48 protein-coding genes and 1 pseudogene (1 of these 49 running past the window's edge) are annotated in these 57,347 nt (G+C 70.6%); 17 read left to right on the forward strand and 32 right to left on the reverse strand.

Annotated features, from left to right (window positions below):
* Window positions 1-103: 103 nt before the first annotated feature.
* The 20 genes from fxlM (HTV45_RS20060) to HTV45_RS20155 all read right to left on the reverse strand — a co-directional run bounded on the left by fxlM (HTV45_RS20060) (window position 104) and on the right by HTV45_RS20155 (window position 19,991).
* Window positions 104-1,129 (reverse strand): methyltransferase, FxLD system, encoded by a 1,026-nt coding sequence (gene fxlM / locus HTV45_RS20060; protein WP_308309716.1) that lies wholly within the window; start codon window positions 1,127-1,129, stop codon window positions 104-106.
* 107 nt (window positions 1,130-1,236) lie between these two features.
* Complete coding sequence (locus HTV45_RS20065; RefSeq protein WP_215207196.1) at window positions 1,237-2,361, reverse strand: hypothetical protein; 1,125 nt, start codon at window positions 2,359-2,361, stop codon at window positions 1,237-1,239.
* A gap of 1 nt (window position 2,362) precedes the next feature.
* Entirely contained in the window at window positions 2,363-4,453 is a 2,091-nt protein-coding gene (gene fxlM, locus HTV45_RS20070) for a methyltransferase, FxLD system (protein ID WP_215207197.1), read from the reverse strand.
* An 18-nt stretch (window positions 4,454-4,471) separates the two neighbouring features.
* Complete coding sequence (locus HTV45_RS20075; protein WP_215207198.1) at window positions 4,472-5,731, reverse strand: lanthionine synthetase C family protein; 1,260 nt, start codon at window positions 5,729-5,731, stop codon at window positions 4,472-4,474.
* Window positions 5,718-8,816 carry a lantibiotic dehydratase gene (locus HTV45_RS20080; protein WP_215207199.1) on the reverse strand — a complete coding sequence of 1,033 codons (3,099 nt, stop codon included), beginning with the start codon at window positions 8,814-8,816 and terminating at the stop codon, window positions 5,718-5,720. Before HTV45_RS20080 ends, HTV45_RS20075 begins: the two co-directional genes overlap by 14 nt.
* A 146-nt stretch (window positions 8,817-8,962) precedes the next feature.
* Complete coding sequence (locus tag HTV45_RS20085; RefSeq protein WP_054100455.1) at window positions 8,963-9,142, reverse strand: FxLD family lanthipeptide; 180 nt, start codon at window positions 9,140-9,142, stop codon at window positions 8,963-8,965.
* Window positions 9,143-9,179: 37 nt separating this feature from the next.
* A complete protein-coding gene (locus tag HTV45_RS20090) occupies window positions 9,180-9,311 on the reverse strand; it encodes an FxLD family lanthipeptide (protein ID WP_011031314.1) in 132 nt (43 codons plus the stop codon).
* Window positions 9,312-9,417: 106 nt separating this feature from the next.
* Complete coding sequence (locus tag HTV45_RS20095; RefSeq protein ID WP_215207200.1) at window positions 9,418-9,597, reverse strand: FxLD family lanthipeptide; 180 nt, start codon at window positions 9,595-9,597, stop codon at window positions 9,418-9,420.
* Window positions 9,598-9,799: 202 nt separating this feature from the next.
* Window positions 9,800-10,267, reverse strand: a complete 468-nt coding sequence (locus HTV45_RS20100; RefSeq protein WP_215207201.1) for a DUF6082 family protein — start codon at window positions 10,265-10,267, stop codon at window positions 9,800-9,802.
* Between the two features lie 74 nt (window positions 10,268-10,341).
* Window positions 10,342-10,917 (reverse strand): DUF6624 domain-containing protein, encoded by a 576-nt coding sequence (locus HTV45_RS20105; RefSeq protein ID WP_215207202.1) that lies wholly within the window; start codon window positions 10,915-10,917, stop codon window positions 10,342-10,344.
* On the reverse strand, window positions 10,914-11,474 hold the full coding sequence (locus HTV45_RS20110; RefSeq protein WP_251692447.1) for a hypothetical protein: 561 nt from the start codon (window positions 11,472-11,474) through the stop codon (window positions 10,914-10,916). The genes HTV45_RS20105 and HTV45_RS20110 overlap by 4 nt, the downstream gene beginning before the upstream one ends.
* An 89-nt stretch (window positions 11,475-11,563) precedes the next feature.
* Complete coding sequence (locus HTV45_RS20115) at window positions 11,564-12,037, reverse strand: LuxR C-terminal-related transcriptional regulator (RefSeq protein WP_215207204.1); 474 nt, start codon at window positions 12,035-12,037, stop codon at window positions 11,564-11,566.
* 192 nt (window positions 12,038-12,229) lie between these two features.
* The gene (locus tag HTV45_RS20120) at window positions 12,230-13,483 is read right to left on the reverse strand and encodes an acyl-CoA dehydrogenase family protein (RefSeq protein WP_215207205.1); all 1,254 of its coding nucleotides are present in this window, start codon (window positions 13,481-13,483) and stop codon (window positions 12,230-12,232) included.
* A gap of 84 nt (window positions 13,484-13,567) precedes the next feature.
* Window positions 13,568-14,209 (reverse strand): GAF domain-containing protein, encoded by a 642-nt coding sequence (locus HTV45_RS20125; RefSeq protein ID WP_215207206.1) that lies wholly within the window; start codon window positions 14,207-14,209, stop codon window positions 13,568-13,570.
* The gene (locus tag HTV45_RS20130; protein WP_215207207.1) at window positions 14,209-14,832 is read right to left on the reverse strand and encodes an ATP/GTP-binding protein; all 624 of its coding nucleotides are present in this window, start codon (window positions 14,830-14,832) and stop codon (window positions 14,209-14,211) included. Before HTV45_RS20130 ends, HTV45_RS20125 begins: the two co-directional genes overlap by 1 nt.
* A gap of 7 nt (window positions 14,833-14,839) precedes the next feature.
* Window positions 14,840-15,247, reverse strand: a complete 408-nt coding sequence (locus HTV45_RS20135; protein ID WP_215207208.1) for a DUF742 domain-containing protein — start codon at window positions 15,245-15,247, stop codon at window positions 14,840-14,842.
* Entirely contained in the window at window positions 15,244-15,759 is a 516-nt protein-coding gene (locus tag HTV45_RS20140; protein ID WP_215207209.1) for a roadblock/LC7 domain-containing protein, read from the reverse strand. Before HTV45_RS20140 ends, HTV45_RS20135 begins: the two co-directional genes overlap by 4 nt.
* 66 nt (window positions 15,760-15,825) lie before the next feature.
* Window positions 15,826-17,343, reverse strand: coding sequence for an ATP-binding protein (locus HTV45_RS20145; RefSeq protein ID WP_215207210.1), 1,518 nt, complete (start codon window positions 17,341-17,343; stop codon window positions 15,826-15,828).
* Window positions 17,344-17,369: 26 nt separating this feature from the next.
* A complete protein-coding gene (locus HTV45_RS20150; RefSeq protein ID WP_215207211.1) occupies window positions 17,370-19,271 on the reverse strand; it encodes a glycoside hydrolase family 15 protein in 1,902 nt (633 codons plus the stop codon).
* A gap of 234 nt (window positions 19,272-19,505) precedes the next feature.
* Window positions 19,506-19,991 carry a DUF6415 family natural product biosynthesis protein gene (locus HTV45_RS20155; protein ID WP_251692448.1) on the reverse strand — a complete coding sequence of 162 codons (486 nt, stop codon included), beginning with the start codon at window positions 19,989-19,991 and terminating at the stop codon, window positions 19,506-19,508.
* Window positions 19,992-20,180: 189 nt separating this feature from the next.
* Here HTV45_RS20155 and HTV45_RS20160 point away from each other — a divergent pair, with 189 nt between their 5' ends.
* Both HTV45_RS20160 and HTV45_RS20165 read left to right on the forward strand, forming a co-directional pair.
* Window positions 20,181-21,569, forward strand: a complete 1,389-nt coding sequence (locus HTV45_RS20160; protein ID WP_215207212.1) for a Tat pathway signal protein — start codon at window positions 20,181-20,183, stop codon at window positions 21,567-21,569.
* A gap of 72 nt (window positions 21,570-21,641) precedes the next feature.
* The gene (locus HTV45_RS20165) at window positions 21,642-22,124 is read left to right on the forward strand and encodes an SAM-dependent methyltransferase (protein ID WP_215207276.1); all 483 of its coding nucleotides are present in this window, start codon (window positions 21,642-21,644) and stop codon (window positions 22,122-22,124) included.
* 194 nt (window positions 22,125-22,318) lie between these two features.
* Here the strand turns inward: HTV45_RS20165 and HTV45_RS20170 are convergent, their stop codons facing one another.
* A complete protein-coding gene (locus HTV45_RS20170) occupies window positions 22,319-22,855 on the reverse strand; it encodes an ATP-binding protein (RefSeq protein ID WP_215207213.1) in 537 nt (178 codons plus the stop codon).
* 233 nt (window positions 22,856-23,088) lie between these two features.
* Here HTV45_RS20170 and HTV45_RS20175 point away from each other — a divergent pair, with 233 nt between their 5' ends.
* Window positions 23,089-24,549 carry a helix-turn-helix domain-containing protein gene (locus tag HTV45_RS20175; RefSeq protein WP_251692449.1) on the forward strand — a complete coding sequence of 487 codons (1,461 nt, stop codon included), beginning with the start codon at window positions 23,089-23,091 and terminating at the stop codon, window positions 24,547-24,549.
* Window positions 24,546-25,262 (forward strand): HAD hydrolase-like protein, encoded by a 717-nt coding sequence (locus HTV45_RS20180; protein ID WP_308309717.1) that lies wholly within the window; start codon window positions 24,546-24,548, stop codon window positions 25,260-25,262. The genes HTV45_RS20175 and HTV45_RS20180 overlap by 4 nt, the downstream gene beginning before the upstream one ends.
* Window positions 25,263-25,583: 321 nt before the next feature.
* Here the strand turns inward: HTV45_RS20180 and HTV45_RS20185 are convergent, their stop codons facing one another.
* On the reverse strand, window positions 25,584-26,741 hold the full coding sequence (locus tag HTV45_RS20185) for a hypothetical protein (protein ID WP_215207214.1): 1,158 nt from the start codon (window positions 26,739-26,741) through the stop codon (window positions 25,584-25,586).
* Between the two features lie 925 nt (window positions 26,742-27,666).
* Here HTV45_RS20185 and HTV45_RS20190 point away from each other — a divergent pair.
* The gene (locus HTV45_RS20190) at window positions 27,667-29,715 is read left to right on the forward strand and encodes a recombinase family protein (RefSeq protein WP_251692450.1); all 2,049 of its coding nucleotides are present in this window, start codon (window positions 27,667-27,669) and stop codon (window positions 29,713-29,715) included.
* Here HTV45_RS20190 and HTV45_RS20195 read toward each other — a convergent pair.
* A pseudogene (locus HTV45_RS20195) lies at window positions 29,612-29,950 on the reverse strand (hypothetical protein); the annotation flags it as partial. The gene HTV45_RS20190 and the pseudogene HTV45_RS20195 sit on opposite strands and share 104 nt — an antisense overlap.
* A gap of 153 nt (window positions 29,951-30,103) precedes the next feature.
* Between HTV45_RS20195 and ggt the strand changes: the two are divergent.
* Window positions 30,104-31,975 carry a gamma-glutamyltransferase gene (ggt, locus tag HTV45_RS20200; protein WP_215207216.1) on the forward strand — a complete coding sequence of 624 codons (1,872 nt, stop codon included), beginning with the start codon at window positions 30,104-30,106 and terminating at the stop codon, window positions 31,973-31,975.
* Between the two features lie 44 nt (window positions 31,976-32,019).
* On the opposite strand, the gene HTV45_RS20205 is transcribed toward ggt, so the two are convergent.
* Both HTV45_RS20205 and map read right to left on the reverse strand, forming a co-directional pair.
* Window positions 32,020-34,548: an ATP-dependent Clp protease ATP-binding subunit gene (locus tag HTV45_RS20205; RefSeq protein ID WP_215207279.1), complete on the reverse strand. Its 2,529-nt coding sequence runs from the start codon at window positions 34,546-34,548 to the stop codon at window positions 32,020-32,022.
* A 574-nt stretch (window positions 34,549-35,122) separates the two neighbouring features.
* A complete protein-coding gene (map, locus tag HTV45_RS20210) occupies window positions 35,123-35,887 on the reverse strand; it encodes a type I methionyl aminopeptidase (RefSeq protein ID WP_215207217.1) in 765 nt (254 codons plus the stop codon).
* A gap of 33 nt (window positions 35,888-35,920) precedes the next feature.
* Here map and HTV45_RS20215 point away from each other — a divergent pair, with 33 nt between their 5' ends.
* The 9 genes from HTV45_RS20215 (at window position 35,921) to HTV45_RS20255 (ending at window position 46,690) form a co-directional block, all read left to right on the forward strand.
* Entirely contained in the window at window positions 35,921-36,187 is a 267-nt protein-coding gene (locus HTV45_RS20215; RefSeq protein ID WP_215207218.1) for a helix-turn-helix domain-containing protein, read from the forward strand.
* A gap of 149 nt (window positions 36,188-36,336) precedes the next feature.
* Window positions 36,337-37,731, forward strand: coding sequence for a hypothetical protein (locus HTV45_RS20220; RefSeq protein WP_215207219.1), 1,395 nt, complete (start codon window positions 36,337-36,339; stop codon window positions 37,729-37,731).
* Between the two features lie 170 nt (window positions 37,732-37,901).
* Window positions 37,902-38,744 carry a nitrilase-related carbon-nitrogen hydrolase gene (locus HTV45_RS20225; protein ID WP_215207220.1) on the forward strand — a complete coding sequence of 281 codons (843 nt, stop codon included), beginning with the start codon at window positions 37,902-37,904 and terminating at the stop codon, window positions 38,742-38,744.
* Window positions 38,741-40,027, forward strand: a complete 1,287-nt coding sequence (locus HTV45_RS20230; protein ID WP_215207221.1) for an aspartate aminotransferase family protein — start codon at window positions 38,741-38,743, stop codon at window positions 40,025-40,027. The genes HTV45_RS20225 and HTV45_RS20230 overlap by 4 nt, the downstream gene beginning before the upstream one ends.
* 28 nt (window positions 40,028-40,055) lie before the next feature.
* Complete coding sequence (locus HTV45_RS20235) at window positions 40,056-41,612, forward strand: PucR family transcriptional regulator (RefSeq protein ID WP_215207222.1); 1,557 nt, start codon at window positions 40,056-40,058, stop codon at window positions 41,610-41,612.
* 156 nt (window positions 41,613-41,768) lie between these two features.
* Entirely contained in the window at window positions 41,769-42,611 is an 843-nt protein-coding gene (locus tag HTV45_RS20240) for a nitrilase-related carbon-nitrogen hydrolase (protein WP_215207223.1), read from the forward strand.
* A 113-nt stretch (window positions 42,612-42,724) separates the two neighbouring features.
* Window positions 42,725-44,128: a dihydropyrimidinase gene (hydA, locus tag HTV45_RS20245; protein ID WP_215207224.1), complete on the forward strand. Its 1,404-nt coding sequence runs from the start codon at window positions 42,725-42,727 to the stop codon at window positions 44,126-44,128.
* Window positions 44,129-44,140: 12 nt separating this feature from the next.
* Window positions 44,141-45,142 carry a TIGR03842 family LLM class F420-dependent oxidoreductase gene (locus HTV45_RS20250; protein ID WP_215207225.1) on the forward strand — a complete coding sequence of 334 codons (1,002 nt, stop codon included), beginning with the start codon at window positions 44,141-44,143 and terminating at the stop codon, window positions 45,140-45,142.
* 27 nt (window positions 45,143-45,169) lie between these two features.
* Entirely contained in the window at window positions 45,170-46,690 is a 1,521-nt protein-coding gene (locus HTV45_RS20255; RefSeq protein ID WP_215207226.1) for an NCS1 family nucleobase:cation symporter-1, read from the forward strand.
* An 11-nt stretch (window positions 46,691-46,701) separates the two neighbouring features.
* Here HTV45_RS20255 and HTV45_RS20260 read toward each other — a convergent pair whose 3' ends face one another.
* From HTV45_RS20260 to HTV45_RS20290, 7 genes are all read right to left on the reverse strand, one after another.
* Window positions 46,702-47,577: a CAP domain-containing protein gene (locus HTV45_RS20260; protein ID WP_215207227.1), complete on the reverse strand. Its 876-nt coding sequence runs from the start codon at window positions 47,575-47,577 to the stop codon at window positions 46,702-46,704.
* A gap of 361 nt (window positions 47,578-47,938) precedes the next feature.
* Window positions 47,939-48,601 carry a hypothetical protein gene (locus HTV45_RS20265; RefSeq protein WP_215207228.1) on the reverse strand — a complete coding sequence of 221 codons (663 nt, stop codon included), beginning with the start codon at window positions 48,599-48,601 and terminating at the stop codon, window positions 47,939-47,941.
* Window positions 48,602-48,780: 179 nt separating this feature from the next.
* Complete coding sequence (locus tag HTV45_RS20270; RefSeq protein ID WP_215207229.1) at window positions 48,781-49,845, reverse strand: lipoate--protein ligase family protein; 1,065 nt, start codon at window positions 49,843-49,845, stop codon at window positions 48,781-48,783.
* Window positions 49,846-49,938: 93 nt separating this feature from the next.
* Window positions 49,939-51,018 (reverse strand): ABC transporter ATP-binding protein, encoded by a 1,080-nt coding sequence (locus HTV45_RS20275; RefSeq protein ID WP_251692451.1) that lies wholly within the window; start codon window positions 51,016-51,018, stop codon window positions 49,939-49,941.
* A complete protein-coding gene (locus tag HTV45_RS20280; protein ID WP_215207230.1) occupies window positions 51,015-52,988 on the reverse strand; it encodes a dipeptide/oligopeptide/nickel ABC transporter permease/ATP-binding protein in 1,974 nt (657 codons plus the stop codon). Before HTV45_RS20280 ends, HTV45_RS20275 begins: the two co-directional genes overlap by 4 nt.
* Window positions 52,988-53,938 carry an ABC transporter permease gene (locus tag HTV45_RS20285; RefSeq protein ID WP_215207231.1) on the reverse strand — a complete coding sequence of 317 codons (951 nt, stop codon included), beginning with the start codon at window positions 53,936-53,938 and terminating at the stop codon, window positions 52,988-52,990. Before HTV45_RS20285 ends, HTV45_RS20280 begins: the two co-directional genes overlap by 1 nt.
* Before the next feature lie 76 nt (window positions 53,939-54,014).
* On the reverse strand, window positions 54,015-55,568 hold the full coding sequence (locus HTV45_RS20290) for an ABC transporter substrate-binding protein (RefSeq protein WP_215207281.1): 1,554 nt from the start codon (window positions 55,566-55,568) through the stop codon (window positions 54,015-54,017).
* 211 nt (window positions 55,569-55,779) lie between these two features.
* Here HTV45_RS20290 and HTV45_RS20295 point away from each other — a divergent pair, with 211 nt between their 5' ends.
* Both HTV45_RS20295 and HTV45_RS20300 read left to right on the forward strand, forming a co-directional pair.
* The gene (locus HTV45_RS20295) at window positions 55,780-56,526 is read left to right on the forward strand and encodes a FadR/GntR family transcriptional regulator (protein WP_308309719.1); all 747 of its coding nucleotides are present in this window, start codon (window positions 55,780-55,782) and stop codon (window positions 56,524-56,526) included.
* 216 nt (window positions 56,527-56,742) lie between these two features.
* Window positions 56,743-57,347, forward strand: the 5' portion of a protein-coding gene (locus HTV45_RS20300) for an alpha/beta fold hydrolase (RefSeq protein WP_215207232.1). 418 nt of this gene lie beyond the right edge of the window; only the first 605 of its 1,023 coding nucleotides appear in the window; its start codon is at window positions 56,743-56,745; its stop codon lies off the right edge, out of view.

A 57,347-nucleotide genomic window follows, 5' to 3' on the forward strand; every position in this document is an offset into this window, starting at 1 on the left:
CGGGCCGACGTCTTTTGTTACGTCGAGGTCGAGTACAACCGCAGTCGGCTCCGTCGGCACCCCGACTACGGCTACGTCACCCCGCTCGAAACGAGATCCCTGCTCAGGCAGAACCTCGCCCCGGCGGCGTAAACACCCGCTGTCCAGCACGCGGGGGGAACTTCAAGTACGCGAGCGATCCGGCGTCGAGGGCTGCCATGGAGCCCCACCCGAAGTGCGGGGTGAACCCGGAGCGCTGGCCCGGCAGGCGGGAGAGGCCATTGGGCAGCACGCAGGCCAGGTACAGGTACAGCCACTCCCACGCGGAGCCCTGGCGGAACTTCACCCCGGTGTAGATCTTGGTCTGCTGCTGGTCGAGGACGGTACGCAGGGCGTCGCGGTCGACGTCCTGCTCGCTGAACGTCTCCAGGCGCACGTTGCCCTCGCCGGCCATCGGCACGAGGGTGTAGACGTCGTCGCAGACGCCCTTACGCAGCGGGATGAAGGTGGCCATCTCGCAGGAGACGGTCTTCCACGTCTCCCCATCGCGTTCGAAGGCGAAGAAGCGGGAGACGCTGCCGCGGATGCGCATCGGCAGAACCAGGCGTCCGCCGGGGGCGAGCTGGTCGAGGATCTTCACGGGGACGTCGCCTGCGCCGACGGTGAAGATGATCCGGTCGTAGGGGGCGTGCTCAGGCAGGCCGGCCGCGCCGTCGGCCATCACCGCGGTGGCGTTGTCGACGCCCGCCTCGGCGAGGTGCTTGCTCGCGCCGGCGACGAGGTCCTGGTCGACGTCGAGCGTCCACACCTGCCCGCCGGGGGAGACGATCTTGCCGAGGAGGGCGGCGTTGTAGCCGGTGGCGGCTCCGGCTTCCAGGACCTTGTGACCGGGCTGGGCACCGAGCTGTTCGAGCTGGGTGGCGACGATGGACGGAGCGGAGATGCAGGAGATCATCTCCCCGTACTCGTCGTGCTTGATCGGGACCGCGTCCTCCTTGTACGCGCTCTCCAGGCCGACGCCGGGCAGGAAGGCGTGCCGGTCGGTGGTGCGGAAGGCATCGATGGCCGCCTGGCTGTGCAGGTGGCCGCTGTCGAGGAGCCGCTTGGCCAGGGCCTCGTCCGGGTTGGTGGGGGCGGTACTGGCTGTCACAGTGATCTCCATTCGGGAGGCTAGGGACCCAGGGGCGGACCTGCGGGTAGACACGCCAACTACTTCGGTGTGCAGGCGACGTAACGCCAAGGGGCTCGCCGTCGCGGTCAAGAGTCGAGGTTTTGCGACGAGCCGGGGCTGGCTCGACGGGTGACGTGGCGCTCCCAGACATCCACCGAGACGGACGCAGCACCCAGCAGGGCCTGTACCAGGGGCTCAGGGATGTGCCCCTGGCCGAGGCCGGCTGAGGCGACGGCGGCGGAAAGCGTACGGTGCTCGCCGTGGCTCAGCGCTTCGCGGCACACAGGGTGGGCCAGGACGTCCCGTGCGACGTACCCGTCTGTCTGCGTCATCGCTTCGCAAGTGAGACGGCGCATTGCTTCGGCCTGTCGGGTCTTTGGGGAGAGGTCGAGCACGACTAGTCCCACACGAGAGCGGAAGACGGCAAGTTCGGGAGCCGAGTCGAGGGCCAAGTAGTGCTGCACCATCTTGTCGATCGGCTCGACCGGGTGCTCGTCGGCTGCCCTATGGCAAAGGGCGGTGAGCGCTGCCGCGACGGAGTGCTCCCATGGCTCCACCAGGGTGCTCGTGTGCAGGAACGTCAGCGCATCGCTGGGCTGCTCGCTGAGGCAGCGGACGAGCACTTCCACTTGACGCCCGTCGAAGAGGCGCTGACCTACGCCCCTGTGCTGCCTGCTGTGCGCCCGTGCGCGGTCCCATTCACCTGCTGCGACCAGGGCACGGGTTCCGTCGCCGAGGAGGACGGTCCACAGCCACTGGCACACTTGTTCATGGTCGGCTGCCGACGTCGTGAGGTGCTGCAACGACGTGGCGCGGCCGTCGATGACCGCTTCCGTCTTCGATCTGACTGCTCGGTTCAGGGAGTCGAGCAGGTGGTACGCGCCGTGCCCGTCGCCGTCGCGGATGCGCAACCGGGCCAGGTTGACCAGGGGTTCCAGGGCGTACCGGGCTTCCTGCGCGCCCAGGGGTTGGGCGTGCAGGACGGCCTCGGCGTGATGCCAGCACAGAGTGCGCGCCAGGTCCGGCATGCCGCAGTCGCTTGCGATCAGCGCCGCCTTGTTCAGGGCGACGGTCGCGGAGGTCACGTTGCCGTCGCGCTCGGCGGCGGCTGCGAGGTCGGTGATCTCGCGGACCCGTTCAGCGAGGGGCGGGCACGCTGGACGTGGACGGGCAACGAGCGGGAACCGCTTCGCTATCTGGCTGACGTCCATGTCACTGCCATTCGATGACGATGCGGTTCAGCGGGTTGTCGAAGGCGAAGCGGCCGGGCTTCGGCGCGAGCGGGGCCGCGTCGAGCGGCTGGATCTCGAATCCGACGTCGAGCGCTCGGAAGTCCTGGTCCCAGGTGCGGATCTGGTCCGCGACGTCCGAGGCGAGGGCTTTGGCGTCGGTGCCGTGGCCGATGACCCCGAACTCGTACAGGGTGGCGCCGTCGGGGGCCTTCTTCGCGTACGGGCGCCGGGTGAGGTAGGTGAGGGTGCCGTCCTCGAAGACCGCGGTCGAGGACGGGTAGGGCGCGGTGACCAGGCCCTTCTCGATGGCCTCGTTCTTGGCGGGCATCCGGCTCAGGCCGTTGGGCATGGCGCAGGTGAGCCACAGCTCAAGGTACTCCGCCGACTCCGGGCCGCGGAAGGTGACGTCCGTCCACGCCTCGGTGCGCGGCTGGCGGAAGATGTCGCTGAGGGCGTCGGCGTCGACCTTCTGGTCTCCGTTGGTGACGAGGGTGACGGTGTGGTCGGGATCCAGGGGGACGAAGAGGCGCGGGTCGTCTGCGATGCCCCTGCGCAGCGGCATGAACGTGTTCATCTGGCTGCCGACGCTGCGCCAGGCTCCGTCCTGGTTCTCGAAGGCGATCGAGCGGGAGACGCTGCCGCGCAGGCGTAGTGGCGTGAGGAGCCGTCCGCCGGGGGCGAGCTGGTCGAGCCAGGCGTGTGGAACGCCGTGGGCGCCGACGGTGGCTTCGATCCGGTCGTACGGCGCGTTGGGGGAGTGGCCGACTGCTCCGTCTCCGAGGATCACTTCGACGTTGTGGATGTCGGCGGCGGCCAGTCCGCCGCGCGCTCCGTCCACGATGTCCGCGTCCACGTCGATCGTGGTGACGTGTCCCGTCTCGCCGACGAGGTAGCCGAGGAGTCCGGCGTTGAAGCCGGTGCCGGCCCCCAGCTCCAGGATCTTCTGGCCGGGCTGGACGTCGAGCTGTTCCAGCATCATGGCGACGATGTCGGGCTGGGAGGCGCAGCTGATGGAGCGGCCGGATCCGTCGAACTTTGTGTCGACGGGGGCGTTGCCGTACGCCTTTTCCAGGGGGGCGTTCGGGACGAAGAGGTGGCGGGGTACGGTCCGCATGGCCTCCTCCACCCGTGGCGTGCGCACACACCCCGTCTCGACCAGATGGTCGATCAACTGGGAGCGCAGACGGTCGGCGGAAGGGGCTTCGATGGTGTCACTGTTCACCCCGTTGACCGTAGTGCTCGCCGCCCCCTCAGCTTGGGTGGATGCGGTTTTGTCGCTCGTTCCCATGACTACCTCTTTCGCTAGTGTTGACAAGGTGTGCTGGTCCTGGGCGGGGAGGCCCAGGCGGTTGAAGTGGAAGATGCCGTGGTGGGCGATCACGGCCCTCAGTCCTCGTTCCAGGCGGCCCTGGCGGTTGAGGTCGGCGAGCTGCTGGCCGAACCACTCGAAGGTGGCTATCCACTCGGTCAGCGGCGCGAGTCGGCCCTGGGTGACGCTGCGGCTGGTGGTGCTGACGTCGACGGTCATCAACCGGTGGACAGCGGCCCGGTGCCGTTGCGGACTGCAGACCTCGTTGCCGGGGCGCTCGGCCGCGATCTTCGCCCAGACGTCGCCCTGCTCGTACCAGTCGAGTCCCGCCGCGCGCATCGCCACGCTGAGCAGGAGTACCGCCAGCTCGCGGCGGCCGAGCTGGGGGCCGCTGGCAGCCTGCTGGCGGGTTGCCTCATCCAGCAGGTGACGGCTGTCGTAGTGGAACAGTGTGTGCGCGATCTTCATGGCAGCCGGTCCGCCGAAGGCGGCTTCTTCCGGTTCGTAGATGCCGGCCGTCCAGGAGGCGAGGACACCGGCGTCGACCAGCTCGTCCAGGGCAGCGTCCAGGGCCTTCGCGGAGTCCGGGCCCGCGGCCCGGTACCGCAGCCGCCACCAGGGGTACTTCCGCAGGAAGGACCACTGGGCCAGTTCAGATTCCTGGTCGGTCAGCACCGGGAGCAGATGCTCCACGGCGGTGGCCTCCGCGCGGCTCCAATCGGTGAACCGGATGAGGCGTTGTGGCCATTCGTCCGCAGCCATGTTTCCTCTTCTCTTCGTCTAGTTGGTCAGGAAGCAGGTGTCCCACCCGGACGCGGACGGCGTTCCGGTGTGGAAGGAGTGCAGCGCGAGGGCGGCGCCGGCGGCACCTTCGAGGAGTCCGATGTCGCCGCCGCCGGGAGGGTTGATCAGGGAGTCCGCCAGGGTGCCGGGCGGGGCGTCGGTCATCGGGGCCAGGAGCCGGGGCAGGCATGCGGTGAGGCCGGGTGTGAGGGCATCGTCGGCAGCGAGTTGCGTGATGTGTGCCAGACCCGCGAAGCCGTGGCACAGGGAGACGTCCACGGTCGCGTCGAGTTGTCCCGGGTCGGTTATGGCACGCAGGAGGGCGAATTCGGCGGCGTGTCGGCGCGCCGGGTCCTTGAGGGCGAGGGCGGCGAGCTGCTGAGCGCGGGCGAATCCGGCGGTGCCGTAGCACCAGGACGGCCGGGAGGGTCCGGGGCCGGTCGTGCCGGAGCGTAGCTGCTCGCGGGTGATCCAGTACGGCCACCACGGGCCGGCGGGGCCGTCCTGCTGCCAGCGGTCGAGCCAGGCCAGGATGCGGGTAATCGCGTCGAGGTGGCCGGCGACGGGGACGCCGCGGCGGGCCGCGAGGGCGAGCAGGGCGAGGGGGCCGCCGATGCCGTGGGCGACGCCGTTGTTGGCGTGCCCTTCTGGATACTCCGGGGAGATCGTGCCGGAGGGGGCGAGGTGGCTCCACCAGCCGGGCAGAAGTTCCCCGTCGTGCTTGACCGGCTCGGTCAGACGGACCAGGTAGGTCAGGATCTCGCGGAGGACGTCGGTGTGGATGTCGCGGTGCAGTAGGAGCCCGCCCATCCCGCTCAGGCCCCGGATTGCGTCGAACTCCGCCAGCGCGGGCATCTCGCCGCGGTCCATGCGCGCGTGGGCGTCCGCGAGTCGGTCCCGGATCGCCGTCGTGACGTACCGGTCGAGGGTGTCCAGGGCGCGGGTGTATCGGCCGGGGCGGTCGGCGGCGGCGTGCAGGGCGAAGGCGAGCGCGGGCGCCCCGTAGTAGAGGTGGCTGTCCGGGCCGCCGACGGCGGGTTTTGCTGCGGCGCAGGCGAGCCAGTCGTGGGCGCGCTGCCACGGCCCCAGGTCGGTGCGGGCCCGCTCGATGTGTAGCAGCGCGACACCGGCCGCACCGTGCGCAAGCGACTGCGGCCACCAGCCCTGACGGTGATGCAGCCCCCGTACATCCTGCGGCGAGGCGAGCCGCTCGGCGATCGTGTCGGCGGCGGCCCGCGCGCTTTCACGCAAGTTCATGGTGATCTCCTCGGTGAGTCCAGGCCATTGCGGCGGCGTGAGCCAGCCGTACGCACACCCGCTCGTCGTCCTTGTCGATCCCGACGGCGCGGATGTGGTGGGCGTGCAGCAACGAGTCGAGAACGAGGTCCGGGTCGATACCCCCGGACGCGTCCAGCTTCTGCCGGTAGCGGGCCAGGGCCTCGTCACGCTCGCTCCAAGCGCTGGCGATGGCCTTGCCGCCGGGGGCCGTGCGTAGGGCCGCCCAGCCGTCGGCCGGATTAGCCAGGTGCACCGCCTGACCGCGCACGGTCCGGTCCAGGGGGCGAGGGTCGGTGATCCGGCCGTGGGCGATCAGCCAGGCCATGCCGGCCACGGTGCCGCCGGTGAAGGCGGCGGCGACGGAGACGAAGTTCGCGGCGGCGAGGACCTGTCGGTGCGGGCGGGTGCTCTGGGCGAACTGGACGGCCAGGGCTCGGGAGTCGGCGGCGAAGACATCCTCGGCCAGGCTCATCAGCGGCCCGGCGCCCCACCGGCCGGTCTCCGGGTAGGAGGTCGCGAACTGCATGTCGGCGAGGAGCCCGGCACGGCGCAAGCCGTTCGCCCAGGCACTCACGCGCTGCGCGGTGAGCGCGAAGTCCTGCTCGCTGGGGACTGCGATGCGCAAGCGCAGGTGGCAACGGGGGTCGCGGTAGCGCATGTACCACCAGGTCGGCGGCTCGTCCCACTGGACGAGTAGCGCGGGAAGGTGGTCGGCAAGGATTTCGGGCTGCCGTTCGACGTGCCCGTACAGCTTGACCAGTAGCCAGGATGCGGCGCCCGGAAGGTGCCCGTGGTCTCGGGTGACGAGCTGGTCGGCGGTGACGGGTGGGACGGTCGGCCACTTCGGTGGTTGGACGGCCGTCATCGGGGCGATGATCTCGTGGGCCCGTCCGTCGAACCAGCCTTCGTCGGATTCCGCTTCCGTCAAGATCGCCGATTCGTGGGTGTCCAGGTGGGTGCGCAGCAGCACGAGGTGTGCGCGCTCGGAGAGGTCCAGCGGCAGGAGCTGGTCGCCCTCGGCCAGCGCGACTTCGTCTGGAACTCGGCGGCGTGCGCGCCACTCGTCGGCCGCCTTGTGCCACACCTCCCAGGAGGCGCGGCGGTCGGGCAGCTCCGACCGGTCCAGTCGCCACCTCGCCGGAGAGAGGATCGCGCGGCCGTAGCGCACGCGCGGCAGGTACGGCAGGGCTGTGGCGGACGCCCAGGGGAAGACGGTCAGGACAGCGGTCTGGGAGCGGCTGATCTCGGTGAGGAAGCGCGCGAGCGGCGGCGTGTGGCCTCGCAGGTCCAGCGCGTGCAGCGTCATGGGGTCCAGTAGGCACGCCCGTGAGCGGGAGACGAGGTAGAGCCTGCGGCGGTCGCAGCCCACAGCGAGGTCGTCGAGCGTGATCGTGCGCGCATCCACCTCACGGTGCTCCGCCAGGCTGATGACGGCCGCCAGGAGTTCGGCAACGCGGGTGACGTTGGTGTCGCCCCGGTCGAGTGGAGCGAAGGAGACCTGCGTGGGCACCGAGCCGGGCGTGTTGACCGGCAGCTCCTTCAGCAAGGCGCCTACGCGGGCCTGATCGTCTGGTGCGAGCAGCCCCAGGCTGCGGCCGATCGTGGTGCCGATCCCGCGGGAAGGGGCGATGCCGTGAAGAACGAAGTCCCCACTCTCCAGAGCCTCTTGCGAAGTGGCACGGATTCGAAAGCGCAGCTCCGTGTGGGCCGGTACCTGCGGGGCGTGTCGGTCTCCGACCGTCAAGGTGCGGATCAGGTCCTCGTCCAGGCTGATCTCGTCGCGGCCGTCGAGGACGGCCGCCTGGGCGAGGGCCAGCAGCCGCTGTTCACGGGAGGTCAGGGCCTCACCCTGCTCAGGTTCCGCATCGCGGTATCCGGCCGGGAACCCGAGGCCGACGTCCGGATCCACCAGGTCCCGGACCGGGACCAGCGAGTTGATGCCGTACCGCTCGAAAAACCGGTTGTGGAAGTCCTTCCACGCCGGAGTGCCGAAGGGGTAGGCACTCAGCCGGGCCAGCACCGTGGCGGCCTCCTCCGCCTCGCGGGCAACCTGCGGGGGCAGAGTGAGGGAGCAGTCCATGCGCAGGTCCAGCGTGAACGGCTGAGCCTTGACGCTACTCAAGGCGGTCATCTTCTGGCGTAAAGCGGTACGCAGGTGCCGGCCGTCCACCGGGGCCAGAACCTGGTTGTGCCGGGCGATGGCGTCGCGGACCGTCCGCAGGTCGGCCACGAGGCCCGTGGCCGATGGGGCGGCGGCTGCTTCGGCCTGCTTGATCAGGTGACCCAGGGCGTCGAGGGCGGCAGAGGGCGCGTGCAGGCTGCTGATGAGCACACCGCGTTCGACGAGGCTGCTGACGAGCCCTTCCACCCGGTCAGCGGGAACGTTGGGGAACTCGCTCCTCATCAGTGCGACCACCGCATGGACGGGGACGGGCGAGGCGGCGGCGTCAACGGCGATACGTACGGCGCCGGTGTACCGGAGGGACACTTCGGCCGCCGGGCTGCCGTCGGTGCGGCGTGAGCGGGGCGGGTAGGGCACGATCAGCCGATCGCCCCGTACGAAGATGGTGTTGTTGGCCATCACATGCAGGTGCCGCAGGATTTCAGGATCTGCTTCCAGGCGGGCGACCAGGTCCGCGATCCAGTCGCCGTCGGCACGGATGACGGGCCGGTGCCACTCACCCCAGGACCATCCCGGCCGCTCCCCGAACGAGGCGGGCGCGATGCCGGCGAACAGACCGCTCGGGGTCGCCCGGCCCGTCATACGCAGCAGGTACCGCATGACCGACACCACTGCGCGGCGCAACTGACGGGTCTCGGGACTGGCCACCGAGCACAGAGTCTGAACCTGCTTCGCGAGCAGAGGGCTGGCCTGCTCGATGGAGTCGGCGGCCTCGGACAGCGACCAGACGTCGCGCAGCCACGTCTGCCACCGCACCTCACGGTCCGGGGCCTCGTCAGTGAGGTCCGGCCATGCGGGAAGCGGCAGCCTCGAGTAACGGGCGGCGCGCACCAGCGCAGCGTCCGCGCATCGGTACAGCGGGCCGTCCTTCCGGGAACCCATACACCCTCCCTGGTTGTGGTGTGTTGGGGTGGGTGCCAGCCCGCGCGGTGCCAGCCCGCGCGGTGCCAGCCCGCGCGGTGCCAGCCCGCGCGGTGCCAGCCCGCGCGGCGCAAGGCCGCGCGGGCTGGCAGATCGAAGCGCCGAGGTCAGGCCACGTTGGTGGCGCAGGACCCCTGGCAGCTCGGCTTGCAGCCGTCGTCCGTCAGGTTGATCACCGTGGCGGAGCCGTCGCCGGACTCCAGGACGCTGATGTCCAGGTCGAACGCGTCACCGCCCGCCGTGGCGGCCGGGGACTGCGCCTGGCCCTTGATCGTGTTCGCGTTCATGCGGGTTTCTCCCTACTCGTCGTGCGGTGGAAGATGATCAGGCCACGTTGGTGGCGCACGGGCTGGAGCAGGTGCTGCCGCAGCCGTCGTCGGTGAGGTTGATCAGCGTGGCGGAGCCGTCGTCGGACTCCAGGACGCTGATGTCGAGGTCGAATTCGTCGTTCTGCATGTGGTGATTCCTCCGTTGTCGTGTGCGGCTCCGATCAAGCCGCAAGGGACGTGCCGCGTGGGCGGCGCCGGCACGACATGGGCGTCGTGCCGGTGGTCTGGTGCGGTCAGGAGCCGCTGGAGATGCAGGCGTTGCCACCGCATGTCGAGCCGCAGCCGCCGTCGGAGGCGATACTCGCCCCGACCGTGCCACCCGATTCGATGACGCTGATGTCGAGGTCGAACGGGTCCTGCGCGGCAGAGGCCGAGGCGGTCATCACGCGCTGGTCGGTCACCCTGGGAGTCACGGGAATCCTCCTGATCGGTGTGGTGGGACACTTCATTTCGGTGTGTTGCTGTACGGCCGGCTCTGTCCGACGGGCGGCAGCTGTGCGGCCTGCGCCAGTCGGGCCTCCTCGGCCACCTCGCCAGACACGAGAACTGCTGTCCGGCTGAGGAGTTGGGGACGGACACGGAGTCCGAAAAGGGTGACGGGACCGAGATACGCCGTCAGGCTGCCGCGGGCTGCGCCTGCGGATGGTTCTTCGCGGCCTGGTCCAGTACGCGGGTGAAGTGCTCGGCCCGCTCGTCGCCCTCGGCCTCCTGGGTCCGGAGGTCGCCGAAGCGCTGCCAGTAGCGCCGGCAGACATCGCTGCTCATGACCATCGCGGCATAGAACGGCAGCTGCCCGTCGCGGACGCGGCCGAGGCAGTGTCGGAGGCTGAGGGCGCAGATGAGTCGGTTGGCCGACATGAGCTGCATGTACTCCTCGGCCTTCATGTCCTCGGGCTTCCACAGCTCGGCGAGGTCGGCGTTGGTGCACACCCGGTTCAGCCAGTCGAGCTGGTTGCCCGCTAGGAGCGCCTCGTGCCGCTCGGTCTGGTGCCGTGCGTTCTGCCTGAGCCGGGCGGCTCCGACCACGGCGGTCGTGAGGGACAGGGCAGCACCGGCAGCGAGGACGGCGGTGGGGAGCTTCATCGGTTAACAACCCTTTCACAGAGCGGATGTGCGGCATGAAGGCCGAATGGTCAGGACCACGGTGTTCCGCTTCTTCACGCGGCCTCCGCAAGGACGACGCTTGGGACTTCATAGGCAGTGCCGTTAGGCATGTACCGGCGGCGCACCGTCTCCAGTGCGACAGCGATCGGCGGCAGACTGACCGTGGCCCTCCGTTTGTCGACGGACTCCGGCGCGCGCAGTGGGCACAGCTCGATGCGGTCGGCGCGCAGCAGGAGCTGCGTGCCGTACTCCTGGTTGCGCCTGCTGGTGGTGAGGGCACGGTCGTGCAGGTGTGCCCAGTGCTGGACTGGGGCGTCGTCGGCCTGGACTGCCCGGCCCAGCAGGGTGGCGGCGGCGCGCAGGAAGGCGGGGTCGTCGTCGCTGTGCAGAGCGATGCTCCAGGCAGCGCGGGCCGCTTCGGAGTCGACGAGGTGGTGGCCGGGCCAGTCGTGTTCGGCCAGGATGCGGCGCAGCACGTTGGTGTTGGCGTGGTCGGTGTGTCGGCCTTGGCCGAGTTGGACGGCGTCGAGCTGGTTGCGCACGCGTTTGGCCCGGTGCGCGGCCGATTCCGTGGCGCGGGCGATCAGCTCGCGGGCGAGGTCGGGCCGCTGTGGTTCTTCGGTTGTCACGTGCTGCTCCGATCTTCCACGGCAAGATGAGGAGCGTGGGTTTGGCAGCTGATCAGTGTGCTGAGTCGGGGGCGGTGCTCGGCGGTCAGTTCGAGGCGGGCGACTCGGTCACCCTCTCGTCCTCCTGGGCCGGAACCGCGTACATCCCAGCCCATGTCCGTGAGCCGACGCAGCAGGGCGGCGATGGGTTCGGCTTGGAGGGCGTGGCGGGCCAGGATTTCGGCTCGTACGAGCGGGAGGCTCTGCCGGGCGGCGAGGTCGGAGGCCCACAGGGCGATCAGTCGGGTGATGTCGTCGGGTTGGCCGGGCAGGGTGTGCAGGCGTCCCAGACGGAGGCAGGGGCCTTCGCCCCAGCTGAGTCCGGGATCGTGCGCGGGGACCATGCAGGCGAGCAGCTTTCCGTCCTCGAACAGACCGGCCGAGTTCGTGTGGGGGTCGCGGAACAGAGCTGGCACGTCGGCTTGAGCGGGTACGGGGAGGCCACACAGGGTGAGCCAGCGCTGCCGGTCCTGCACGAGAGCAGCGGCTTCCGCGCGCTCGGCGTCCGTACGTAACATGCGCACCGCGTAAACGGCGCCCGGGTGCTCTGACGCGAACGAGGTAGCAGCCGGAGGCTCCTCGCGGGCCAGGGGAGTGGGGGGCCTGCTCACTGGCTTGCTCCGCTCCGCGCTGTCGGGTCGGTGGGCAGCAGCTTCCAGCCGTGGGCCAGAACCACCAGGTGGGTGGTGTCCCGCGCACCCGTGTCGGCGAGGAGCTGGTCGAGTGCGGCGCGCTGGTCGGCGGGGGCGAGCTTCGCGGCGACGGCGATGTCACGGGGGTCGCTGTGCTCGGTGACGGCTCGGAGCAGCAGCAGCTGAGCCGGGCTGAGCGTCGGTGCCGACCTGTCCGCCGTGGGGGAGGCCACCTGCTGGGTGGTGAACAGGCGGTGCACGATCACCGGGGGCTTGCAGCGGGGCGGGCAGTGGAGGCTCTCGCGGATGTCGCGGATGTACTGGCGGACGGTCACGGCCGACAGGCTGGTCTCTGCCGCAATCTCCTTGGCTGTGAGGCCGTTTGCGAGGTGCTGTGCGGCGCGCTGCAGGGTCGGCGTCAGGGGTGTGATCGGTGTGCTGGTCGTCACGGGCGGGGTCACGGTGTCTCTTCCGGATGCGTGGATGGTTACTGGGAGGGGTGCCGCCGGTCCCCGCGGGGGACGGGGGCCGGCGGCACGGGGCGCTCGGTCACGCGTCGGCACGTNGGGGGGGGGGGGGGGGGGGGGCGCCACGGGCCCGTGCGCGGCGGTGGGGATTCACGGGGTGCCGCGCACGGGGGCTTATGCGGCGGTCGGGTCGGGGCGTGCCCAGGCGGCTTCGGCGGCGAGGTGCTCGGACCACTGGATGTGGTTTTCGTCGAAGGCTGCGTCGGCCAGGCGTATGCGCTGGACTTCGCCGGTTCCGGCCGGTGGGTAGGTGTGCTGGATGTCGCGCCACAGACGCTGGAGGACGTAGTCGCGGTCGAGGGCGTGGGCGCCGTGCAGTTCCATGGCGTCCTGCGTGGACTGCATGGCCCACTGGTGGCCGAGGTACTTGGCGTTGATCAGGTCGGCGTCGCAGGGCAGGCCCTGGTCGAGGAGGTGCACGGCCTGGTAGGTGAGTATCCGGCCGGCGCGTAGGCGGGCCTCCATGCCGCCGACGCGGTCCCGCAGGACGGGCAGGTCGGACAGGGCGCCCTGGTAGCGGGGACGGGTCTTGAGCCGGGCGGTGGTGGTGTCCACGACGGCTTCGTGGATGCCGAGGCTGACGGCGGCCAGGTTGGGGCGGCCGTAGAGGATGCTGCTGCTCTGGGCCACGGCCAGTCCCTGGCCGACCTCGCCGACCACGTTGTCGTCGGGGACGCGGACGTGATCGAGGTCGAGGCGGCCGGCGGAGAAGCCGTGCAGGCCGAGGCCGCCACGGTGGTCGAGGACGGAAAGTCCGGGGCGGTTGGCTTCGACCATGAACGCGGTCAGCGCCTGAGAGGTGCTCACTCCGGCCGTGGCGGTGCGGGCGACGACGAGGTGGGCTCCGGCGAGGTGACTGTTGCCGATATGGATCTTGCTGCCGGTGATCACCCACTCGTTGCCGGCGCGTTCGGCGGTGGTTTCGATGCCGCCGATGTGTCCGCCGGCGAGCGGTTCGGTCACGGCGATCGACAGCAGCAGGGAACCGTCCGCGACCCTGGGCAGCCAACGGCCCTTCTGCTCGTAGGTGGCGAAGTGCAGCAGGGCGCCCACGGGAATCAAGGTGGCCTGCAGGATGCTTGCGGCAGCCGCCGAGACCCGCGCGATGCGGTGGACCAAGACGGTCTTGGCCACGTGTCCGGCGCCCAGCCCGCCGAAGACGGCCGGGACGGTGACGGCGAACCAGCCCCGGGCAGCCATCAGGCCGGCGACCTTGCGCTCCACCCTGCCCGGAGCGGCCTCCATCCGCGCGACGCGCGGCGCGACGTGATCGGCCGCGAAGACGTCCGCCTCCTGCCACAGCAGATCGTGGCGGGCGGTGAGGTAGGGACGCAGCGCCGGTGGAGGCGTGGTGGGTGTGGCGGACATGGTCTCCCTCTCCCTGGATGAAGGTCGCAACGCGGAGCGGCCGGGGATCGCCTACGGCTCCCGGGTGGGGGGTTGTGGAACGGCCTAGCGGACGGGGGCGCGGGCGATGTGGTCCATCACCTGCGCACTGGCGTTGATGACGATGTCCCGCAGACGGCGGGCCTCAGACAAGGGCCGCTTCTCGGGGTCGATGACGCACATCGTGCCCAGCACCGTGCCGCTGTCGTGGATGAGCGGTGCACCGAAGTAGGAGCGGATCCCGACGGCGTCGACCACCGCGTTGCCGCTGAAGCGCGGGCTGGCGTGCACGTCGTGCAGTGGGAGGGCCTTCTTGCGGGCCATGACCTCCGGGCACCAGCCGTGGTCGCGGCTCATGGTGCGGCCGACGATCACGAACCCGCTGTCCGCGGGCGGCTGGTGCAGTCCGACGAAGGTCTGCTCCTCCAGGAACAGGTTGACGAACCCGTACAGGAACCCGGCCTGTGTGGCCATGTCGCGGGCCATGTCGTCGAAGTCCTCGTTGGCCACCGGGGGCACGCCCAAGCGGTTGAGCAGCTCGTAACGCTGCGCCAGCTCCAGCGACTGCTGGGGCGGCTGACTGGTGAGGGCAGTGGCGGGCGGGGTGAACGGGCCGCGCGTGGCGTCCCGCATGTCGCGTCGCGGCAAGGACCGTGCGGGCGGGGCGGCCTGCGGCGTGCGGTAGGGGTCGCTGGGGTGCTGTGACATCAGGCGTCCTGAAGGGAGGTGGAAGGGGCGTGACCAGCGCGGCTCGTGGCGGCGTTGTTCACGGCGTGGTCGACGAGGGTCAGCAGAACGCCGGCGACGTGATTCGGGTCGCGGGCGTCGCAGGTGACCACCGGCACGGCGGAGGGGAGTTCGAGAGCGGTGCGGACCTGCTCGGGGTGGTAGCGGTGTGCGCCGTCGAACTGATTGACGGCGACGACGAAGGGCAGGCGGATGTCTTCGAAGAAGCTGACGGGGGTGAAGCTGCTCTCCAGACGGCGGGTATCGACCAGGACGACCGCGCCGACGGCACCGCGGGAAAGGTCGTACCAGAGATCGACGAACCGGTCCTGGCCCGGCGTGCCGAACAGGAAGAGCTCCAGGGGCGTCGGCGCGTCGGGCAGGCTCAGGCGGCCGAAGTCGAAGGCGACCGTGGTGGTGGTCTTCGCCTCGATGCCCGCCAGGCTGTCGACGTCCGCGCTCGCCTCCGTCAGATACTCCTCCGTGCTCAGCGGCGTGATCTCGCTGACGGCGCCCACGGCGGTGGTCTTGCCCGCGCCGAAGCCCCCGGCGATCACGATCTTCAGCACGGTCGGGGCACCGGCCTGCGGGTGCGCCGAAACCATGGTCGGGTCATCCGGCCTGGGGATAAGCGACGGCATCAGGCCACTTCCTCTTCAAGCCCGCTGAAAGGGCTGCCAGCAGTTGGGTAGACGGGCCAGACCCTGTGCCGGTATCGGCATAGGACTGGGTCAGGGGGACGACGAGGGCATCGGCATCCAGGAGGTCGGAGACGAGCACTTTGACGGCGGTGACGGGCCGACCGAGTCGGCCCGCCAGCTCGACCACCGACCGTCGGCGCTCCCGGCACAGGGCGAGGATCTCCTCGCACTCCTCGGCCTGCGCCGGGCCGGGCCTTCCCGATCCCGCCTCCAGCACGGTTTCCAGGCCGAGCAGGTGCCGCGGCTTGGTACGCCCGCGCGTGAGGGTGTAGGTCCGCACGAACGCCGACTCCTCGACCGCGCGGCCGTACGTGCTCACCGGACCTCTCCGCCCGTGCCGACGCGGACGGGGATCAGCATGTACGGGGCGAACTTCGCCACGAGCCGCCCCATCTCGAAGCCGACGGTGCCCGCGTCGGCGTCCCTGGTGGCGATGACGGCGAGGATCGTGTCCACCTCACCGCGCTCGTTACCGGGGTGGTTGTCGAAGGCCGCGCTGCGCCCAGCGCTCTGGACGAAGAACAGGCAGTCGTCTCGCTCGATGATGACCTGCCGGGCCGGCCTCTTCTTGTGGCTGGGGCCGGTGATGTTCGCCGCGAGGGAGGCAACCCCGCTGAAGGCGGCCGACAGTTCGTCCGCCCAGTCCTTGTCGACGTCGCTGTCCAGCAGCCGCAGTCCGTCGCGCGAGAGCAGGACGGCGTGCGTGACGCCCGGCGTCTCGGAGGCGAACTGACGCAGCAGCCAAGCCATGCTGTCCCGCTGTCCGCTTGTCGTCGTCGCAGATGCAGGCGTGCCGTCGGTCACGTTGTTCATCGCGGGGTGGGTGCTCACGGGGATCGCTCCAGAAGGGGGAAGGGCCAGTGGATGTACCGGCCGCCGGGAACGCGGAAGGACAGGTCAGGGGGTGGGGTGTTCTGCTGAGGCGGGAGGGGGGCTGGCGGTGCCGCCGGCCTGGAGGCCGCTGCGGAAGGCGGCTGCCAGCCCGGGCGTCGCTGCGGACACGGGGGCTTGCTCCCGCTCCTGTGGTGGACGGAAAGTTCCCGTCCGGAGTGTGCGCGTCGGCAGAGCGGGCGCGTCAGCCGACTGCCCTGCCTCTGCGGTCGGCGCCCCAGCGGCGCCCGGACGTGCGGCTTGACCCGTCCCCGGGGCGGCAGGAGCCGCGGCCACCTGCTGCGGCTGCCGCCCGGACATGCGAGCTTCTTCGGGCGGCAGCGCGCCCGCATCCTCGACCAATGGAATTGCTACCAGGAGCCGTGCCGGTATGACGACCAGGGCGGTGGTGCCTCCAGTCGCGTTCTCCTGCAGGAGGACGGACAGCCCGTGTGACTGGGCGATCTTCGCGGCGACCAGCAGGCCGAGCTGTCCAGCCCGGACCTGGCCGCTGACGTCGACCTCGTCCGGGGCTTTGAGCAGGTGGTTCATCTGTGCCCGCGTCTGCGGGTGCATGGGGATGGCCCGGTCCTCGACCTCGATGGCCAACCCGTGTGGCACCCGCTGCGCGCGCACCATCACCCGCGTCGCCGGATTCGAGCACTCGCAGGCGTTCTCGATCAGCTCGGCCAGCAGGTGCGTCAGGTCCGGACCCACATGGCCGGGAAAACCCAGCTCGGCACCCACGGATCCTGCCGCGACGGCCACCCGCGGATACTGCACGACCTCGGAGACAGCGCCACGCAGGGCCGTCGTGACGGGAACGGGCCGGCGCACACTGCGCAGGGACTGTCCGCCCAGCACCGCCGTACTCTCTACCTGGCGGCGCATCCGCGTCACGAGGTGATCAATCTCGAAGATCTTGGCCAGCAGCTCCGGGTCATCGGTCAACATCTCCAGCTCGCTCAGGGCCTGGAGTGCCTTGCCGACCAGGGCGTGCTCCCGCATGGCCAGGCGGCGAAGCACCTCCAGGAGGACGACCGACTGGGACTCGTCGTGCACGCGGATCAGCGACATGATGGCCTGCGCCTGGAGGGCACTCAGCGCGTTGTCGATCCCGGCGATCGGAGTGGACGACTGCGCGGTGTGTGGGTCGGGCAAGGGTGGACGTTTTCCGCGGCACAGCTCGTCCGCCGACCACTGCACCGACTTCTCGACAGCTGCCGCTCCTCCTGCGACCGCGTTCAGCACTGCCGCCTGGGAATCCACCACTGCCGACTGCACGACGCCGGCGATGGTGCGCGCTCCGCGTGCCGCCACCGCGACGGTCCCCGCCAGTCCGAAGGCCAGGCTGGCCAGGACCCAGCCGGGGCCTACGACGGACCCCGACCGGAGAGCGAAAGCGGCGAGCAGCAGCGCGGCAAGGAGCACCAGGGGCAGTGCCACGGCGCGACGGGCGAGGTACAGCGTGTTCGCGTCGACCGGGGGCCGCCGTCTGCGGTGGCCGGTAGCGGCCGGCCGTGCCGGGAAGGCGCTGTCAGACATGGGAATCCTTGTCAGGGGTGGGGTGGCTATGCGTGCTGCGGCGTCAGGTCGGCGGTGGACTGGCGCGTGCTGCAGGAGGTTGAGCGGGGTGCTGGAACCGCGACCGCGCCGCGGCGGCGGGAGGACTGCATCACCATCTGCTGAAGGAGCAGGGCGCTTTGGACCAGGCCCATGTGGCTGAACGCCTGCGGGAAGTTCCCGAGCTGGCGCTGCTGGACGGGGTCGTACTCCTCCGCCAGGAGCCCGAGGTCGTTGCGCAGAGCCAGGAGGCGTTCGAACAAGGCGCGCGCCTCGTCGAGGCGGCCGGTCAGGGCGAGGCCGTCGACGAGCCAGAAGTTGCACAGGAAGAAGGCGCCCTCGTCGCCGGTCAAGCCGTCCACCCCGACGTCCTCACCGCAGGTCGGGTACCGGTACACGAGCCCGTTGGCCGTGGAAAGTTCACGACAGACCGCATCCACGGTACCGATGACGCGCGGGTCGTCGGGCGGCAGGAAGCCGGTGCGGGGGATGAGTAACGTGGCAGCGTCCAGTTCCTGCGAGCCGTAGGACTGGGTGAAGGTGTTGCGCACCGGGTCGAAGCCCTTGTCACAGACCTCTCTGTGGATCGCCGCTCGCACCTCGACCAGCGGGGCCACGTCGATGTTGAGGGCGCCGGCTTCGGCCAGGCGGATGGTGCGGTCGACCGCCACCCAGGCCATCACCTTGGAATGGACGAAGTGCCGGCGGGCCCCGCGGATCTCCCAGATGCCCTCGTCGGGCTCCCGCCAGCGCTGGACGAGGTGCTCGATGAGTCGCTGGTGCAGGCTCGCGGTGTCGGAGCAGTGGGCGACTCCGCTCTGGTGCGCGAAGTACAGGGTGTCGATGACCTCGCCGTACACGTCAAGCTGGAGCTGGTCCGCAGCCCCGTTTCCGACCCGTACTGGGGCCGAGCCCTCGTACCCGGGAAGCCAGGGAAGCTCCCGCTCCCGCAGGTCACGCTGTCCGGTGATCCCGTACATGATCTGCAGGTTCTCCGGGTCGCCGGCCACGGCGCGCAGGAGCCAGCGCCGCCAGTCCTGTGCCTCCTGCCGGTACCCGGTCCCCAGCAGCGCGGCAAGCGTCGTGGCGGCGTCGCGCAGCCACGTGAAGCGGTAGTCCCAGTTCCGGTCGCCGCCGATCTCCTCCGGCAGCGACGTGGTCGGCGCCGCGACGATCCCGCCGCTCGGCCCGTAGGTCATGGCCTTCAGCGTGATCGAGGACCGGACCACGGCCTCGCGATAGGGCCCGTCGTAGGTGCACTCCTGCGTCCAGTCCTGCCAGAAGGCGAGCGTCTCGGCGAGGGCAGACTCGGGGACAGCGACGTCAGGGGCGGCTGCATGGGACGGGCACCAGCTGAGCACGAACGCCACGCTCTGGTCGGCGGTGATGGTGAAGGCGCTGACGACGACGCCGTCCTTCTCCATCTGCGGGACGCAGGTGTCGAGCCACAGAGCGTCCGCACCGGCCTCCGCGACCATGCGCCCACCGACCTCGTGGATCCATGGGCTGACGCTGCCGTACCCCGGTCGAGGACGCATGGCCGAGACCATGTCCACTTCGCCGGTCAGGCCCTCAGCGATCCGGATTACCTGCGGGGCCCCGTCGCGCGGCGGCATGAAATCCAGGACGCGGACCGAACCAGTCGGGGTACGCCACAGCGATTCGAGAACGAGGGAGTCACCGCGGTACCGGCGCTCACCCACTCTTTCGGAGCCTGATCGGCCCGCGGACGAGGCCGGTGCAATCTGCCAGGAGCCGTGCTTCTGCGTGCCGAGCAGACCGGCGAACACGGCCGGTGAGTCGAAGCGGGGCAGGCACAGCCAGTCCATCGAACCGTCGTCACAGACGTGGGCGCTGGTCTGCGTGTCGCCGATCAGGCCGTACTGCTCGATACGCGGAAGGCGTTTCATAGTGTGTGGATCTCCGTTAAGCCCTGTTGGTTTGGGGGCGTTATCGGGGCCGCCGAAGCGGCCGGGGACAGGCCGGGAGTCAAGGAGTCAGCGGTCACCGCGGGGACGCAGGCTCGCTCGGGGGTGGTGTAGAGGTCCTGTCTGCGGGATCGAGGCCAGTCGCACGAGTGCCTCGGCAAATCAGCCACGCCATCGGGACGAGGATCAGTCCGGTGAGGAGCGCTCCGGTGAGGGTCATGTCTGGGGCACCGAAGCGGCCCACACCAGGCAGGTGAGGGCGACGGCGAAGACCGCACCGCGCAGCACGTTGATCTGCGGCTTCCATCGGGCCAACCTCCGTGCCGGTCGCCTCGCTCCGACGTCGTCCAGCCGGATCTTCGCGATAAGTTCCTGCGTTGCCTCGGCGAGTCTGACGAGGTGCACCCGGCTGGGCAGATAGCCCTCCGGGAGCCCGTCCGAGCAGAGTTGCTGGGCACGGAGCAAAGCCGGCTCTTGCGAAGGCATCAGGGTTCCGAGCCGGTTGACGTGCCCTCGCAGCCGCAGAACGAGGTCCTCCACATCGGCGGCGGTCTCGGGCACCGGCGAGTCCTCGCCCAGCACGAGCGTCACCGTCTCCGTTGCGGACACCGCCTGGTCACGCCCGACACTCGGATCACCGAGGCTCCGGTCCTGACCACTGCGCTGGCGGAACGCCCGGCGAGGGGCCAGCGAGAGACGCATGACACAACTCCTATGTGAATCAAGCCAAGTTGAGTGAGAAACGCCGTGCACCACAGTCGGTCGGCGTGCATCGTGAGTGATCCGGCCGCTACGTTGAGCGAACCGCGAATCCCCGCTGGGGGGTATGCCTGCGCGGCCCGCAAGACCGTCAAAGTCGTCAAAGATCATTTCGGACCCGAGGGGCAGCCCATGGCCCGTGAGCGAAACGTCGCCCTCGCCGCACTCCTGCGCGAAGCGGGCTGGTCCCAGCCCCAAGCAGCCGCCGCGGTCGCTCGTGTCGCCGCGGAGAGCGGTGTTCGCGAACTGGAGGCCATTTCCCGCTCGCACATCGCCATGTGGGTCCAGGGCACCAAGCCCAGCGGACGAGCGCCTCTTATCCTGCGTGAGACGCTGTCCCGCAGGCTCAGCCGCCCCCTCACCCTCGCTGACCTCAGGCTGGAAGACGGACCGACAGGCTCGCCCGACAGCAGTTCCGACTGGAGCGTCGACCCTCTGACCGTGCTGGCCGAGCTGGGAAGCGACGACCTGGACATGCACCGACGCAAGCTGCTGGCGACCGCCGCGTACTCGGCCGCCGGTCTCACCCTGCCCGTCAGCTTGTGGTGGACAACCGCCCCAGCCGCGGCAGCATCGCGCCCAGCAGTCTCCCCACGGCTGGTAGCGCAGGCCGACATCGACGACGTCCGCAACCTGACCGCCTTCTACTCCGCACGGGACCAGCAGCGTGGTGGAGCCTCGGGGCGCTCTGCCCTGGCCGGCCACCTTCGCGACGAAGCGGTGCCACTGCTGGGCAGCAGGTTCCGAACGGAACGGCACCGCCGGGACACGTACTCGGCCGTGGCAGAGATGACCTACATCGCCGGCTGGATGGCGTTCGACGCATCCGAGCACCGCACCGCCCAGCGCTACCTCACCCTCGCCGCACGCATCGCGGCCGAAGCCGGAGACGGACCGTTGGGCGGCCACATCCTGCGCGCCCTCGCCCACCAAGCAGTCGACCTCGGACACCCACGAAGGGCCCTCGACCTGGCCGACGCCTCCATGGCCCGCACTCACTACGGCCAGGCCAGCTCGCGCGAGAAGGCCCTGCTCTCCATCGTTCACGCCCGTGCCCTGGCCGCCGACGGCGACAGGCCCGGCAGCCTCGCGGCCATCAGACGAGCAGAGCGGGACCTTGCCCGCGCCGACAACGAGGACGCCCCCGACCGCGTCGACTTCTTCCAGGAAGCCTCTCTCGCCCACGAAACTGCCTGCGCCCTGCGCGACCTGGGCAACCCCGTCGAGGCGGAGATCCATTTCCAGCGCAGCGTCCGTACCCGCCGTCGGCAGCAGTACGCCCGCACCCACAGCGTGACCCTCGGCTACCTGGGCGCCGTCCAGGTCCAGCAAGGACGTCTCGACGAGGCATGCGGTACCTGGGGACAAGCTCTCGACGCCATGGCCGGCGTCCAGTCCGGCCGCGCTCGCGACGTCATCGTCCGCATGCAGAGCGACCTGTCGCCCGTCCGGCAACGCGGAGGCCGCCACGTTGTTGAATTGGACCGCCGGGCACGGGAAATGCTGCGCGCCATAGGCTGACCACAGGGCAGGTATGCAGGTGCTGCCAGCGGTTGCTGCACACGCGACTTCATGGGAGAGGAACGAGCGCCGATGGCGACGTACGAGGTCGAATCGATCGCAACGGTCGTCGGGGGCCACACCCGCGTTCACGACGACTACCAGGGCGGGGTGGAGTCGATCATCCGACTGAACGACACCTTCCCGTTCGAAACGCTGCAGGGCATCGAGGAGTTCTCCCACCTCACGGTGACCTGGCGTTTCCACCTGGCGCGTGCCGAAGACGTGCAGCTCCACGCGCGCAGCCCAAGGGGAAACCCGATCTGGCCGGCGACCGGCACGTTTGTCCACCGCAACCACCGGCGCCCCAACCAACTGGCGATCAGCTATCCGCGACTGCTCAAGACGGACGGCCGGGACCTCGTCGTCACCGACCTGGACGCTGTGGACGGCACTCCTGTCCTCGACATAGCCCCGTACTTCCCGCAGATGGGGCCCCGAGGACCGGTGCATCAGCCAGCCTGGCCGGCCGAAATGCTTGCCACGTACTGGCTGGATGCCTCGGAGCGTCCGTAAGCAGTTCTGCCGTAGCGATTTGTCGCTCGCGGCAGCGCTCATGAGGGCCCCGCCCGCAGGGATGAGAAGGGTGCACCAAGCAGTCGGCCGCCCTCGCTGACGCTCCACTCTCCTAACAGGGCTTCGATCAAAGCCTCCGGCCGGTACCGACAGAACGGACCAGGCGGCTGTGCGAGCGCCAAGGCTGAGGAGGTTCACGATGTAGTCCCCTCACCGGGGACGTCCAGCTCCATCCAGACCGTCTTGCCCCCGCCCGGGCCCGGGCGGACTCCCCAGTTCACGGCCAACGCGTCGACCAGGAGCATGCCTCGGCCTCCCTCACGCTCGTCGCTCGGTGAGCTCTGGAAAGGCCGTATGCCGGAGGGGTCCTGCACTTCGGTCCGGAGACGTCCGCTGGAGTACGTGACCTTCACCGTGAACGCCTTCACCGCCTGGTGACGGCACCCGTGGGTCACTGCATTTGCCATCAGCTCATGGGTTCCCAGAACAACAGCGTCCGCGATGGCCTCCAGTCCCGTCAGCACCATTAACTCGCGAAGCTCGCGCCGGCCTCGCGAGACCGCGGCCACCTCCGCCGGGTACACCGCCACAATCTCGAAGGCACGCCTCCGATCCGAGATCGGCACGGATTCGACGGGGGGACTGGGATGGGGACCAACGAGGTTGTGAACCGCCACGTCAAGGACTTCGTCCGGCCGCTGAAGAGCGGCGTTGGAGGAATGCACGTTCATCAGCTCCCTTTCTCGGTCCCTGCCACCAGCGCAGTTGGATGCTGAGCGGCCGGTGCAGTGCCATGAGTTTGGAGCCGCGTCGGCTTCGAGGGCATCGCTGTGGTGATATCGCTGCAGCGATATCGATCTCCATCTAGCCTGGTTCTCACGGCTGAGGCGAGCTGGATCGCGATGAGATGAGAGCCGAGGTGACCATGTCAGGGGGATCAGGGCGCACGTGTGTGCGGTGCGGGTTGCCGATCAGCCGGTACAACCCGGATACCTGCTGTTCTACCTGCGCCCGGACCGATGCGACACCGACGATCCCGGACCGGGCCTGGCGCGACGAGGAAGTACACAGGGCCCTTGCGGCCTGGGATTTCGGAACGGTCGTACGTCTGGTCCGCCGCCGCTCCGGGCTTTCGCAGAAGGCCGTACGGGAACTGACCGGACTCACTCAGGGCTTCATCTCAGACCTGGAGCGCGGCCTCAAACAGGTCAACGGCCGCGAGACGATCATCGACATTCTGACCGGACTCGGGCTTCCCACCGACCTTCGCCCGCTCCTCCTGGCCCCCTTCGCACAGGCCGGATCGCAGCGACTTGTCGAGGTCATCGACCCGGCTCTGCCCTGGACGTCGGCTCGTATGGTGACGTCACTGGAAGCAGTCGTCGGAGGAGCCATGAACGGATTGAACCGTCGCAGCGTGATCGCCCTGGGCGGGGCCAGCCTCACGCAGTACATCCTGCAAGCAGCCATCGCCCCTCCCGAGGCCGTCGCCTCCACCGCCCGGAACGGAATCAGAGTCTCCGACCAGCTCCTCACCAGCCTGCAATCCACCACCGACGCTCTGCGCCAGGCCGACGCCAGCCATGGCAGCGGTAACCTCGCCCGAGCCGCCACAGCGCACCTCAAGGTTCTCCTCCGGTTTCTAAATGAAGGGGACTTCAACGAGGCGACCGGGAGGCGCCTCGCAGCGGTGACCGCGGACACTGCCATCCAGACCGGCTGGTACCACTTCGACAGCGGCGCCCACACCGCTGCCCACAACCTCCTCCTCGGAGCCTTGCGGGCCGCCCATGCCAGTGGCGACAGCAGGCTCCGGGCTGGGGCACTGTCCTTCATCGCCATCCACGGCTACTCCGCCGGCGACCCCCGCGACGCGGTCAGCGCCGCACGCGCCGCCCGCCAGGTCATCGCCGACCAGGACGCGCCCGCCCTGCACGCCATGCTCCTCACCCGCCAAGCTCGCGGACACGCCCGCCTACGCGAAGACCGTCAGGCCCGCACTGCCCTGGAAGAGGCACAGGCCCTGTGCGCCCGCGGACGACGAGAGGACGACCCTCACTGGCTCTACTGGATCAACCCGGGTGAGATCATGGGCCAGACAGGCAGCTGCTTGCTCGACCTCGGCCGCCCCGACCAGGCCGCCCAGGCATTCGCCGACGCCCGCAATGCCTTCAGCCCGGACGAGATCCGCACCCGCGCCCAGTTCCTCTCCCGCGCCGCCACCGCCCAGATGCGTGCCGGTGACGTCGACGCCGGGTCTGCCACCGGACACGAAGTCCTCGCTCTCGTCTCCGGAGTTTGCTCCGCACGCTTGGACGACAACCTGGACACGATGCTCGCCGAAGCCCGCCGCTACTCCTCGGCGGCTCCCACCCAGGAGCTCTTGGAACGCGGTCAGGCCGTCATGGAAGAACGCGCCGCATGAAGCGCATGGCCCTGGTCTTGTGGGACATCGACCGCACTCTCCTCTACACCGGTGACATCGACCGGCGCGTCTACAAGGAGAGCTTCACAAGCGTCGTCGGCCGTTCCCCCACAGCCCTGCCGGCCCGGGGAACCGGAGTCACTATGCCCCTGGCTGTCCGTGAACTTCTGCGCGTCAACCAGGTTCCCGAACAGGACGTGGAGACGTTCGCAGCGCGCATCGTCGACGAACTTCCCAAACGCCTCGCCGGTCACCGGGAGCTGCTGGTCAACGACGGGGTCATCATGCCGGGCGCCGTGGACGCGCTCGCCGCCGTCCAGCAGGCGGAGCACCTGATCCCAACCGTCGTCACCGGAAACCTACGGGGCAGCGCCGAGACCAAGCTGTCCGAGCTGGGCCTGATCGGCTACCTCGACACCACCATCGGCGGCTACGCGTCCGACGACCCTCACCGCCCGGCTCTCGTATGCATCGCACAAGACCGGGCAGCCGCCAAGTATGGAGGCCCGTTCAACTGCGACAACACAGTGATCGTGGGTGACTCCCTGGAGGACGTGCGCACCGGCCTGGAAGGGGGCGCCAGGGTGATCGCGGTCGCCTCGGGAACCACCACCGAACAGCAACTCCGCGCCGCAGGTGCACAACACGTTCTGGCCGACCTCACCTCCGCCACCACCCTCCTCCGCCTAATGGACCCGAGTGAGGCTCCGTAGAGAGGGCCGGGCACCGTCACGGGTCGCCCCAGGGTTCTGGGGGTGGCGTAACATCCGCGATGTCGATGAGCCGGTAACTCCCGTGCGTTGACCGCTTTGTCTGGCCAGCAGGCTGGCAGACGGGGAACTTCCGCGGAGACCGTGAACGCGATACGCGCCAGGGTCCGACGAGACGGAGTATGGCGACCACGCCGACGACGGCCGGGCCCACGGCGTCGAAGGCTCTCAGCGGTTACCCGACCGCGCGAAATTAAGCCCAAGTAGCGAGTGGAGCAGGGCTCACGAGGCGGCGGTCCACGCTGTCTCGCCGCCTCGGCCGACTCATGGTGTCCACAGCGGTGAATCCCGATGCGGCGTCGACGAGTCGGCCAGCAGCGACGTCACACCCCCGGGAACGTTGAGCTGCCCCAGAGCCCAGTCGAGAGTAGTAGCCTCGCCATCGCACATTCTGGCTATCAGACTGGTCTGGTCGGGCAGAAGGATTCGCCGAGGAATCACGATCGTCTCGCGGACCCTGTCGAGGGGCAGCCCCCGTCGGAAGCCCTGCGCGGCGGGACGGGGTGCGTCCTCATCCGGGGGGAGCGGCAGGCGTCGACGGGCCGCGTTCGAGACGATGATCCCGGCGACGTGTACGTACTCCTCGAGGAGTGGCCCGAGCAGCTCTGCTAGCGCGTCGGTCTTGGCAGCGAGCGACATCCCAGCGAAGGGTGTCGGGAAGTGGAAGAGACCGCTGTGGTCCTCCACCCAGATCCACGCGGTCCCCGCTCCCTGTGTCTTGGCGCACTTGTCGCACACCTTGCTGAGGAGGCGCCTGCCCTGGTCGCTCTCCACGGTGTCTCCGGTCACGGTGGTGCCCTGGGGAGCCGTACCGGGGTGCACGGTCAACCGCCTCCCGGCGCTGCTGAGGACGTCGACCGCGGCCCCCGATGCCGCGCACTGTTGGGCGGCCTCCTCGGTCCGCTTTTTCCAGGTCTCGAAGTCGTCGTTGAGACGTTCGGGCAGATCGCCTTCCCAGTAGATGGTGCAGTCCCGGTCCAGGGCGAGAAGGTGGCGCTGGCAGTTCTGGCGGAACCTCTCGTAGTCCTGGAACTTTTGGTCCTCGGCGAAGGTGACGACCTCGATGAAGGCCGGACCGATACGAACGTCGCCAGGGCCGCCGCTGGCTTTCGCCGGTTCTAGCCGGACCGGGAGTCCGCGGGTCGCCCCCATGAGTGCGAGCCGGGCCTGCGTCTGAGTGTGCAGGAACCGGGACAGGGTGACGTCGCAGCGGGCATCGCGCCTGACCGAGGCAAGGCCGGGCACCCCGGCAGCCTGCAGATAGGCGTACGTGGCCCACCACCGCACCGCCTCCACCCACGCTCCCGGCGCAGCTCCGTTGAAGATCTGAAGTACCGGGGCGGCTTTGCCCAGGCCGACGAAGGTGTCACTGGCCCGACCCTGGTCGATTGCCCGCCATATCTCTTCGTCCCGAGGGTGCATGCCCGACATCATGGTGGATCGGTAGACGAGGACGTGGGGATTTTCCAGAGCGGGTCACCCTTCCCGGCCCGCTTTGCACCAGCCCTTCGTCCGGTGCCCACATCACAGCAACAGTGGACAGGGACTGCGGATCGCACACGGCGGACACCTCTTGCATGTCCGCTGTGCCGGTGGCTACCGGGATACAGGGCCGTGTCTTCTGAAGGGCACGGGCACGAAGCGACCGAGAGGCCGTTCCCCTGGATTGCCTCTTATCGTGCGAAAGATGGCCGACTCACCAGTGCCGATCTTGCGTTCCTACGGGCTTCCCCTCGCTGGCGGCGAGCTTGCAGAGCCTGCCGGGTTCATGATGCGGCGCGCAACATAGACCACGATCGCCGGTTAGCCAAACCGGCGATCGTGGCGACCATTGGTAGCGGTCGTGCTCCCTGTGCCAGGCGGTGGGGAGAAGCAGGACCGATGGACGACGCTGCCCACTGGAAGAGGGGAGGAGAGTGGTTTGGCGTGGCCGAGTCGCAACCTTCGCAAGCGCTGGTGTCGCTGCCGAGAAAATCCCAACTTTTAGTTACGGCAACATAGAGGCTCATGCGTGCATTGCATCACAAAGTTGAATTCCCAATGTGAACAGGGCATTTAAGGTGAGGAATGCTAAAATCGTGAAGGAGGATGCCTATGCAAAATGGGAACTCTATACCGGTTGACGCGGCCGGTAAGTGGCTATGTGAACACTTCAAAGATGACCCAGCGCCCCGGGTCGACATCAGCTTCAGGGACGAGGAACCGGACCCGGTGGCATACCGGCGCATCCTAGAGATCCTCTTCCAGCCTCGCACCGACGCCCCCGCAGCATAAGATCTACGCCACATGGGTGACCCCGGCGGCACCGCAAATGTCCCGGGGTCTGGCCAGTCGTGAAGGGACTGACATGGGCAAGGCTCTCACGCGTGCAGTTGACACCGCACTGCGAACCACCGGTACGGCCCCACTCCGGGCCGTGGACTACCTCCGAGTGTCCACCGAGGAACAGGCCGACGGATACGGCATCGCCTACACCGGAAAGAAGACCGTCCGCCACATCCAGAAGAAGGGCTGGAAGCACGTCGGCACATACGCCGACGAAGGCTTCAGCGGCAGCCTGGAGGCCGACGATAGGCCGGACCTGCGACGCCTAATGAAGGACGCCCGCAAGACCCCACGCCCCTTCGACATGGTCGTGGTCAACGAGGGCCGCGGCATCGGCCGCACCGGCCGCGCCTTCTGGAAATGGGTCTGGGACCTCGAAGACCTCGGCGTATACGTCGCCGTGGTCAAGAAGGACTACGACAACTCGACGCCAGCCGGTCGCAGCCAAATGCGCAAGGACGCCGACTACGCCGAGGAAGAGCGCGAGCTGATCCGCGAACGCACCCAGGGCGGCATCCAGGAAAAGGCCGAGGACGGCCTCTACCCAGGCGGCATGATCCCCTTCGGCTGGGACGTCGCCGAACGCGGCAAGAAGGGCGTCTCGCACTACGTCGTCCACAAGGAGGAGGCGGCGACCCTGCGCCGAGCGCGGGAGGTCTTCCTGGAGAGGCGCAGCTGGGGGGAGGCGGCGCTGATCCTCAACAGCGAGAAGCGTCTGACCCGGTCCGGAAACGGTTGGACCGCCAAGAACATCCGCTGCCGCCTCCTGGGGGATGCGGCCCTGGAAAGCCGCGTCACATGGCGAGGCCACGATGCTCAGCGAGACCAGGACGGCAACCCGATCTATGGGGAAACCGTCGTGATCAACCTCCCGTCGATATTCACGGACGAGGAGGTCCAGGAGCTGAAGTCCGCCATGGCGAGCCGCCGGCCGTCGACCAAGACCCGGTCCCGCATCTACCTCCTGACCGGCCTCATGACCAGCCCCTGCGGCAAGACCTACGAGGGCCACCAGCACCGGCCCACAGAGGTCATCTACCGATGCAAGGGCCGGCACGAGTCGTACGCCGGAGCGGGCGACCGCTGCACCTGCCCCTACCTCGAAGCCACCAGCATCGAGAAGCAGGTCTGGAAAGACGTTATGGCGACACTCGGCGACGCCGACCGCATGAAGGCCATGGCCCAAGACTGGCTGAACGCCACCAGCCACAAGCGCATGGACTACACCAAGCGCATCGCCGAACTGGACCAGCGGATCGCCGAAACTGAAGACCTCATCGACATCACGGCAGCCACCGCCGCCAAGCGCGCCCTGCGCCGCGGCCTGAGCCGCGAGGAGGCCGCGGAGGCCGCGGAGCGGGCCGCCAAGCCCCACGAAGACGAACTCGCCGGGCTGGAGAAGCTACGCCGTGAGGCAGAAGCGTGGCAGAGGGAGGCTGCAGAGGCAGGCCGCTGGCTTCAGAACTTGGAGCGCCTGGCCGAGGTCGCCGGGCGCAACCTGCAGGACGTCGAGCCTGCCGAAAAGGCCGAGCTGCTGCGCATGATGAAGACACGAGCGGAAGTCCTCCGCTGCGCTCCGAGGCGCAAGGGCGTTGCCTGCGCGGTACGGGAGTGGTTCGTGGCCGCCGGCCGTTGCGTCCCCGTCCTCACGGACGATGCTTGGGAGCGGATCGCGCCGCTGATGGGCGGTCCGCGCTGCACCATCGACCGCCGGGTGATGGTCGAAGCACTCCTGGAGAAGGCAACTTCGGGCGCCCGCTACAAGGAGCTGGCGCCGAAGTACGGCGTGGACTGGAAGACGCTCCAGACCCAGGCGAACCGGTGGCTGAACCGGGGTGTCTGGGCCGAGGCGATGAAGGTGTTGGCCGACGCTGAGTGTGTCCCGGTGTGGCAGCCGGACCCGGTCGAGATCAAGGTGACTTTCGCACCGCTGGCCATTGAGTCCAGAGTGGGAGTTGAGGAACGGGACGGTTCGAGCCCGGACCGCCGACACAGAACTCGGTCCGCTCACCGAAGCCCTGGTGCGCCGCGTCCTGCGTCACCAGCTGCACATGCGCCCCGCAGTCCTTGATCAGCGCGGAGAGTTCGAGCAGCGCGAACACGTCGAACCGGTGCACCGCCGGTTCCGCCGTCGCCGAATCGCGGTTGACGACGAGCAGGGACTCGGAGTTCTCCGGCAGGCCGAAGAAGGTCTGCTTGCGCCGGAGTTTGCGCTTCCACAGATAGGTGCGGGCGATCCAGCCCAGCGCGGCACAGATGCCCGCGGCCAGCACACCCAGAACGATATTGCGTACGTCGTCGGTCATGGGCGCGCATGCTAGCGGTCCGGCGCAAACCCGTGTTCGACACCCGGGCGGCTGACCGCCCCCGGACCGCCGGCACGGCACACCTCACGGCCTCCCTGACGAGAGCATGGCGACAAACTAGGCTGCGCGGACGGCCCTTTACCGGAGGTGCGGATGCGTCGCTCTGTCGTACGGAAGCTCGCTGCCCTGGCGGCCGGTGCCGCCGTGGTGTCGGTGGGGGCGTTCGCGCCGCCCGCCGCACACGACCGGCCCGCCGGTCACGGCCTGCCCGACCGGCCCGCCCGCCACGAGCCGCCCGGCCCGCCCGACCGGCCCGCCCCGCACCCGCCCAAGGCCCCCGTGGCCGTCGGGTACGGCGGCGCGGTGTCCAGCGTCGACGCCGACGCCTCCGCCGCCGGGATCGAGATCCTGCGCAAGGGCGGCAACGCCGTCGACGCGGCCGTCGCCACGGCCGCCGCGCTCGGTGTCACCGAGCCCTACTCGGCAGGTATCGGCGGAGGCGGCTACTTCGTCCACTACGACGCCCGCTCCCGCACCGTGCACACCCTCGACGGGCGCGAGACCGCCCCGCTGACCGCCGACTCCGCACTGTTCCTGGAGAACGGCGAGCCGGTCCCGTTCGCCGAGGCCGTCAGCAGCGGCCTGGGCGTCGGCACCCCCGGCACGCCCGCCACCTGGCAGCGGGCGCTCGACACCTGGGGCAGCCGCGGCCTCGGCACGGTCCTGAAGCCCGCCGAACGACTGGCCCGCGACGGCTTCACCGTCGACGACACCTTCCGCGCGCAGACCGCCGCGAACGAGACCCGCTTCCGGTACTTCCCCGACACGGCCGAGCTGTTCCTGCCCGGCGGGGAACTCCCGGTCGTCGGCTCCGCCTTCAAGAACCCCGACCTGGCCCGCACCTACGCGGAGCTGCGGCGCAAGGGCGTCGACGCCCTGTACCGGGGAGGCATCGGCCGGGACATCGTGGAGACGGTCAACAAACCGCCCGTGGACCCGGAGTCCGGCTGGAACGCCCGTGCGGGCGAGCTGTCCGCCCGTGACCTCGCTGTCTACCGCGCCAAGTCCCAGCCGCCCACCAAGACCTCCTACCGCGGCCTGGACGTCTACTCCATCGCGCCCTCCTCCTCCGGCGGTACCACCGTCGGCGAGGCCCTCAACATCCTGGAGCGCACCGACCTGGCCCGGGCGAGCGACGCTTCGTACCTGCACCGTTTCATCGAGGCGAGCCGGATCGCGTTCGCCGACCGGGGGCGCTGGGTGGGCGACCCCGCCTTCGAGGACGTACCGACGAGGGAACTGCTCTCCCAGCGGTTCGCCGACGCGCGCGCGTGCCTGATCGAGGACGACGCCGTCCTCAGCAGCCCCCTCGCCCCCGGCGACCCCCGCGATCCGAAACCCTGCGCCACCGGTGACGAGGCCGCGCCGACGACGTACGAGGGCGACAGCACCACGCACCTCACCACCGCCGACCGCTGGGGCAACGTCGTCGCCTACACCCTCACCATCGAGCAGACCGGCGGCAGCGGCATCACCGTGCCCGGCCGGGGATTCCTGCTGAACAACGAGCTGACGGACTTCTCCTTCGCCCCGGCGAACGAGGCCGTGCACGACCCGAACCTGCCCGGCCCCGGCAAGCGGCCCCGGTCGTCGATCGCGCCCACCATCGTGCTCGACCGGCACGACAGGCCGGTGGTGGCGCTCGGCTCACCCGGCGGCTCCACCATCATCACCACCGTGCTCCAGACGCTCACCGGCTTCCTCGACCGCGGGCTGCCCCTGGCCGACGCGATCGCCGCGCCGCGCGCCAGCCAGCGCAACACGGCGCAGACGGACCTCGAACCGGGCCTCTACGACAGCGAGCTGCGGCGGAGCCTGGAGGCCATCGGGCACTCGTTCCGGGAGAACCCGGAGATCGGCGCGCTCACCGGCGTCCAGCGGCTGCCGGGAGGCAAGTGGCTCGCGGCGGCCGAGCGGGACCGCAGGGGCGGCGGCTCGGCCATGGTGGTGCGTCCGGCGCGCTGAACGCGTGGAAGGGGCGCCCGGACCGGGCGCCCCTTCCACCCGGCTCACAGCTCGGGCGCCGGTGTCTCCCGGGCCGTGAACGTCAGGCTTCCGTCCTGGGCGCCCACCGTCACCCGGCCGCCTTCCTGGACGCGGCCGTCCAGAAGCAGCCGGGAGAGCTGGTTGTCGACCTCGCGCTGGATGGTGCGGCGCAGCGGGCGGGCGCCGTACTCGGGCTGGAAGCCGCGTTCGGCCAGCCAGTCCACGGCCGCGTCGGTGAACTCGACCGAGATGTTCTTCCGCTCGAGCCCGCGACGGGTGCTCTCCAGCAGCAGATCGGTGATCTTCCGCAGCTCGGCGGCGGTCAGCTGGCGGAACACCACGATCTCGTCGATCCGGTTGAGGAACTCGGGCCGGAAGTGCTCCCGCAGCGGCCGCAGGATCTGCTCGCGGCGCGCCTCCTCGTCCGCGTCCGCGCCACCGGACGCGAAACCCAGGGTGGCGCCGCGCCGGGTGATCGCCTCGGAGCCCAGATTGCTGGTCATGACGATGACGGTGTTGGTGAAGTCCACCGTGCGGCCCTGCGCGTCGGTGAGCCGGCCGTCGTCCAGGACCTGGAGCAGGATGTTGAAGACGTCCGGATGGGCCTTCTCCACCTCGTCCAGCAGGAGCAGCGAGTACGGGTGCCGCCGCACCACCTCGGTGAGCTGACCGGCCTCCTCGTGCCCCACATAGCCGGGCGGGGCGCCCACCAGCCGGCTGACCGTGTGCCGCTCCTGGTACTCGCTCATGTCGAGGCGGACCATCCGCTCCTCGCTGCCGAACAGTGCCTCGGCCAGCGCCCGCGCCAGTTCCGTCTTGCCGACGCCCGTCGGCCCGAGGAACAGGAAGCTGCCGATCGGCCGGTCGGGGCTGGAGAGCCCCGCGCGGGAGCGCAGCACGGCGTCCGAGACGACGCGTACCGCCTCTTCCTGGCCGACGACCCGCTCGTGCAGGTGCTGCTCCAGGCCCAGCAGCCGGTCCTTCTCCTCCTCGGTGAGGCGGGCGACCGGGATGCCCGTCTGCCGGGCCACCACCTCGGCGATCGCCTCGGAGTCCACCGACAGGCTCTGGCCCTCGTCGACCTCGTCCTCGCCGCCGGTCTCCGTGATCCGCTGCTTCAGTTCCCCGATGCGGTCCCGCAACTGCGTGGCCCGCTCGTACTGCTCGTCCGCGACCGCCTGGTCCTTGTCGCACGTGAGCTGCTCGATCTCGCGCTCCAGGGCCCGTACGTCCGTGCCCTTGGTGCGGGCCCGCAGCCGCACCCGGGCGCCGGCCTGGTCGATGAGGTCGATGGCCTTGTCCGGCAGCCGGCGGTCGCTCAGATAGCGGTCGGACAGCTCCACGGCCGACACCAGCGCCTCGTCGGTGTAGCGGACCTGGTGGTGGGCCTCGTACCGGTCCCGCAGACCGCGCAGGATCTCGATCGCGTCCGCGGGGGTCGGCTCCGGCACCATGATCGGCTGGAAGCGGCGGGCCAGCGCGGCGTCCTTCTCGATCCGGCGGTACTCCTCCAGCGTGGTCGCCCCGACGATGTGCAGCTCGCCGCGGGCGAGGGCCGGCTTGAGGATGTTGCCGGCGTCCATCGAGCCGCCCTCCCCGCCGCCACCGGCGCCGACGACGGTGTGCACCTCGTCGATGAAGATGATCAGCTGGTCGGAGTGGGAGCGGATCTCCTCGACGATGTTGTTCATCCGCTCCTCGAAGTCGCCCCGGTAGCGGGTCCCGGCGACGACCGCGGTCAGGTCCAGGGCGACCACGCGCCGTCCGAGGAGTATGTCGGGCACGTCTCCCTCCGCGATCCGCTGGGCCAGCCCTTCGACGACAGCGGTCTTGCCGACACCGGCGTCACCGATCAGCACCGGGTTGTTCTTGCCCCGCCGGGAGAGCACCTCGACGGTCTGCTCGATCTCCTGGTCCCGGCCGATCACCGGGTCGATGCGGCCCTCGCGGGCCATCGAGGTGAGATCCCGGCCGTACTTGTCCAGCGTCGGGGTGCCCGTGGCGGGGCGGGGTCGCTCGGCGCGCGGCTGCTGGGTGTCCGGTGTCTCGGGCGGGGGAGAGGGGGTGTAGCGGGCGGCGTTGAGAATGTGCCCGGCGGCCGAGTCGGGGTTGGCGGCGAGGGCGCTGAGTACGTGCTCCGGGCCGATGTAGCCGACGCCGTTGGCACGGGCCATCTCGTGCGCGTCCAGCAGCGCCCGCTTCACGGCGGGGGTCAGGGACAGTGAGGTCGGCGGTGGGGCGTCGCCCGGGGCGTGCTGGGCGGGGCCCGACCGGTCGTCGATCTGGGACGCCAGGGAGTCCGGGTCCGCGCCGGCGCGGCTGAGCAGACTCCTGGTCGGCTCGGCGGTGAGGGCGGCGCGCAGCAGGTGCTGGGTGTCCAGGTCTCGGCTGCCGTGCTCGGCGGCGTACTGGGCGGCGCCGCGGACCAGTTCCCGGGCGGGCTGGCTGAGGAGCCTGCCGATGTCGATCTGGCGGGGGCGCTGTCCGCCGAAGAAGCGGGCGAGGAATTCTGCGAACGGGTCACCCTCCGGGCCGACGAAACCACTCGTCATCGTCATCCGTTCCTTCGCTGGGTCGACGTGCCGGGGCCGGGTAACCCGGGCGGGGCTCGCTCATGCCAACGATGACACGATCCTTTTGGGTGGGCATGTCCGGATGGGGATGGGGGAGGGGTGCACGGGCGGGTGCGGGCGTGAGCGCGGGTGCCGGGGGTGGTGGGCGGGGTCGTCCCGGCCGGTGCCGGCTTGGTGCTCCGCGTGGGTGCCGGGCGCGGGGTGTCTGCGCTGCCCGCCGCCTGCGGGGTGCCGTCGCGCCCGCCCTCCCCCCCCACTCTCGACTCTGCTCGAGCGGGGGGCCTCCATCGCCTCGGGGGCACCTCCCGGGTCCTTGGGACACCGGGGGAGGCGCGACTGCCGACGGGCACTGGAACGGGCACGGGCGCGGGGTGTCTGCGCTGCCCGCCGCTTGCGGGGTGCCGTCGCGCCCGCCCTCCCCCCCACTCTCGACTCTGCTCGAGCGGGGGGCCTCCATCGCCTCGGGGGCACCTCCCGGGCCCTTGGGGCACCGGGGGAGGCACGACTGCCGACGGGCACTGGAACGGGCACGGGAGCGGGGGTGTCGGGGTGGTCAGGTGGTGAGGATGCGGGGGCCTGAATCGGTGATCGCCACGGTGTGTTCCGCGTGAGCGGCGCGGGAGCCGTCGTCCGTGCGCAGCGTCCAGCCGTCGCTGTCCGCGTGCCAGGTGTCGCCGCCGCCTGCGATGAGCATCGGCTCGATCGCGAGGACCAGCCCGTGCCGCAGGGGCATGCCCTTTCCCGGCGGGCCGTCGTTCGGTACGGACGGGTCCTCGTGCATGCGCCGGCCGATGCCGTGGCCTCCGAAGCCGTCCATGATCCCGTACCCCGCCTCGCGGCACACCGTGCCGATCGCGTGCGCGATGTCGCCGATGCGGTTGCCCACGACGGCCGCCCCGATGCCCGCGGCGAGCGCCCGCTCGGTGGTCTCGATCAGCCGCACGTCGGCCGGGCGCGGCAGGCCCACCGTGAAACTGATCGCCGCATCCCCGGCCCAGCCGCCCAGTTGTGCGCCGCAGTCGATGGAGACGAGGTCCCCGTCGCGCAGCCGGTAGCCGTCCGGGATGCCATGCACGATCGCGTCGTTGACCGAGGCGCAGATCACGGCGGGGAACGGGGTCGGCGCGAAGGAGGGCCGGTAGCCGAGGAAGGGTGAGGTCGCGCCCGCCGCACGCAGCACCTCCCGCGCCACCTCGTCCAGCTCCAGCAGGGAAACGCCCACGTCGGCGGCTTTCCGTACGGCCGTCAGTGCGCTCGCGACGACCTGTCCGGCCTCGAGCATGGCATCGATCGATGTATCGGTCTTGAGTTCCACCATGCCAATTACTATACCGGTATTAGAATGGTGCCCATGGTGCGCACCCCTTTGACCCCCGAAGAGCGTGAACGCGGCGAGCGGCTCGGCCTGCTGCTGCGTGAGGCACGCGGCAGCCGCAGTATGACCGAGGTGGCGGCGGGCGCCGGCCTCTCAGCGGAGACCCTCCGCAAGATCGAGACGGGACGGGCTCCGACCCCGGCGTTCTTCACGGTGGCCGCCCTGGCGGGTGAACTCGGCCTGTCGATGGACGACCTGTTGGGCCGCTGCGCGCCGCCGCCGGGCGGTGCGATCGCCGCCTGAGCCCGGTCGCCCCCGGCTGTGTCCCGCCGCACCCCGCCGCATCCCGCCGCATCCCGCCGCATCCCGCCGGAAAAGTCTCCGTAGCGCCGCCGTAACACGACGGGTGTTTCCTACGGACTCGAGTGGTCCGGATGTGGCGGGAGTTGAGTATGTCGGTTGAGCAACTCCCGGACGAAATGCGGGAGTTCGCGCACTATTTGCGGGAGTTGCTGGCGCGTCTCGACCGGTACGACGGCTGGTGCCTGGTGTTCTGGCAGCGGGACCCCGAGGCCATGCGGGCCTGCGTCGAAGGGCGCGAACCGCCTCCCTGGGACGTGGTGGAGTCCCTGCTGTACGACCTCGCCGCCGCACACGGTCCCGGAGCCGCACGGGCCGAGGCCCCGTCGGCCCGCTCCCTGCACACGGCCGCGCTGGCCGCGTACGACGCCCTCCCCGGTGCACGGGAGGTCCTGCACGGCCGGCTGGACGTCATGCTGCGCGAGCGGCGGTACGCGGCGGAGCGCAGGGCGGAACTCGCCCGCAGGTCGGCTTCGGCGACCACCCGGGAGGAGGCCGGCGCCCTCCGCGACGACCTCGCCTGGGCCGACGACGACCACCGGCGCGCCACGGCCCGCTGCGCGGAACTCACGGTCCGTATCCGCTCCCTCGGCGGCCACGCCCCGCGGACGCGGACGGAGCCTCCACGGCACGAGCCCCACCGCCCGGCACCGGCCCCCACCCGGTCCGGCCTCACCCCCACCCGGTCCGATCCCACCCCGCTCCGCCCGGCCCCCGCTCCGTCCCGGTCGGCCCCCGCCCCGCCCGAGCCCGCCCCCGCGCGCAAGCGGCGCCGGGGCGGGGCCCGGTTCGCCGGTGCGGAGGACGAGGAGCAGGGCGGCCCCGTCGTCGTACCGCCCACCGTCGTGCCGGAGCTCCCGCCGGCCGGGGCCTCCTCGCGCGGGGCCCGGTTCGCCGGGGCCGCCGGGGAACCGGGGGAGCGGGCGGAGCCCTGGAACGAGGAGCCCGGCGACGCGGCCGACCGGCAGGAGGTCGGCCACACCGTGATGGTGCTCGCGAGGCTGCGGGGCGAGGGGCGGGGCGGGGAGGCGCACGCGCTGCTGAGCGAGGCAGCCCGCTCGCCCGTCGGGCGGTTACCGCTGTTCGCCGAGGCGATGCGGCGGGCCGGACTCGGCACCGACTGGGCGACGCTGCTGTGGGAGGCCGCCGCGGCATTGCCCGCCGACCGGCTCGTCGCCGCGGCCGACGCCCTCACGGGGGCCGGCCGCGCGGAGGACGGCGAGCAGATCCTCAGACACGGCGTCGTGCGGCCCGCCGACGAGATCGGGCGGGCGGCGCTCACCCTGGACGCCCAGGCGCGGCACCACGAGGCGCTGGCGCTGCTCGGTGCCTGCCTCCGGATGCGCGCCCCGGCGGACGCGGCCCGCACCGCCGCCTCCGATCCGCCGAGGCTCGTCCCGCTGCTCCTCACGGCCGCCCGGGACCTCTCCGACGCACGGCACCGGGATCTGCTGCACGCCCTGCGCGTCGCGGGATTCACCACCTGACCGGGGACCGGCGGGCCCGCGGACTCGCCCACCGGGGTGTCAAACGCGGTCGACTCCGCGGCCTTGGACACGATGGTCTTGGCAAGGCCGTCCGAGGGGCTTACGTTCGACCCTCTACGACCGTCTCTACGGGCGTAGAGGCGGTCGACGTCGCGTCCGAGGAGCACCTCATGACCCATGTCGTACGTGCCGCTCTGGTCCAGGCGACCTGGACCGGCGACACCGAGTCCATGCTGACGAAACACGAGGAGTACGCCCGCGAGGCGGCCCGCCGGGGCGCGAAGGTCATCGGCTTCCAGGAAGTGTTCAACGCCCCCTACTTCTGCCAGGTCCAGGACCCGGAGCACTACCGCTGGGCCGAGCCCGTCCCCGACGGCCCGACCACCCGCCGGATGCGGGAGCTGGCCCGGGAGACCGGCATGGTGGTCGTCGTGCCGGTGTTCGAGGTCGAGCAGCCGGGCCACTACTACAACACCGCGGCCGTGATCGACGCCGACGGCACCGTCCTCGGCAAGTACCGCAAGCACCACATCCCCCAGGTCAAGGGCTTCTGGGAGAAGTTCTACTTCCGGCCCGGCAACCTCGGCTGGCCCGTCTTCGACACCGCCGTCGGCAAGGTCGGCGTCTACATCTGCTACGACCGGCACTTCCCCGAAGGCTGGCGGCAACTCGGCCTCAACGGAGCCCAGCTGGTCTACAACCCGTCGGCCACGCACCGCGGTCTCTCGTCCCACCTCTGGCGGCTGGAGCAGCCGGCGGCGGCCGTCGCCAACGAGTACTTCGTCGCCGCCATCAACCGCGTGGGCGTGGAGGAGTACGGGGACAACGACTTCTACGGCACCTCGTACTTCGTCGACCCCCGCGGTCAGTTCGTCGGCGACGTCGCCGGCGACAGGGAGGAGGAACTCGTGATCCGTGACCTGGACTTCGGCCTCATCGACGAGGTGCGGCAGCAGTGGGCCTTCTACCGCGACCGCCGCCCCGACGCCTACGAGGGGCTGGTGCGGCCGTGACCGACGACCTGCTGGGCCGCCACCGCTCCGTGCTCCCCGACTGGCTCGCCCTCTACTACGAGCAGCCCCTGGAGATCACCCACGGCGAGGGACGCCACGTCTGGGACGCCGAGGGCAACCGCTACCTCGACTTCTTCGGCGGCATCCTCACCACCATGACCGCCCACGCGCTGCCCGAGATCACCAAGGCGGTGAGTGATCAGGCCGCGCGAATCGTCCACTCCTCCACCCTCTACCTCAACCGGCCGATGGTGGAGCTCGCCGAACGCATCGCCAAGTTGAGCGGAATCCCGGACGCCCGGGTGTTCTTCACCACCTCCGGCACCGAGGCGAACGACACCGCCCTGCTGCTCGCCACCACCTACCGGCGCAGCAACACGGTCCTGGCGATGCGCAACAGCTACCACGGCCGCTCCTTCAGCTCGGTCGGCATCACCGGAAACCGCGGCTGGTCCCCGACCTCGCTCTCCCCGCTGCAGACGCTCTACGTGCACGGCGGCGTCCGCACCCGGGGCCCGTTCGCCGAGCTCGACGACTACGACTTCGCCGCCGCCTGCGTCGACGACCTCAAGGACCTCCTCGGCCACACCCGCCCGCCCGCCGCGCTGATCGCCGAACCCATCCAGGGCGTCGGCGGCTTCACCTCCCCGCCCGACGGGCTGTACGCGGCCTTCCGCGAGGTGCTGCACGAGCGCGGCATCCTGTGGATCGCCGACGAGGTGCAGACCGGCTGGGGCCGCACCGGCGAACACTTCTGGGGCTGGCAGGCCCACGGCCGCAGCGGCCCGCCCGACATGCTGACCTTCGCCAAGGGCATCGGCAACGGCATGTCCATCGGCGGCGTCGTCGCCCGCTCCGAGATCATGAACTGCCTGGACGCCAACAGCATCTCCACCTTCGGCGGCACCCAGATCACCATGGCGGCCGGCCTCGCCAACCTCACCTACCTGCTGGAACACGACCTCCAGGGCAACGCCCGCCGGGTCGGCGGCCTGCTCATCGAGCGGCTGCGGGCCGCCGCCGCCCAGGTCCCGGCCGTACGGGAGGTGCGCGGACGCGGGCTGATGATCGGCATCGAGCTGACCCGGCCCGGCACCGACGAAGCCGACCCCGAGGCGGCGTCCGCCGTCCTGGAGGCGGCCCGCGAGGGCGGCCTGCTCATCGGCAAGGGCGGCGGGCACGACACCAGCGCCCTGCGCGTCGCCCCGCCGCTGTCCCTCAACGTCGCGGAGGCCGAGGAGGGCGCCGACATCCTGGAACAGGCGCTGCGGAGCATCCGGTAGGCGGTACACCGAACAGAAGGACGCTGCCATGACCACCTGGGAGCCACCGGCACCGGCCCTCTCGGTCCGGCAGGTCCTCGCCCTGGAGCGGGTGCTCGCCGGGGAGCCCGAGGTGGTGGCCGGCGCGGGCCGGCTGGACCGGCCGGTGCGCTGGGTGCATGTCGCCGAGGCGGCCGACGTCGGAGTGATGCTCAGCGGCGGCGAGATGGTCCTCACCACCGGAGTGCTGCTCGCCGGGGACGAGGACAAACAGGCGGAGTACGTCCGCTCCCTGCACCGCGCCGAGGCGTCCGCCGTGGTCCTCGGACTCGGCCGTGCCTTCCCGGCCCCGCCGGAGGCCATGCGGCGGGTGGCGGAGCGGTGCGGACTGCCCCTGGTGGTCCTGCACCGCCCCTTTCCCTTCGCCCAGCTGACCGAGGAGGTGCAGTCCCGGCTGGTCCGGCGCAAGTACGCCGCCGTCAGCCTGTCCGAGGCGGTACGCACCGGACTCACCGCGCTGATCACCACCGGCGCCCCGCTGCAGCGCCTGCTCGACGAGGTCGCCCGGCACAGCGGCTGCCCCGTGGTCGTCGCCAACCTCGCCCACCGGGTCCTCGGCACGGCGGGGGAGCGGCCGGCCGTGGACGACGTCCTGCGCGACTGGGAGCGTGTCGCCCGGCAGGCCGGCCGCACCGAGGGCGAGGGCTGGATCCGTGCCGAGCTCGGCGGGCGGGGCGAGCGGTGGGGGCGGATCGTGCTGTGCGGCTACCGGGGCGACACCGCCACCGGACGGCTGCTCGCCGACCGGGCCGCCGAGGCCCTGGTCCTGCACCGCATGCTCGGCGGCGCCTCCTCCTGGGAGGAACAGTCCGCGCAGAGCCTGCTGACCGACCTGGTCGGCGGCGTCGTACCGGCCCGGCACCTGCTGCCCCGGGCGCGGGCGGCCGGGCTGCCGGTGAACCGGCGCACCTTCGTGCCGCTGGTCGTGCGCGGCCGGGACACGGCCCGGCTCGACCGCGTTCTGCGGCTCCTGGGGCTGCCCGGGATCGTCGCGGAACTGTCCGGCACCGTGACCGCCGTGCTGCTCAGCCTCGCCCGTGACCAGGACGCCGACGCCCTCACCGGCCACTTCGCCGCCCGGCTGCGGGCCGGGCCGGAGACCGGGCCCGCCGTGGTGGCGGCGGCCGGTGCCCGCACATCCTTCGACGACGTGCCGGCCGGGCTGCGCGAGGCCCGGCATGTGGCGGACGCGGTGGCGGACTCGGCCGCCGCACTGGACCTGCCGCCCGTGGTCCGGCTCCGCGACGTCCATCTGCGCGGACTGGTCCGGCTGTTGCGGGACGACCCCGAGGTGCAGTCCTTCGCCGAACGGGAGCTGGACGGCCTGCTGTGCGACCCGGACGAGGACCTGCTCCCCGTACTGCGCACCTACCTCGCCACCGGCCGCAACAAGTCCCGCACCGCGCAGCTCCACCACGTCTCCCGGCCCGCGCTCTACCGCCGGCTGGAGGCGATACAGGTCCGCCTGGGCGTGGACCTCGACGACTTCGAGCAGGCCGCATCGGTACACATCGCACTCCTCGCGCACGACGCGCAACAGCGCTGAGACAAGCGAACCACCTGCGACAACGGCGGTGAAACATGGGCCCATCGACGGATGACACGGTGACACGCCGTACCCCCGCAGACGTGACACGGTGCATCTCACCGCGGACGCCCGGCCTCCCTAGGCTCGCCGCACACCGAGCGACCGGAGGTCCCGATGAGCCGAGTGATCCGTGCCGCCGTCTTCCAGACCGCCTGGACCGGCGACAAGGAGTCGATGATCCAGGTCCACGAGCAGGCCGCCCGCGACGCCGCCGCCCAGGGCGCCCAAGTGCTGTGCTTTCAGGAACTGTTCTACGGACCGTACTTCTGCCAGGTGCAGGACCCGGCCTTCTACGCGTACGCGGAACGCGTCCCCGACGGCCTCGTGGTCCAGCGCTTCCGGTCCCTCGCCCGGGAGCTCGGCATCGTCCTGGTGCTGCCGATGTACGAGGAGGAACAGCCCGGGATCCTCTACAACACGGCCGCCGTGATCGACGCCGACGGTTCCTACCTCGGCAAGTACCGCAAGACGCACATTCCTCAAGTGAGGGGCTTCTGGGAGAAGTTCTACTTCCGTCCGGGCAACAGCGGCTGGCCGGTCTTCGACACCGCAGCGGGCCGCATCGGGGTCTACATCTGCTACGACCGGCACTTCCCCGAGGGCTGGCGCGCCCTGGGCCTCGCGGGCGCCGAGATCGTCTTCAATCCCTCGGCGACCTCGCGCGGACTGTCCGGCTACCTCTGGCAGCTGGAACAGCCGGCCGCGGCCGTCGCCAACGAGTTCTTCGTCGGCGCGATCAACCGGGTGGGCGTGGAGGAGTACGGGGACAACGACTTCTACGGCACGAGCTACTTCGTCGACCCGGAGGCCCGGTTCGTCGGCGAGCCGGCGAGCGACAAGGAGACCGAACTGGTCGTCCGCGACCTGGACATGGACAGGCTCAGGGAAGTCCGAGACCGCTGGCAGTTCTACCGGGACAGGGCACCGGGGAGCTACGGCCCGCTGACCACTCCCTGAGGCCGGCCCACGCGGGGGCGCGGGGCCGCACTCGCGGTGCGGCCGCCGCCGCGCGGGCGCGACCAGCCACCCCACCACCGGCACCGTCACGACACTGAGGAGCGACTCCGGACATGAGTACCCGCACGGTCATCCGCGGCGGCCTCGTCATCACCGCCTCCGACGAGATCCACGCCGACGTCCTGATCGAGGACGGCCGCATCGCCGCCCTCGCCGCCTCCGCCACCCCGGCCGCCGCGTCGTTCACCGCCGACCGGACCGTCGACGCCACCGGGAAGTACGTGATCCCCGGCGGTGTCGACGCCCACACCCACATGGAACTGCCGTTCGGCGGCACCTTCGCCGCCGACACCTTCGAGACGGGCACCCGGGCCGCCGCCTGGGGCGGCACGACCACCATCGTCGACTTCGCGGTGCAGAGCGTCGGCCACTCCCTGCGCGAGGGCCTGGACGCCTGGCACGCCAAGGCCGAGGGCAACTGCGCCATCGACTACGGCTTCCACATGATCGTCTCGGACGTCGACGCCGGGACGCTGAAGGAAATGGATCTCCTGGTACAGGAAGGGATCACCTCCTTCAAGCAGTTCATGGCGTATCCCGGGGTCTTCTACTCCGACGACGGACAGATCCTGCGCGCCATGCAGCGCTCCGCCGAGAACGGCGGGCTGATCATGATGCACGCCGAGAACGGCATCGCCATCGACGTACTCGTCGAACAGGCCCTGGCCCGGGGCGAGTCCGACCCCCGCTTCCACAGCGAGGTCCGCAAGGCCCTGCTCGAGGCCGAGGCCACCCACCGCGCCATCCGGCTCGCGCAGGTCGCCGGCGCCCCGCTCTACGTCGTGCACGTCTCCGCCGCCGAGGCCGTCACCGAACTGGCCCGGGCCCGCGACGACGGGCTGCCCGTGTTCGGCGAGACCTGCCCGCAGTATCTGTTCCTGTCCACCGACAACCTCGCCGAGCCCGGCTTCGAGGGCGCCAAGTACGTGTGCAGCACCCCGCTCAGGCCGAAGGAGCACCAGGCGGCACTCTGGCGGGGCCTGCGCACCAACGACCTCCAGGTGGTCTCCACCGACCACTGCCCGTTCTGCTTCGCGGGCCAGAAGGAACTCGGCCGCGGCGACTTCTCCAAGATCCCCAACGGTCTGCCGGGCGTGGAGAACCGCATGGACCTGCTCCACCAGGCCGTCCTGGACGGACACATCTCCCGCCGCCGCTGGATCGAGATCGCCTGCGCCTCCCCGGCCCGGATGTTCGGCCTCTACCCCAAGAAGGGCACCCTCGCGCCGGGCGCCGACGCCGACGTGGTGATCTACGACCCGGACGCCGAGCAGATCATCTCCGCCGACACCCACCACATGAACGTCGACTACTCGGCCTACGAGGGCAGGCGGGTCACCGGCCGCGTCGAGACCGTCTTCTCGCGCGGGGTCCCCGTCATCACCGGCCGGGAGTACACCGGGCGCGCCGGGCACGGCGTCTACACCCCGCGTTCCACCTGTCAGTACCTCACCTAGGGAGACCCGCGCATGGACTTCGGACTCGTACTGCAGACCGACCCGCCGGCCTCGCGGGTGGTCAGCCTGATGAAGCGCGCCGAGCGCAACGGCTTCAGCCACGGCTGGACCTTCGACTCCGCCGTGCTGTGGCAGGAACCCTTCGTCGTCTACAGCCAGATCCTGGCCAACACCACGACACTGAAGGTCGGTCCGATGGTCACCAACCCGGGGACCCGCACCTGGGAGGTGACCGCCTCCACCTTCGCCACCCTCAACGACATGTTCGGCAACCGCACCGTCTGCGGCATCGGCCGCGGCGACTCCGCCATGCGGGTCGCCGGACGCAGACCCAACACCCTGGCCCGTCTCGGCGAGGCGATCGACGCGATCCGTGATCTCGCCGAGGGCCGCGAGGCCGAGGTCGACGGGCAGCCGCTGCGCATCCCGTGGGTGCGCGACGGGAAGCTCCCCGTGTGGATGGCCGCGTACGGACCGAAGGCGCTCGCCCTCACCGGACGCAAGGCCGACGGCTTCATCCTCCAGCTCGCCGACCCGTATCTGACCGAGTGGATGGTGAAGGCCGTACGCGCCGCAGCCGAGGAAGCGGGGCGGGACCCGGCCTCCGTCACCATCTGCGTCGCCGCTCCCGCGTACGTCGGTGACGACCTGGCGCACGCCCGCGAGCAGTGCCGCTGGTTCGGCGGCATGGTGGGCAACCACGTCGCCGACCTGGTCTCCCGCTACGGCGAGCACTCCGGCATGGTGCCCGAGGCGCTGACCGCGTACATCAAGGAGCGGCACGGCTACGACTACAGCCACCACGGACGCGCCGGCAACCCCTCCACGGACTTCGTGCCCGACGAGATCGTCGACCGGTTCTGCCTGCTCGGCCCGGCGGAGGCACACATCGAGAAGCTGAGGACACTGCGCGAGCTGGGCGTGGACCAGTTCGCCGTCTACGACATGCACGACGCGCAGGAGACGACGATCGACGCGTACGGCGCGGAGATCATCCCGGCACTCGACAGCTGACCCGTCCGACCGCCGAAGGACACGCCCATGACCGCGACCGTCCCGCCCACGCCGTCCGGCGAACCCATAACCGACCCGGCGGGACGCGTCGAGCTCCCACCGGGCACCGTCCTCACCGACGGCCGCTTCGTCAACGACGACCTGCTGCCCGTACCGCTGGCCCGCCGCCGCTGGACGACGTACAACTTCACCGCCCTGTGGGTGGGGATGGCACACAACATCCCCTCCTGGCTGCTCGCCTCCGGCCTGGTCGCACTGGGCATGGACTGGAAGCAGGCCGTGTTCACCATCGCGCTGGCCAACGTCATCGTGCTCGCGCCGATGCTGCTCACCGGTCACGCCGGACCCAAGTACGGCATCCCCTTCCCGGTGCTGGCCCGTGCCTCGTTCGGGCTGCGCGGCGCCAACCTGCCCGCGATGATCCGGGCCGCGGTGGCGTGCGCCTGGTTCGGCATCCAGACCTGGATCGGCGGCCAGGGCATCTTCGTCCTGCTCGGCAAGATGTTCGGCGGCTGGGCACAGGCGTCGGAGGTCGGCGGCCAGCCGTGGACGCTCTGGGTGTGCTTCGTCCTGTTCTGGGCGCTCGAACTGGCCATCATCTACCGGGGGATGGAGACCCTGCGCCGGTTCGAGAACTGGGCCGCGCCGTTCGTCATCGTCGGCGCGCTGGTGCTGCTCGCCTGGATCGCGAACAAGGCCGGCGGCCTCGGACCGCTGCTCGACCAGCCGTCACGGCTCGGCTGGGGAGCCGACTTCTGGCCGGTGTTCTTCCCCTCCCTCATGGGGATGATCGCCTTCTGGTCGACCCTGAGCCTGAACATCCCCGACTTCACCCGCTTCGGCGCGGGCCAGCGCGCCCAGGTCTGGGGCCAGACCCTCGGACTGCCCACCACCATGACGCTGTTCGCGCTGCTGTCCGTGTTCGTCACCTCCGGCAGCCAGGCGGTCTACGGTGTCCCGGTGTGGGACCCGGTCGCGCTCGCCGCCGAGACCGACAACGTCTTCGGGCTGCTCTTCGCCCTGGTGACGGTGCTCATCGCCACCATCTCCGTGAACATCGCCGCCAACGTGGTCTCCCCGGCGTACGACCTGGCCAACCTGGCACCGCGGCTCATCACCTTCCGCACCGGCGCGCTGATCACCGGCGTCGTCGGTGTGGTGATCATGCCGTGGAAGCTCACCGAGACACCCGAGCTGTACATCTTCACCTGGCTGGGTCTCGTCGGCGGGCTCCTCGGCACCGTCGCCGGCATCCTCATCGCCGACTACTGGATCGTCCGCCGCACCGCCCTGGACCTGCCCGACCTGTACACACCCGGCGGACGCTACTGGTACACGTCAGGCTGGAACCTGCGCGCGGTCGCCGCCTTCGTGGTCGGCGGCGTCCTCGCCGTGGGCGGCTCGCACTCGGCGCCCGGGAAGGGGCCCTTCCCGCAGGACGGACTGATCCCGTTCCTCAGGCCCCTCGCGGACTACGGCTGGGCGGTGGGTCTCGCGGCGTCGCTCGCGGTGTACGTCGCCCTGATGGCCGGGCGCCGCCGGGTGTGAGCCCCCGGCGTCTACCGGGCCGTGCCGAAGTCCTGGGTCCAGTAGGCGCCGGGCTGTGCCAGTCCGACCCCGATCTCCTCGAACGCGCAGTTGAGGATGTTCGCCTTGTGGCCGGGGCTGGTCATCCAGCCCTGCATCACCTGCTCGGGGGTGGAGTAGCCGTGGGCGACGTTCTCGCCGTAGGTGCTCCAGGCGTAGCCGGCGCGGGTGATGCGGTCACCGGGGTCGGATCCGTCGGAGCCGGTGTGCGACATGGTGCCGCTCGCGGCCATGTCCTCACTGTGCTTCCGTGCGGCCTCGCTCAGCGTGGCGTTCAGCTCGACCGGGGAACAACCCGCCTTGCCGCGCTCGGCGTTGACGAGTTCCACCACCCGGGCGACGGCGCCGGACGCGGCCGGTGGCGACGCGGTGGCGGTGGGAGCCGGGGCGGTGGTGGGGGGCTTCAAAGCGGATGTGCCGGGCTTCGGGGCGGCCACGGTGGGCTCCGGGGCGGTCTCGGTGGGCCGGGGTGCGGCCGTGGTCGGCTTCGGCGCTGTGGTGGGCCCGGAGGCGGGCGACCCGGGGGCCGTCTGCTCCGGCTTCCGCGACGGCTTGGCGCTGCCCGGCTTCGGCTTGCCCGGCTTCGAGGGGCCGGGGGTGGCGGCCGGGGTGTCCGACGGGACCGGGGAAGGGGCGCCGTGCTGTCGGCCGTTCCACTGGTGGTAGCGGCCGGGGCCGTCCCACCGGTCGTGGTCCACGGCCGGGGCGGTGCCGCCCCGGTTCTGCCGTTCACCGCCGCCGGGCCAGTCGGTACAGGCCATGGCGACCGAGGGTATGCCTATGACGCCGATGGCGACTGCCGCGACGACCGTCCTGCGGTACTGCTGCTGATGGCGGTGCTTTCCCATGTGTGACCTCACCCCTGCTGTCCGGAGGCTGGTCATTCTCGGGACGGCCCGGCGCCGGGCGCAAAGGGCACTCCTACTACTCCACCTCGTAGGCGGGCCGGGGTCTTGCGGCAGCCGGGAGGGCGTGCCGACCACGGGTGAGGGGCCTCCCGGGAAGGCCTGTCGCCTCGTCAGAAACGGGCGTGCGGCGAAGAGGCCGTGCCCCCCGGCCCTCCGCCGGCACACCGTCCGCGCCGCCCCCGCACCCGTCCGCGGCAAGCCGGACAAGTCCCTCATGTCGCCGGGGCCGGTCCTACTAAGCGACCCGCGCAGATCGGAAACCCGGTGTGACAGATGTCACGGAACCATCAATTCCGGTTGGCTACCGCGCGCTCACGAGGGCGGCCACGGCCTCCTTGGCGGCCTTGATCGCACCCTTGTTGATCTCCTCCGTGCCCGGCGCCTTCTTCGACTCGAAGTCGCTGCCGTTGTACGTCACGATCACCAGCGCGTTGGAGGCGCGCGCCAGTACCGTGCCCTCGCGTGTCTGCTGCTTGTCCTCGGTGGTGAGGTTCACGACGGAGTACGCCGCGTCCCCGAGCCCGGGGACCGGGCCCCCGCCGCTCTTCTCCTCCAGCCGTCCCTGGTACGACTCCTCCGCCGCCTCGTCCGACTTCAGCACCTCGTAGGACACGTCGAGCCAGCGGTACTCGTAACCCTTGAGCGCGTTCCACGAGCAGGTGCGGCGCAGTTTCGTGTCCGTGGACGCTATCTCCTTGCCCGCCGTCTTGGCGCCCGGAACAAGGGACTTGACGCTCTTCGCGGCGAGGCTGTCGCACGGCGCCGGCGCGGCGGCGTACGTCTTCACCGCGCGCGTCTCGGAAGGAGCGGACGCGGACTGGGTCTTCGTCTTCTCGGTCGTCCTGCTCTCGGCGGCCTGCGGCGCGGCCAGCGGGCCGGAGGACAGCGCCCAGCCCGCCGCGGCGAGGACGACCACCGGGGACAGGCGCGCGGTCAGGGCGATCGGCAGAGGAAAGGAACGCACGGCGCACTTCTCGTGGAGTTGGTGCGGAGGGGCCCGCACTGCGGACGGGACGCCAGTGTCACACGCATTGTTGTGGCGCGGAAGGGCCAACTCGCTCCGTAGGCGCGCGGTGACGGGGGCGTACCGTCCGCGGTGGCCGGTTGCCTCTGTTCCTCTGGGAAACAGGCGATTTGGGCGCGTCAGGGCACGCGCGCGGTCCACTCCGGCGAGGTGAACCTGGTCCGCGCGAGCTCCTGCGCGCGGGACAGTTCCCCGTCCGTCACCTTGCCCGCGGAGAGCCCGTAACGGGCCCGGAAGGAGTCGGTCATCCGCTCGATGACGGCCTCACGCGGCAGACCGGTCTGCCGGCGCAGCGGATCCACCCGCTTCTTCGCGCTCCTCGTTCCCTTGTCCGACATCTTCTCCCGCCCGATGCGCAGCACGTCGAGCATCTTGCCGGCGTCGATGTCGTAGGCCATCGTCACGTGGTGCAGTACCGCGCCGGGGCCGCCGTCCTGACCCACCATCCGCTTCTGCGCGGCTCCGGCGATCTTGCCCTGGTCGGTGGCGATGTCGTTCAGCGGCTGGTACCAGGCGCTGATGCCCATCTCGCCGAGCGCGCCGAGCACCCAGTCGTCGAGGTAGGCGTAGCTGTCCTGGAAGGACAGTCCCTGGACCAGCGACTCCGGCACCGACAGCGAGTACGTGATCGTGTTGCCCGGTTCCACGAACATCGCGCCGCCGCCGGAGATCCGGCGCACGACCTCGATGCCGTGCCGTTCGGCGCCCTCGGCGTCGACCTCGTTGTGCAGGGACTGGAAGCTTCCGATGATCACCGCCGGGGCGCCCCACTCCCACACCCGCAGTGTCGGCGGACGCCGGCCGGCGGCGACCTCGGCGGTCAGCACCTCGTCAAGGGCCATGTGCAGCGCGGGGGGCTGCGGGCCCTCGTGGACCAGCTGCCAGTCGTAGTCGGTCCAGTCCGTGGCATGAGCCAGTGCCCGGCGCACCGCGATGCCCACGCCCTCCGGGGTGAGCCCGTACATCACGGTCCCCACGGGCAGGGCCGCGTCGATACGGGCCGCCAGACCGGCGGCGTCGGTGTCGGCGGGGGTGCCGTCCAGGGCGCCGTTCACGGCGTCCAGCGCCTCGTCGGGTTCCAGGAAGAAGTCACCGGCCACGCGCGTCCGCCGCAGCACGCCGTCCTCCACGTCCACGTCCACGACGACCAGCTTGCCACCGGGGACCTTGTACTCACCGTGCACGGCTCCGCCTTTCGTCTCCGCCGCCGGTACCAACACCGGCGGGGGCGGGGATGTTCCCCGCCCCCGCTCCCGGCTCCCCGCACTTCTGGCAGGTCAGACGACGCGGACGGCCTCCGGCGGGTCCGTCGGCTGAGGGTGGACGCAGTGCCAGCGGTGGCCGTCCGGGCCGTCGGAGGCGGGCGGGAACGCGGTGGCGCAGTCGTCGTCCGCCTTCCAGCAGCGGGTGCGGAACGGGCAGCCCGACGGAGGGTTGGTCGCCGAGGGCACCGGGCCGTGCAGCACGATCCGGTCCGGACGCTCCAGCAGGCTGGGCGTGGCCGACAACAGGGCCTCGGTGTACGGGTGGCGGGAGCCGCCGGAGACCTGGGCGGCCCGGCCCTCCTCCACCACACGGCCGAGGTACAGCACCGCGATGCGGTCGGCCAGATAGCGCACCGTCTGCACGTCGTGGGAGATGAAGACCATGGCGAGGCCGAGCCGGGAGCGCAGATCCACGAGGAGGTTGAGGATCTGGGCGCGTACCGACACGTCCAGGGCGCTGGTGGGCTCGTCGGCGACGATCAGCTCCGGTTCCAGCGCCAGCGCGCGGGCGATCGCCACCCGCTGTCGCTGACCGCCGGAGAGCTGGCCGGGCAGCGCCCCCAGGGTGTGGCCGGGGAGGCCGACCAGGTCCAGCAACTCCTCGACGCGCCGCTCGCGTTCCGGCCGGGTGCCGCAGCCGTGCACGTCCAGCGGATCGCGCAGGATCCGGCGCACCGGCAGGCGCGGGTTGAGGGCGGTGGACGGGTCCTGGAAGATCACGCCGACACTCGACCCGAAGCGGCCGCGGCGTTCCGCGGCCGGCATCTCCCAGAGGTTCTGCCCCTTGAAGTGCACCTGGCCCTCGGTCGGGCGCTGGAGCCCGGTGACCACCCGGGCCAGGGTGGACTTGCCGCAGCCCGACTCCCCGACGAGTCCGAGGATCTCGCCGCGCCGGACCTCCAGCGAGGCGTCGGTCAGGGCGTGCACGGCGTCCCGGCGCAGGATGCCGCCGCTGCGTGCCTTGTGCCGGACATGGACGCGGTCGAGCCGGACGAGCGGGTCCGCGGAGCCGGCCGGTGTGTCCGCCGTGCCGTTGTGTCGGTCCGTCGTGGCGGCCGGCGGGTCCATGGTGGTGTCCTTCGGGGCGGTCATCGGGCACCTTCCAGCGACTTGGCCGACGGGCGCACGGGCGCCGGGTGGTGGCAGGCGAACAGGTGGTCCGGCGCACCGTCGCGGTCGGCGGCGGGCGGCGGGGTGGTGGCGCACAGCTCCGTGGCGGCGGCGCACCGGGAGGCGAACCGGCAGCCGGGGCCGAACGCCCTGGGCGCGGGCACCACGCCGCGGATCTGGTGCAGCCGCTCCGTGCCCGCCTCCAGCGAGACGACGGAGCCGAGCAGTCCCCGGCTGTAGTGGTGCGCCGGGTCGGTCAGCAGGGCGCGGGTGTCACCGGCCTCGGCGACCTGACCGGCGTACATCACCGCGACCCGGTGGGCGAGGTCGCCGACCAGGGCCAGGTCGTGGGAGACCAGGACCATGGCGAAGCCGAGTTCGTCGCGCAGCCTGATGAGCAGTTCGACGACCTGGGCCTGCACGGTCACGTCGAGCGCGGTGGTCGGTTCGTCGGCGATGAGCAGTCGCGGGCTGCGGGAGAGCGCCATGGCGATCAGTACGCGCTGGCGCTGTCCGCCGGAGAGCTCGTGCGGGTAGCTGCGCAGGGTGCGCTCGGGGGAGAGACCGACCAGTTCCAGCAGCTCGGCGGGGGTGCGGGTGCCGCCGCGTGAGGTGAGCCGCCGCAGCTGGGTGCCGATCAGCACCGACGGGTTCAGGGACGACATGGCGTCCTGGTAGACCATCGCGATCTCCGGACCCATCAGGGCCCGCCGCTCCTTCGGCGACAGCGTCAGCAGGTCGCGGCCGCGGTAGAGGATCTCCCCCTCGGCCTCGGCGTTGCGGGCCAGCAGACCCATGATCGCGAGGCTGGTGATGGACTTGCCGCAGCCGGACTCACCCACCAGGCCCAGCGTCTCGCCCTCGCGGACGGTGAAGGAGATGCCGTCGACCACGGGGATGTCGCCGTAGCGGTCGGGGAAGCGGATGGACAGGTCCCGGACGACCAGCAGGTCGGACGCGTCTTCGGCCAGCGGCGGGACGGCCGGCTCGGTCGCCTCGATCCGCGTGGCGAGCTCGGCGAGCGCGGCGTCCGCCGCGGCCCGGTCGGCGGCCGGCAGGGCGGCGGCGGTCTTCTCGGTGGTGTCGCCGCCGTCGGCGCGGGCCTTGTCCGGTGACGCGGCGGCGTCCGTCATGCCCTCCGACAGGACGTTCAGCGCGAGCACCGTGATCAGCAGGCACAGACCGGGGAAGAGGGTCGCCCACCAGCCGCCCGAGAGCAGGATCTGCCGTCCGTAGGCCAGCACGCTGCCCCAGCTGGGATCGGGGTCCTGCACCCCGGCGCCGATGAAGGACAGGCTCGCCTCGAAGATGATCGAGTCGGCGACCATCACGGTCGCGAAGACCAGGACCGGCGCGGCACAGTTGACGGCGACGTGCCGGGCGACGATGTAGTGGCGGCGGGCGCCGATGACCTGCTCGGCGGCGACGTAGTCCTCGCCGTACTGCTCCAGCACGTTGGCCCGTACGACGCGGGCGAGCGAGGGGGAGTAGACGAAGGCGATCGTGAAGATGATGACCGGGACGCTGGGCCCGAACACGGCCACGAGGACGGCGGCCAGGGCGATCGGCGGGAACGACATGATGACGTCCAGCGTGCGCATCACCGACTCGTCGGCGAACTTGCGCGAGGTGGCCGCCAGGGCGCCCAGGGACGAGCCGATGGCCAGCGCGAGGAGGGTCGCGCCGAAGCCGATGACGAGGGAGTAGCGGGCGCCGTGCACGACGCGGGCGAACACGTCGCGGCCGGCCCGGTCGGTGCCGAACCAGTGGTCGGCGCCGGGCGGCTGGGCCGGGACGCCGGTGGCGAGCGGGTCCTGGGTGAGCAGGGGCGCCAGGACCGCGCCGAGGACGACCACCAGGAGGATCCCGAAGGCGATCCGGGAGGGTACGGGCAGGCGGCGCAGGCGGGTGCCCGGCCTGAGCCGCTCGGCGAGGGAGCGTGGGGCGAACATCACACCGTCCTGATGCGCGGGTTGACGAGCAGGTAGAGCAGGTCGACGACGACGTTGACCACGAGGAAGGCGATGGCGATGGTGAGCACCGTGCCCTGGACCAGACCGACGTCGCCCCCGTTGACGCCCTCGAGGATCAGCTTGCCCATGCCGGGCAGGTCGAAGATCGCCTCGATGACGACGGCGCCGCTGAGCATGTAGCCCACCTTGACGCCGAGCACGGTCAGCGGGGTGATCAGGGAGTTCCGCAGCACCGACCGGATGATCATCGACGGCGGCAGGCCGCTGCCGCGGGCGGTGCGCACGTAGTCGCGGTCGAGTTCGGCGACCATCGAGGTGCGGATCAGCCGTGCCAGCGAGGAGGCGACCGGCAGGGCGAGGGCGATGGCCGGCAGCGTGAGGCTCTCCAGCCAGCCGGAGAAGGAGTCGGCGGGGTTGACGTAGCCGCCGGTCGGCAGGATCGGCATGTTCAGCGCGAACTGCTGGATCAGCAGGACACCCAGCCAGAACGAGGGCAGGGCGATGCCGACCATCGACAGCACCCGGAAGACCTGGTCGGGCCAGCGGTCGCGGCAGACGGCGCTGGTGACGCCGAGGACCAGGGCCAGCACGATGGCCAGCGAGAGGCCGAGGAGCGTCAGCTGGAAGGTGAGCGGGAAGGCTGTGGCGATCCGGTCGACCACGGGCTGGCTGGGTGCCACCGTGACACCGAGGTCTCCCCGCAGCAGATCACCGAGAAAGGCGAAGTACCGCACGGGCAGCGGGTCGTTCAGACCGTGCTCCTCGGCGAACGCGGCACGCGCCTCGGGACTCGCGCTGTCGCCGAGCGCGTTGTACGCGGGGTCGGCGGGGGAGAACTGCAGGACGACGAAGACCAGCAGGGCGATGCCAAGGATCATCACCGGCATCATCGCGACGCGGCGCAGCGTGAGCCGGAGAAAAGCGACCATCGTGAGGTTCCTAGCGATCGGGGCGGGGGCCGCCGCACGCGGCGGCGCGGCGGCCCGTCGGCGTGGGCGTGCGGGGTCAGGCGCGGCCGACGTCGATGAAGGAGAGACCGGTGGTGGGCAGCGGCTCGAACCCCGGCAGCGTCCCGTCGCGCCAGGCGGTGGGCAGCTTGCGGTGCAGTACCGGATACAGGGCCGCCTCGTCGGCGACCAGGTCGGTCACCCGGCCCCACAGCTCCTTGCGCTTCGCCTCGTCCGCCTCCGCCGCGGCCTTGTCCAGCAGCGAGGTGACCTGCTTGTAGGCGGAGTCGCCGGTCCAGCCGTAGCGCTTCTCCGGCCAGAAGCCGTAGTAGAACCAGCGCAGCAGCAGGTCGGCGTCGTTACCGAAGACGGACGGGTCGCCCGGCGCGGCCAGGGCGTCGAAGTCGCCCTGGTCGATCTTGGCGTACTGGGCGGCCGACTGCTGGATGTCGAGTCTGGCGTCGACGCCGACCGCCGCCCAGCTCTCCTTGATCAGCGGGGCGATGTCCTTGACCCAGCCGTTGTCGGTGAGCAGCAGCGTGAAGGAGAGCTTGCCCGCGCCCGCGTCGGCGAGCAGTTTCCTCGCCCTGTCCGGGTCGTGCCGGTAGACGGTGGCGGCCTTGTGGAAGTCGGGGTGCGTGGCCGGCACGTATCCGGTGGCCGCCTCCGCGTTGCCCAGCAGGGCGGTGGAGATGATCTTCTCGGTGTCGAGCGCGTAGTGCAGCGCCTGGCGCACCCGCTTGTCCGCGAAGCGCTTGTCCTTGGTGTTGAACATCAGGAAGAGCAGGCCGAAGGACTGGACGGACTCCACCTTGTCCTTGCCCGTGATGCCGTCGACGTCGATGTAGGGCACGTCCTCGATGGCCTGCACGCGCCCGGACTTGAGGGCGCTGACCCGGGCGGACGGGTCGGAGATCAGGCGCCAGACCATCTTCTCGGCCTTGGCGGGGTGGGGGCCGTTGTACCGGTCGTACGCCTCCATCACGATCTTGTCCTCGCGGACCGCGGACACGAAGCGGTACGGGCCCGAGCCGACCGGCTTGGCGTCGAAGGCCTTGGCGTCGGCGCCGGCGATCTTCTTCGGCACGATCCGCACCACGGCTATGCGGGAGGGGAAGAGCGCGAAGGCGTACTTCAGCCTGAACTCGACCGTCGACGCGTCGACCGCCTTCACCTGGTCGATGAAGGGCACGAACTGTGCCATCAGCGAGGCGTTCTCCGGGTCCAGGACCCGCTCGAAGCTGAACACCACGTCGTCCGCGGTCACCGGGGAACCGTCGTGGAAGGTGGCACCCTCGCGCAGGGTGGCCCGGTAGGTGGTCGCGTTGATCTTCTGCGGCATCGCGGTGGCCAGCGTGGGGCGGGCGACCAGGGTGGTGGGATCGAGATCCACCAGGCCTTCGAAGATGTGCATGTTGGCGGCGAACGGGGTCGCGCCGGAGGTGATCATGGGGTCGAAGCCCGTGGAGAGGGGGTAGGAGAGCCCGGCCTCGATGGTGTCGGTCCTGCCGCCGGAACCGCCGGAGCCGTCACCGGTGCTGCCCGGCCCGCCGCAGGCGGAGAGGCCCGCGGTGACCGCGGTCGCCACACCGAGGGCGCTGGTGTATCTCATGAAGGTGCGGCGGTCGACGCCGGCTGCGCTGCGCGGGGACAAGGGATCCTCCTGGCGGGGTGAATCATGACGGGCGAGGATACGGAATGGCTGGTTCTGTGCGACGGGCTGGCGCGAACGTACCCGGTCGCCTATGCATCAGACGTCTGATGTCTGATGCTTGATAGCGTGGGAACGTAGTCGGGCGAAGGAGAGGGGTCAAGAGGTGGCGGTGGGACAAAGGGCGATCCGGGGTGCGGTTCCGGAGCCCAAGGCGGCACGGCAACCGTTGCGGCAGGAAGTCGTCGACGGGATCAAGTCGTACATTCTGCGCAACGAGCTGCGCCCGGGGGACCCCTTGCCGACGGAGCCGGCCCTGTGCGAGGCGCTGGGTGCCAGCCGCTCCAGCGTGCGGGAGGCCATCCGGATCCTCACCGCGCTCGACATCGTCGAGGTGCGGCACGGCCACGGCACCTATGTCGGCCGGCTGAGCCTGTCCGCCCTGGTGGAGAGCCTGGCCTTCCGCGGCCTGCTCAGCCCCGACGACGACTTCCAGGTGATGAGTGATCTCGTCGAGGTGCGCGAGCTGTTCGAGCGCGGCATGGCGGAACGGATCGTGGAGTCCCTCAGTGACGAGCAGATCGACCGGCTCGCGGCGCTCGTGGACGAGATGCGCAGGGCGGGCGCCGGGGAGGGGCACGGCTTCGTCGAGGCCGATCGCGCCTTCCACACGCTGCTCGTCGCCCCGCTCGGCAACGACCTCATCGGGCAGCTCTCCACGGCGTTCTGGGACGTCTACGTGATCGTCGCCCCGCACCTCGACGTCTTCACGCACGAGCACGAGGCGACCACCATCGCCAACCACCAGCGCATCGTGGACGCGGTGCGCGACCGTGAGCCCGCCGAGTTCGCGGCCGCGCTCAGCGAGCACTACGCACCCGTCCGCAAGCGCATCGCGGAGGCGCGTTCCAGGCGCTGACCGGTTCCTCCGCGGCGCGGGCGGTCCCGTACCGGGGCCGCCCGCGCCGCGCTTCGCGGGGTGTCCCGGCGGGGTGTCCCGGCGGCGGGCGGACCACTTGACGGTCGACTTCCGGATCTCTAGGGTCCCAGGACAACAGACATCAGACGTCTGCTCTTAAATCGATCCGCTGCGCTGCGCCGCGCGCACGCCGCCTCACCCACCGGGGCCCTCTCCATGCCACTGACGGACCTCACCCTCGCCGAGTGCCTGGCCCTGCGGCCCGACCTCGACGAACCGGCCGACCTCGACGCGTTCTGGGACCGGACCCTGCGCACGGCCCGGGCGGCCGGCGGGACCTCCCGCTTCACCGCCGTGGACACCGGCCTGACCCAGGTGACGACCTACGACGTGACCGTGCCCGGCTTCGCGGGTGAGCCCGTACGGGGCTGGCTGCACCTGCCGGCGGGGGCGTCCGGCCCGCTCGGCTGCGTCGTGGAGTTCCTCGGCTACGGACGCGGTCGCGGCCTGCCGCACGAGCAGGTGCTCTGGGCGAACGCCGGCTACGCGCACTTCATCATGGACACCCGCGGCCAGGGCTGGTCCACCGCGGGAGGCGACACCCCCGACACGGTCTCACTGAACGGTGACGTCCCCGGCTTCCTGACCCGCGGCGTGGACAGCCCGGACAGCCACTACTACCGACGCGTGTACACCGACGCCGTGCGCCTCGTCGAGGCCGCCCGCGCCCATCCCTCGGTCGACCCCGACCGGGTGGTCGTGACCGGCCACAGCCAGGGCGGCGGCATCGCGCTCGCCGTCGCCGGTCTCGTCCCGGGCCT

Source organism: Streptomyces sp. CHD11 (genome assembly GCF_018638295.1).
GTDB lineage: Bacteria > Actinomycetota > Actinomycetes > Streptomycetales > Streptomycetaceae > Streptomyces.

Excerpts from the sequence above, each read along its gene's own strand:
- HTV45_RS20235 (WP_215207222.1), top strand. The coding sequence starts at position 40,056 with ATGACCACCTGGGAGCCACCGGCACCGGCCCTCTCGGTCCGGCAGGTC.
- HTV45_RS20085 (WP_054100455.1), bottom strand. The coding sequence starts at position 9,142 with ATGAACGCGAACACGATCAAGGGCCAGGCGCAGTCCCCGGCCGCCACG.
- HTV45_RS20255 (WP_215207226.1), top strand. The coding sequence starts at position 45,170 with ATGACCGCGACCGTCCCGCCCACGCCGTCCGGCGAACCCATAACCGAC.
- HTV45_RS20165 (WP_215207276.1), top strand. The coding sequence starts at position 21,642 with ATGGCGACGTACGAGGTCGAATCGATCGCAACGGTCGTCGGGGGCCAC.
- HTV45_RS20120 (WP_215207205.1), bottom strand. The coding sequence starts at position 13,483 with ATGTCCGCCACACCCACCACGCCTCCACCGGCGCTGCGTCCCTACCTC.
- HTV45_RS20065 (WP_215207196.1), bottom strand. The coding sequence starts at position 2,361 with ATGGACGTCAGCCAGATAGCGAAGCGGTTCCCGCTCGTTGCCCGTCCA.
- HTV45_RS20160 (WP_215207212.1), top strand. The coding sequence starts at position 20,181 with ATGGCCCGTGAGCGAAACGTCGCCCTCGCCGCACTCCTGCGCGAAGCG.
- HTV45_RS20110 (WP_251692447.1), bottom strand. The coding sequence starts at position 11,474 with ATGTTACGTACGGACGCCGAGCGCGCGGAAGCCGCTGCTCTCGTGCAG.
- HTV45_RS20260 (WP_215207227.1), bottom strand. The coding sequence starts at position 47,577 with ATGGGAAAGCACCGCCATCAGCAGCAGTACCGCAGGACGGTCGTCGCG.
- HTV45_RS20190 (WP_251692450.1), top strand. The coding sequence starts at position 27,667 with ATGGGCAAGGCTCTCACGCGTGCAGTTGACACCGCACTGCGAACCACC.
- HTV45_RS20130 (WP_215207207.1), bottom strand. The coding sequence starts at position 14,832 with ATGGTTTCGGCGCACCCGCAGGCCGGTGCCCCGACCGTGCTGAAGATC.
- HTV45_RS20290 (WP_215207281.1), bottom strand. The coding sequence starts at position 55,568 with ATGAGATACACCAGCGCCCTCGGTGTGGCGACCGCGGTCACCGCGGGC.
- HTV45_RS20185 (WP_215207214.1), bottom strand. The coding sequence starts at position 26,741 with ATGCACCCTCGGGACGAAGAGATATGGCGGGCAATCGACCAGGGTCGG.
- fxlM (WP_215207197.1), bottom strand. The coding sequence starts at position 4,453 with ATGGCTGCGGACGAATGGCCACAACGCCTCATCCGGTTCACCGATTGG.
- HTV45_RS20225 (WP_215207220.1), top strand. The coding sequence starts at position 37,902 with ATGACCCATGTCGTACGTGCCGCTCTGGTCCAGGCGACCTGGACCGGC.
- HTV45_RS20125 (WP_215207206.1), bottom strand. The coding sequence starts at position 14,209 with ATGTCACAGCACCCCAGCGACCCCTACCGCACGCCGCAGGCCGCCCCG.
- hydA (WP_215207224.1), top strand. The coding sequence starts at position 42,725 with ATGAGTACCCGCACGGTCATCCGCGGCGGCCTCGTCATCACCGCCTCC.
- HTV45_RS20240 (WP_215207223.1), top strand. The coding sequence starts at position 41,769 with ATGAGCCGAGTGATCCGTGCCGCCGTCTTCCAGACCGCCTGGACCGGC.
- HTV45_RS20250 (WP_215207225.1), top strand. The coding sequence starts at position 44,141 with ATGGACTTCGGACTCGTACTGCAGACCGACCCGCCGGCCTCGCGGGTG.
- HTV45_RS20100 (WP_215207201.1), bottom strand. The coding sequence starts at position 10,267 with ATGAAGCTCCCCACCGCCGTCCTCGCTGCCGGTGCTGCCCTGTCCCTC.
- HTV45_RS20090 (WP_011031314.1), bottom strand. The coding sequence starts at position 9,311 with ATGCAGAACGACGAATTCGACCTCGACATCAGCGTCCTGGAGTCCGAC.
- HTV45_RS20205 (WP_215207279.1), bottom strand. The coding sequence starts at position 34,548 with ATGACGAGTGGTTTCGTCGGCCCGGAGGGTGACCCGTTCGCAGAATTC.
- HTV45_RS20180 (WP_308309717.1), top strand. The coding sequence starts at position 24,546 with ATGAAGCGCATGGCCCTGGTCTTGTGGGACATCGACCGCACTCTCCTC.
- HTV45_RS20150 (WP_215207211.1), bottom strand. The coding sequence starts at position 19,271 with ATGAAACGCCTTCCGCGTATCGAGCAGTACGGCCTGATCGGCGACACG.
- HTV45_RS20275 (WP_251692451.1), bottom strand. The coding sequence starts at position 51,018 with ATGACCGCCCCGAAGGACACCACCATGGACCCGCCGGCCGCCACGACG.
- HTV45_RS20075 (WP_215207198.1), bottom strand. The coding sequence starts at position 5,731 with ATGAACTTGCGTGAAAGCGCGCGGGCCGCCGCCGACACGATCGCCGAG.
- HTV45_RS20215 (WP_215207218.1), top strand. The coding sequence starts at position 35,921 with ATGGTGCGCACCCCTTTGACCCCCGAAGAGCGTGAACGCGGCGAGCGG.
- ggt (WP_215207216.1), top strand. The coding sequence starts at position 30,104 with ATGCGTCGCTCTGTCGTACGGAAGCTCGCTGCCCTGGCGGCCGGTGCC.
- HTV45_RS20280 (WP_215207230.1), bottom strand. The coding sequence starts at position 52,988 with ATGTTCGCCCCACGCTCCCTCGCCGAGCGGCTCAGGCCGGGCACCCGC.
- HTV45_RS20080 (WP_215207199.1), bottom strand. The coding sequence starts at position 8,816 with ATGGGTTCCCGGAAGGACGGCCCGCTGTACCGATGCGCGGACGCTGCG.
- HTV45_RS20170 (WP_215207213.1), bottom strand. The coding sequence starts at position 22,855 with ATGAACGTGCATTCCTCCAACGCCGCTCTTCAGCGGCCGGACGAAGTC.
- HTV45_RS20155 (WP_251692448.1), bottom strand. The coding sequence starts at position 19,991 with ATGCGTCTCTCGCTGGCCCCTCGCCGGGCGTTCCGCCAGCGCAGTGGT.
- HTV45_RS20220 (WP_215207219.1), top strand. The coding sequence starts at position 36,337 with ATGTCGGTTGAGCAACTCCCGGACGAAATGCGGGAGTTCGCGCACTAT.
- HTV45_RS20285 (WP_215207231.1), bottom strand. The coding sequence starts at position 53,938 with ATGGTCGCTTTTCTCCGGCTCACGCTGCGCCGCGTCGCGATGATGCCG.
- HTV45_RS20145 (WP_215207210.1), bottom strand. The coding sequence starts at position 17,343 with ATGTCTGACAGCGCCTTCCCGGCACGGCCGGCCGCTACCGGCCACCGC.
- map (WP_215207217.1), bottom strand. The coding sequence starts at position 35,887 with ATGGTGGAACTCAAGACCGATACATCGATCGATGCCATGCTCGAGGCC.